Consider the following 57,671-nt stretch of genomic DNA (forward strand, 5'->3'; position numbering starts at 1 on the left):
TAGGATGACTTCGGTGAAGCGTCCTCTCGCCAATCAGTTGCGCGTGAAATGGTGCGCGTGAAACGGTGCGCGGACGACCAAGTGCTCGAAACATTCGTTGCCATTGGATCGCGTGTGACGGTCCGGCCTCGGCATTCGACTTCGACCACATCGTCGGCGGGGCAAAATCAGGAGCGAAGCCAGGGCTCGAATTGCAGTGCGGTCTGAACATCCGATACAATCCAATGGTCGCATCCCGGCGGTACGGTGCCGCCAAGGAAGACGACAGAACCATGCGTTGGACCGAAGCGACGCATCGGGCGGATGAACATGGAAACCACAATGGCGTCGCTCGGTCAACGCCGCCGTTCGCAGGCAGACACATGAAAGGAAACGATCCCGCATTCGTGGAAGCCGCTCGCCTCGTGAAGAAGTTCTTCCCCGAATCAACGTCATTCATATCTGAGGTCGGACTGGACTGGGATGCGTTCCTGGGTGCAATGATGACTGCCAACTATGAAGCCGACTACTCGTGCTGTCCATTCAGGAATCCAACCGACCCTGACCTTGGGCTCGCCCAGAAGGGCGGACTCGATGGGGAAGAAGACGAGGTTTACTCGCGATTGCTATCACACGCCGAATTTACTCCGTCGGGTCGGGCTGTCGTGATACTGGACGCGATAGGCAATGAAGGTTGGTCAACAGAGCAATGCCCACCATTCATATGCGCATCGCAAGCAGTTCCGCAACGGATCAGTGAGATTGCCTGTTTCGGTCAATCACGTGATACAATCTTCGTGTTCGAATCAGGTGAATCGCTACTTGTGGATCATGATGAGAGAGTTCATTGGGCTCGATCCAACGTCAATCAGCAATGGAAGAAAGCCTGCGAACCATCGCATGCACGGGAGCCGGCGGTCGGGCCGGTTTCAAGTGGAGAGTCATCACCGCCGGCCCCGTGATGCGTGCCGATCAGCGCGGCTAGTGATCGAGTGCAGGGTGGAGGCAGAGACGGAGCGGAGATCTCGATTGACCCACGATCGAGTTGACCGCGTACAATAGCAGCGAGCGACGCTGGTTCCGGCCGTCGCTCCTTGTACCGCGATGATCCATGTCGATGCACCCAAGCCGCGGGTGTCGTCGTTACATACCACAAGAGAACACCGCCGCGGCTGGGTGATCTCTGCGATCAGCGCGGCTAGCGATCGAGTGCAGTGTGGAGGCAGAGACGGAGCGGAGTTCTCGATGAACCCACGGTCGAGTTGACCGGGTACAATGGCATTGAGCGACGCTGGTTCCGGCCGTCGCTCCTTGTACCGCGATGATCAATGTCGATGCACCCAAGCCGCGGGTGTTGTCGTTACGTACCACAAGAGACCACCGCCGCGGCTGGGTGATCTCTGCGTTACCCGACTGAATGCTGATGGACGACTTTGTCCCAATCGATCAGAAGGACTCCGATGCGGAGTATCGTGCGTTGGTTCGTGATGGCATCGCGAAGTCGCTTGGCGTCACTCTGAACGATTTGTCCGATCCCGATATTCTCGTTGGTGAATGGGAGCACACGATACCGCAGATGCCCGAACGCAAGCCCACTACGATAACGTTTCGTCCTGATGGAACGTTCAAAACCCCGGCTTCGCGAGATGACATTCCGGTACCGAAATGGGAGGTCACTACTCAGACATACGTCCAGACAACGTGGTGTCCGCCGATGCCTGAATACGACATCGAGGAAGGGTTCTGGACGCAGGATGCGTTTCTTTGCGCTATGATTGATCGTGATCGCGTTGTAGTATGGAACGGCGATGGTAGCGTTGTCTGGTTGTTCACACGAAAAAGCGGGTAACCATCGGATGCAACGGAGGACCGGTGGACAGCTTTCACGAATGGATACACAACTCCCGGTCCCCGCTGATCCGGGTCGTTCGCTAGTGTTCGCCGGCCACAGCAGATTAGCGGTCGACAGATGCCTTTCACTCTTCTCAGCAAGAGTTAGCGCTTCCATTCGAACGCGATGTTAGTCGACTGAAAGAAGTCCCGGGATCTGCTAGCATTGAATCCAGTAGCAATACCAATGCACTCATTGTGAGCAGTTTTGCCCACCCAAAAAATAAATTAGCAAATGCCCATTCATAGTTCGAATCCTCTGGGAAGCGATGACGCGTCATTCGAATATGGCGTGTGTCTTTGCGTGCTCCGGAAACGCGTTCGCTACTGGGCTAGCTTGCTTCCAGAACTCAATCGTGAAGAATGTAGTTTCCTTGGTGCTTTAGTGGCGTTGAGGACAATGTGTGATCATGCTCCGCTGGTCGTTCGAGGGCATATCTTCGATAGTGAGATCGATGAATGGCAAGAGAACTTCGAAACTTGGGCAGACCGCTGCAAGAAGAAGATTGAGAAACGAAATGTTTTAGTCGATGACTTGAAGTCCAAAGCTGCGGAAGAATTTGAGAGGTTAAAAGCAGTTAGTGAAGATAGGCCGAAAGCAATGTGGCTTGCTGATGTTAAAGCCGATTTGGCTTCAATCGAAAACCGCCCGCTTTAAGCTATGAAAGGTAGAATGGTACCGGAAGATTGGCGGATCCCAGGCGATGATACACGCTCGGAAGCGCGAATAAAACATCTCCACGGCGGCTCCGTTGGTGACTTTAGTGATATGGAATGTTGCGTACTCCATACCAGCGTTCGGCACTTGAATCGGCGAACCAGCGGATGCACGTGAGTCGCCGAGTTGAGTTTATTGAAGTGGTCAGTCGTTCGCGGCGACCACGTGATCCGAATCGTTCCTCCCGGCAACAAATCGCAGCGCGTCGCGCTTCGAACTCAGTTGGCATTGGCACGCGGGCAAAGAGATTGCTTGCGCGTCCACTCCTTCGATGATTCCCGGAGCGACCAAACAGTCGATGCTGTTCCTCAAATATGCTCAGCTTTGGAACGACCAACGGGAAACTGCTTGCGAGTCCACCCCTTCGGCGTCCAGGCTGACGAAAAGTCGTTGTCCGCAACCACTCCGATTTGCTACACTAACACTCTGGGATCGACCACCACAGCCGTGAGGAACCAAACGATCCACGCGAGCCGCCGAGCCGAGTCGTTCGAAGTGGTGGATCGCTCGCGGCGACCACGTGATCGTCAACGTTCGGCACAAAAGTCCATGTCGGAATTCGAATCCACGATTATCGAGACCTATCCCCAAATCCCACGCTCGGACGTCAAGTTACTCTGGCACTGTGATTTCTGGGACGGCCCAATTTCCGGGATGTTGCTCTACCGCACTGATATGTGTTGGTATGCGATGATCGTCGAAAACGAGAATGACAACGGATCGTGGTACCGTCGTTTCGCTGTCATTCGCCTGACGGCAGAACAACTGGCTGACGAGCAATATTGGCATGATCTATTTCGCCAATACGTAGGGACCCACACTGATTATGGAGACGACGAACGACGGACTCTGGGTGCTGTGTTACCGAAAACGGGTTGGTATCATTTTTACGACAAATACAACGAGAGGCCAAAACGAGACTACTCGACTGCGCCAATCCTCGGCTGGTTCGAGACGTAACGAAGTGCCGAACCAAGCCGTGAACCGGAGCGGCGAAGTCGGGCGGTTTTGAAATGGACAATCTTTCGTCGCCGCCCGGTTACGGCAGGCGATCAACGCGGCTAGCGATCGAGTGCAGCGTGGACGCAGGAACTGATCAGAGTGATCGAATTGCCCCACGGCCGAGTTCAACCGGTATAATGGCAACGGGCGGCGATGCTTCCCAACCGTCGCTCCTTGTACCGCGATGATCAATGTCGATGCACCCAAGCCGCGGGTGTTGTCGTTACGTACCACAAGAGACCACCGCCGCGGCTGGGTGATCTCTGCGTTCTGTCGTTACGGTGCTCGATCGTAGCGTGTCGATGTAGTGATCGACCAGTCGAATGAGTTGGCAGATATTGGGGCCGACAGCATGTTGTTGGCTTCGGTAATGCGTCCTCTCGCCGAACTGTTGCGCGCGAAATGGAGTGCGGTCGACCGGATGCTCGAGTCATCTGTTGCCATTGGAACACGTGTGACGGTCCGGCCTCGGCATTCGACTTCGGCCACATCGTCGGCGGGGCAAAATCAGGAACGAAACCAGGGCTCGAATTGCAGAGCGGTCGAAAAAGGCTGTACAATCCAATGGTCGCATCCCGGCGGTACAGTGCCGCCTGGGAAGACGACAGAACCATGCGTTGGACCGAAGCGACGCATCGGCCGGATGAACATGGAAACCACAATGGCGTCGCTCGGTCAACGCCGCCGTTCTGTCGTTACAGTGCTCGATCGTCGCGTCTCGATGTAGTGATCGACCAGTCGAATGAGTTGGCAGATCTTGGGGCCGACAGCATGTTGTTGGCTTCGGCAATGCGTCCTCTCGCCGAACTGTTGCGCGCGAAATGGAGTGCGGTCGACCGGATGCTCGAGTCATCTGTTGCCATTGGATCGCGTGTGACGGTCCGGCCTCGGCATTCGACTTCGGCCACATCGTCGGCGGGACATATTCAGAAACGAAACCAGGACTCAAATTGCAGTGCGGTCCGAGCATGCGATACAATCCAATGGTTGCATTCCGGCGGTACGGTGCCGCCTCGGAAGACGACAGAACCATGCGTTGGACCGAAGCGACGCATCGGACGGATGAACATGGAAACCACAATGGCGTCGCTCGGTCAACGCCGCCGTTCTGTCGTTACAGTGTTCGATCGTCGCGTGTCGATGTAGTGATCGACCAATCGAATGAGTTGGCAGATCTTGGGGCCGACAGCAGCACGTCGGCTTCGGCCGCGCGTTCTCTCGCTGAACCGTTGCGCGTGAGATGGAGCGCGGACGCCACAGTGCTCGTATCACTTGTTGCCAGTGGAGCACGTGTGACGGTCCGGCCTCGGCATTCGACTTCGGCCACATCGTCGGCGGGACATATTCAGGAGCGAAGCCAGGGCTCGAATTGCAGTGCGGTCCGAGCATGCGATACAATCCAATGGTCGCATCCGAGCGGTACAGTGCCGCCACGGAAGACGACAGAACCATGCGTTGGACCGAAGCGACGCATCGGGCGGATGAAAATGGAAACCACAATGGCGTCGCTCGGTCAACGCCGCCGTTATTTGGCAACGTGCTCGATCGGACGACAAATGAACCGCCCTTGGTCGATTTGGATTCTCGTTGCGGCACCAATCGCTGCCGTTGTGCTTGCCGCGAGCATCTGGCACCGATCGCGTGAACCAGCCAGTCTCCAACCCACCGCCGAATTGGCTCGTACTGCCAAGCAACGCCCGTCGTCGCTACTGTCCCGCGAGACCAGCCTCCGTACAGTTCGTGACCTGGCACTGGTTGATATGGACTCGTCCGGTCGCCTTTTTGGCGTGTCGTTCTACGATCCGGTTGGGCTGTCTGACAGGGGATTTGCGCCACGCAAACTCATAGACTCCGACCTCCGATTGCTGGAACCTTTTCCCGAACTCGAGCGGTTGGACATTGCTGGAACAGCAATTACCGATGCAGGGCTAAAGCATCTCAAAGGCCTTAACGAGATAGAACGACTGAACATCAGTTCGACCGCGATCACGGGCCATGGATTGCGCAGCCTCGCGGACATGAGTCAGCTACGCATGCTCGACCTCGTGGATATCGCTATTGACGATAGTGATCTGGAGTTTCTGTCCGTTTTTGCCCAGTTGCAGAGGCTTTCAATTTCGAGCCCCCTCGTTTCAGATTCCGGACTCGCACACCTTCACAAGCTTGGTAAGCTCGAAGGTCTTTATCTCGGGCGACTTCAGGTGACGGATCAAGGGATTCGACATCTGGCAAAGCTTCCTTCACTGACACACGTCACGCTCGATGGCACTCCTATCAGTGATGGTGCCGTACCGCATTTTGCAAAATTGACGCAATTGCGTTATCTTCACCTTAAAAGAACGACAATCACCTCAAAGGGCGCTGCCGATATTCAGTCAGCACTGCCAAGTTGCACAGTTAATCGCGACATCGCATATCCCTGAGGCACGCGAAGTCCTATGACTATTGAGCGGCGCAACACCATCGCCGTCACCCTCAGCACAGCCAAATAACAAAGCCGTGAACCGGAGCACTCATTCACGCGGCAACTGAAATCAAAGCCTTCCGTTCGTGCCCGGTTACGGCAGTCGTTCAGCGCGGCTAGCGTTCGAGTACAGCGTGGAGGCAGAGACGGAGCGGAGTTCTCAATTGCCCCACGGTCGAGTTGAACGAGTACAATGGCATGGAGCGACGCTGGTTCCAACCGTCGCTCCTTGTACCGCGATGATCAATGTCGATGCACCCAAGCCGCGGGTGTTGTCGTTACGTACCACAAGAGACCACCGCCGCGGCTGGGTGATCTCTGCGTTCCCCCCGCTAAACCCACAACTGGAGATGCTACAACAAATGGCTGGCTACTTCATCTACACACTCGATGGGAATGCATTCTCGCAACTCACAACCAGTCCGACCGACGACCAAGCGATGGTCATCGCCAAGTATCTGCAAGAATCGGTTGGAGATTCCAAGCTCTTTCCGAGCAATCTCTCGAAACTTGCGGGTGCCATCAAAACTAGGCTATCGTCGCCCGATTGGTACGGCGATCTCAACGAAGAAGATGCGGAGATTTGGGATCACTTCGTTTTTTCACTACGCGATGACGTCGGTAAGGCGGTTGGTATCAGTTTCGCATGCACGGACTATGAAAGCGTCTACTGGGACTGTGCTGAAGAATGTGTTGCCCAAGGCGCAGGCATGTTCAAAGAGCCCGAGTTTGGCTCTAGTGGATATCGTTTCCATGGCGAACTTGCTCACGATTACGGTTATCACCGCATCTACAGCATTTTCGATCCCGAGACTGTCAAACGCCTCGCAGAGCAACTCTCTATGGTCGAAGCACACTTTGCGAACCTACCCGATGATGGTGACGGTTGCGTGCGAGAGCAGTTCTTCGAGGGTTTACTAAAGCCCATAGGCGATGCGGCTGCTCGCGGGCGTTACATCTTCATCCAAACCGATACCTGATCGATGAACACGGCGGGGAACCATCGCATGCACCGGAGTCGCGGGTCGGCCGTTTTTTCAATGGAGCACACTAGCCGCGACCGCGGTGATGCGTAGCGATCAACGCGGCTAGTGATCGAGTGCAGAGTGGAGGCAGGCACTGATCAGAGTGATCGATTTGCCCACGGTCGAGTTCAACCGGTACAATGGCAACGGGCGGCGATGCTTCCCAGCCGTCGCTCCTTGTACCGCGATGATCAATGTCGATGCACCCAAGCCGCGGGTGTCGTCGTTACGTACCACAAGAGACCACCGCCGCGGCTGGGTGATCTCTGCGTTCTCCCGCTCAGGTCTTCATTTCCGCAGATTCGTTTCACGGGTACCGCTTCGTTTATCCTTACTCGCATTTCCACTTCGATAGCAAAGGCTGAACACCAAGTCGACTAATGGGACGATCACACAAACGCAAGCGACTTTCCAAAGACGAAGCAACTCAGATTGCGGTCGAGCGAATGGAGTGTTACACGCTTGGACGCAATCGCGGAAACTACAATCCAGTGCCCGCATCAATAGTCAAGAATCGAATCGGATGGACGGTTTCATTTCGCCCAAACGAAGTCGAGGATGACAATGGTAATCCGATGTGCCTGCTTCAATGGGTGGTGGCGGATCGTGATGGCGATTGTATGGCTATCGGCTCACTCGGACTCGAACGCACACTTAGTGAACTTGAAGGGAACGGCCTTCGATGATATTTTCTCGTGAACGCTAAGACGGCGGAGAACCATGACATGCACGGAAGGACGGCTTGCGTGGTTTTTGAAGTGGAGGATCCATCGTCCGTCCTCCGTGATGTCTAACGTTCTGTGACGAATCAAAAATGCTATCAAACGACAACAAGAACTACTTGCTCGCTTTCATCGCGACTTTGGTAGCTCTCCTGCTTTTCGGGTTTTACTGTTTGGCGAATCCGCCGGATGAGACCAGCGCACGATGGTATGCATTCTGCTTCGATTGCATACCGGACGCATTCATTGCGACCGTGGCAATTCCAATTGTGTACTGGCTATTCGTCCGCCGTGGGATTACTGGGCTGAGCGTGGATGAATCACCTACACGATTGGGTGTAGATCCTGGGGCTCGTCTTGCCGATCGACAAATGATGCAGAACATTCCAAGCGAAGTCGCAAAGGCAAGTATTCCCGAGACGGTCGGCGTTGACGCGTCGAGAGTACTGGTTGTCGTCGATGTGCAAAATGACTTCATCAGTGGCTCGCTCAAGGCGCACAAGCCGAACAAAGTTCTTCAGCCCGTAAATGACGCAATCAAACTCGCCCAGTCAAACGGTTTACTCGTGATCTTTACACGAGATTGGCATCCAGAAGACCACTGGTCATTCCAGCGGCACGCACGCCATTGCGTGATGAACACTCCTGGGGCCGAGATCTCCGACAAAATTGACGTCCCGCCAGACAGCCTTGTCGTCAATTTCGGCGTGAATCAAGGGGATGTGGCGTACTCTGCGCTTGAGAATCCATCATTAACGATGTTGCTCGACAACCCGAAAATTGAATCCGTCTACGTCATCGGAATCGCGCTCAACTATTGTGTGAAGTGCACATGCCTCAGTATTACAGAGCTTGGGAAAACTACTTTCACAATTGATGAGGCGATCGCTTCGGCTGACGGTGATCCCGATGCGAACGAAAAGGACTGGAAAGAACTTCAGGATCACGGCGTTAGGCGCCTGCCCAGCATCGACTCGTTTGCAAAGCACCTGTCACAGAACAATCGCGTGAACCGGAGCGGCGAATCCGGCGGAATCTGAAATCAAAGCGTAACGTCGCCGCCCGGTTACGCTAGGCGTTCTGCCTGACAGGGAAGTTATGCAAATCCGATTCAACGTGCTTCCAACTCTGATTGTTGTTGCTGCCTCACTTGGATGCACAACCTCCGTCAAACAGTACGGTATTGGATTCAGTGATCCCAATGATCCGGACATCATCTACTTTGATTCAATTCGCAATGCCCAAGATCGGCTCTCATTGCTCTCGACATTGGACCGTGCCGTACCAAACGGTACGCCAATCTCAAGAGCGGAAAAGCTAATGGCCGATGCTGGATTTCAGTGCAAGCATTACTCATCTGCTTCCTTCAATGAAACCGCAGACAGTTCAGGCATTGACGGTCGATATAGATTTGTCGATCACGCAGATTATCTTCTTTGCTCACTTCCAACAGAGAGCTCGGCATCTCAGGAACACTCCTGGACCATCGCACTCTTGTATGATGGTAGACGGCGCGTCTGCGATATTCTGGTCAGAAGCGATGGTCACCAATATCTATCGAAGCAGGCAGAACCAAGCGATGCACCTCAGCCGCGAAATGAGGCGTTTTGAAATGGAAGATCTCTCGTCGCGGCGAGGTGATCGCCACCGTTCTGTCGTTACGGTGCTCGATCGTCGCGTGTCGATGTAGTGATCTACCAGTCGAATGAGTTGGCAGATATTGGGGCCGACAGCATGTTGTTGGCTTCGGCAATGCGTCCTCTCGCCGAACTGTTGCGAGTGAAATGGAGTGTGGTCGACCGGATGCTCGAACCACTTGTTGCCATTGGAACACGTGTGACGGTCCGGCCTCAGCATTCGACTTCGGCGAAATCGTCCGCGGGACAAAACCAGAAGCGAAATCCAGGACTCGATTTGCAGTGTCGTCCGAGCATGCGATACAATCCAATGGTCGCATCCGAGCGGTACAGTGCCGCCACGGAAGACGACAGAACCATGCGTTGGACCGAAGCGACGCATCGGGCGGTTGAACATGGAAACCACAATGGCGTCGCTCGGTCAACGCCGCCGTTCTGTCGTTACAGTGCTCCATTGTGGCGTGTCGATGTAGTGATCGACCAGTTGAATGAGTTGGCGGATCTTGGGGCCGACAGCATGTTGTTGGCTTCGGCAATGCGTCCTCTCGCCGAACTGTTGCGCGCGAAATGGAGTGCGGTCGACCGGATGCTTGAGTCATCTGTTGCCATTGGAACACGTGTGACGGTCCGGTTTCGGCATTCGACTTCGGCCACATCGTCGGCGGGTCGAAAGCAGGAACGAATCCAGAGCTCGAATTGCAGAGCGGTCGAAAAAGGCGGTACAATCCAATGGTCGCATCCCGGCGGTACGGTTCCGCCTCGGAAGACGACAGAACCATGCGTTGGACCGAAGCGACGCATCGGGCGGATGAACATGGAAACCACAATGGCGTCGCTCGGTCAACGCCGCCGTTATTTGGCAACGTGCTCGATCGGACGACAAATGAACCGCCCTTGGTCGATTTGGATTCTCGTTGCGGCACCAATCGCTGCCGTTGTGCTTGCCGCGAGCATCTGGCACCGATCGCGTGAACCAGCCAGTCTCCAACCCACCGCCGAATTGGCTCGTACTGCCAAGCAACGCCCGTCGTCGCTACTGTCCCGCGAGACCAGCCTCCGTACAGTTCGTGACCTGGCACTGGTTGATATGGACTCGTCCGGTCGCCTTTTTGGCGTGTCGTTCTACGATCCGGTTGGGCTGTCTGACAGGGGATTTGCGCCACGCAAACTCATAGACTCCGACCTCCGATTGCTGGAACCTTTTCCCGAACTCGAGCGGTTGGACATTGCTGGAACAGCAATTACCGATGCAGGGCTAAAGCATCTCAAAGGCCTTAACGAGATAGAACGACTGAACATCAGTTCGACCGCGATCACGGGCCATGGATTGCGCAGCCTCGCGGACATGAGTCAGCTACGCATGCTCGACCTCGTGGATATCGCTATTGACGATAGTGATCTGGAGTTTCTGTCCGTTTTTGCCCAGTTGCAGAGGCTTTCAATTTCGAGCCCCCTCGTTTCAGATTCCGGACTCGCACACCTTCACAAGCTTGGTAAGCTCGAAGGTCTTTATCTCGGGCGACTTCAGGTGACGGATCAAGGGATTCGACATCTGGCAAAGCTTCCTTCACTGACACACGTCACGCTCGATGGCACTCCTATCAGTGATGGTGCCGTACCGCATTTTGCAAAATTGACGCAATTGCGTTATCTTCACCTTAAAAGAACGACAATCACCTCAAAGGGCGCTGCCGATATTCAGTCAGCACTGCCAAGTTGCACAGTTAATCGCGACATCGCATATCCCTGAGGCACGCGAAGTCCTATGACTATTGAGCGGCGCAACACCATCGCCGTCACCCTCAGCACAGCCAAATAACAAAGCCGTGAACCGGAGCACTCATTCACGCGGCAACTGAAATCAAAGCCTTCCGTTCGTGCCCGGTTACGGCAGTCGTTGAACTTAATCGGGTCTCTGTTGGTTGAGTTTGTGAAGAATCTGGCAGTGGATTGCTGATCGTTCTTTGGGGCAAGTCAGGAGTACGCATCCTTGCGGGGAAGGAGGCGTTGGCATCCTTGCCAACCAACTTCAAGCGTTGATTGTGCTTCTTCTTGCATTCGCACACCGCACCTTCTTTCGCCCGCCGCTTGGGCTGGGCTGACCCCAGTGCACACGCATGCTGACGTGTCTTTCAAAGGTCTTTGATTCGCTTCGCGACAGTCTTTCTTTCATTCTTTTTTTCTTCGCATGCGACCCGTAAATCGCCGGGTTAATCGTTGAACGTTTTGATTCTTTTTGACTTTATTTCCAGTTTTTACTTGCGCTTTTGCTAACTGTAAGCAGCCTCGGAAACACCAATCTCATTCGTAGGTTGGACAACCTTTTTTTGTTTCCCTTTCCACTCAGGATTCACAACATGACTCCCTATCAAAAACGCTCTTGCGAACTCACCAAACGTCTCGCGGAAGACTTGAAGATTCGCAATTACGCTCAGGCCACCATCGACGCGTACACCTACCACACCAAGCGGTTCGCCGACTTCATCAAAAAACCGCTAGACCGCGTAACCCCGGAAGACGTTCGATTGTTCCAGCTTTATCTGATTGAAGAGGTAAAGGGTTCCTACAGCAGCTTCAACCAGGCAGTCTGTGCCTTACGGTTCCTCTACAAACATTCCATCCCCGTTTCCTGGCCAGTCACCATGCTGCCCTTCGGCAGACGTGAAAAGAAACTGCCCACCGTGCTGAGCCGGAACGAAGTCGACAGGCTGCTCCAGTGCACTCCCAATCTGAAACATCGAACCTTTCTGATGACACTCTACGCTTGCGGGATGAGGTACTCCGAAGCCGCCAACTTGACCATCGCGGACATCGACTCGGACCGCATGATGGTCAAGATCGCCTGCGGCAAAGGACGCAAGGAGAGAAGCGTTCCGCTTTCACCGAGGCTCTTGAAAGAGCTCAGGATCTACTGGCTGAAGTATCGTCCGGAGGGCTTACTGTTCCCGGGCAACTCGGCCAACAAGACCTACGCCGACACGACAATCCGCAAGGCGATGAAGGAAGCAGGCAAGCGGGCGGGGATCAAAAAGAGGATCTTTCCGCACGCTCTGCGTCACAGCTACGCGACCGGACTTCTGGAAGCCGGAGTGGACATTCTGACCATCAGTCGGCTGCTGGGTCACGCGAGTTTCCTGACGACGATGATTTATCTGCACTGTCGTCGCGAGCACCTCAGCAGCGCACCGAGCCCGCTGGACTGGCTGCCAGTGAAACAACTGCCGACGTACGTGATACCCGAAGAAGGGCCGCCGGAGGAAAACGGGAAACCAAAGAACGACGACGATTCGCAGCCGAGCAAGAAAAGCTAACCGTCGCGGAGATTTTGCGGGTCGGTGCGGCGTCGATGGTCGACGCATCGACTTGCGGCCAAGTCCAGAGCGTGCTGGCGAAGCTGTCGCTTTGCCGCACGCATGTGCTTGGCGGTCGTGAGTATCTGTGCAACGACTGCGGTAAGAGCAGTTCACGGTACAACTCGTGCGGCGACCGCCACTGTCCCCAATGCAGTGGCAGCAAGCGAGTGGACTTCAATGACAAGGCGTCCAAGCTGATCCTATCCGGCGTGGCGTACTATCAAGTCGTCTTCACCCTGCCGAGCGATCTCTCCGAGTTGGCACTGGCCAACCGAAACGAGCTGGCGGACTTGTTGGTCAGTACGGCTTGGAAGAGTCTTTCGAAAAACATCAAGTCCGAGCAAGACTACGACCCGGCAGCGATCAGCGTATTGCACACCTGGAACCAAAAGCTGGAGGCACACTGGCATGTTCACATGCTGGTGCCCGGTGCCGGGCCGAGCTTGAGTGGCGATGACTGGAAAGAAGCCAAGACGCCGCCGGGGGTTCGCAATTCGGATGGTTACTATCTGGTCGACTCCGAGAAGTTGAAGGAAGACTTCCGTAAGCGGGCGATCGCGAAACTTCGTCGCTTGCGACGCGACGGCAAACTGAAGCTGGGCGGGAAGTTCGAGTACCTGCAAAGCGATGAGAACTGGGAGGTGTTCGTCAAGAACCTGGAGTCGACCCAATGGGTTGCCTACATCCAACCGCCGCCCAGAGAGACCAGTGGTGGCGGCGAAGTGGTCAACTACCTGACGCGTTACTTGACCGGCGGTCCGATCAGCAACCACCGCATCACCGCTGCGGACAGCGACGAGGTGGTCTTCATGGCCCGTGAAGGAAAACGTGTGGGCGGTGAGCGGGAACAAGTCCCGATCAAGCTATCAGTGCCCGAGTTCACCCGCCGCTGGTGTCTGCACATCCAACCGGACCAGTTGACCAAGTCTCGGTACTTTGGCGGTTGGAGCAACAACCGACTGGCAGGCTACATGGCTCGTTGTCAGGAGTTGCTGGGGACAGAGCCGGATGTCTCGGAAACGCCGACCGAAGCGGTCGATTCGATGGACTCGCAGTGGGAGCCTCCATCGTTGCCCGAGTGTGCGCACTGCGGGAGCATCGAGCTAAGTTTGGTGTGTGAAACGCCCAAGCCGACGTGGAAGGAGTTGTTCTGGCGAGAGAGTGAGACGTGTCCGGAGTGGTACGCGGAGCGCCAGCGGGAGTCACACCGAGAGTTCTGGACGGCCCACTACGGTTCGGATTATTACGACTGGTACCTGGAAACGCAGGTAGAAGTCGCAAAGGAAACGGGACCGGAACCGGCAAAAGCGATCCAGATGTACCTGCCTGGTTTGACACCGGGAGTGTCGTTCGAGATAGAATCTTTTTGAGGGTGGATTGGACGCTCCGATCCAAGTCCTACGGGACGTCAACCTCCGACAAAGCTCAACGCCCGATCTATGCATGCACGTCCTGTGCCTGCATAGATCGCAATTCGTTCAATTCGTTTATCCGACAAGAATCCATGACGACAATCCTCAAAATCGACGCTAGCGCCCGTGGTGAGCGTTCACTTACGCGGCGACTCTCTTCGCATTTCGTGCGAAACTGGTTGAAGCACTGTCCGGAAGATGTGGTCGTCGAACGCGACGTTGGCAGAGACGCGCCTCCTCCCGTGACCGAAGAATGGATTGCTTGCGCTTTCACGCCTCCTTCCGACCGATCAGAAGAGCAGGCTAAAATGCTTACGCTTTCGGATATCCTTATTGCAGAGCTTGCGACTGCTGACATCATTTTGCTTGGTACGCCGATGTATAATTATGGTATGCCTTCATCGCTGAAAGCGTGGTTCGACCAAGTCATTCGCATCAACAAGACCTTCTCTTTCGATCTTGGTCGCGGAGACTTTCCGCTCGAGCCGATTCTATCCGACAAGACGCTCGTCATCCTTACTTCATCGGGTGAATTCGGATTCGACACTGGAGGAGTACGGGAACACATGAATCACTTGGTGCCTCACATAAAGACTTGTTCTTTCTATCTTGGCGTGAATGGGGACGAATACATTCACCACATCGGGATTGAATATCAAGAGTTTGGCGATGACCGCCATCGTAGATCCATTGACGAAGCGCAAAATGGCGTCGCTACACTCGTCGAAAAGCTGGTCACAGCCATGTAGCGGTTCGGTACTCCAAAAGCTCGGATAACCATGATCGAGATAGGGGCCCGGTTGCCCGGGACCCCTCTCACACCACCGTACATGCGGGTCCGCATACGGCGGTTCATTTCTTGGAAGCAAACTTGCTCCAAATCGCCTCAAGGCTCGCTAGTCCGTTCTTATTGAGATAGTCGATCGAGATCGCGACATGCATCGCAGCACTCGATGACATCACCCAAGGTCCGCGGCCACTGCTACCATGGGAAATGGCTTCGTCACGACGGACGCCGAGCTTCAGCAACATCCGAATTCGGGTGCGGACTCGGTACCACTGTTTCCAGTAGCAGGCGCGGATGCGCCGTCGGGTCCACTTGTCCAAACTCTGCACTTGCTTCTTACCCAGTCCGTAGTGAAAGTAACCTACCCAGCCTTGGAAGTAGCGTCGAAGCTCCAGGAAACGCGATTGAATCGATCGACCACCGTTACGACGGGTGATTTCTCGCACTCGCGCCTTGAACTTCTTCAGATTCTTCGGGCTGACACCCAGCCGTCCACCGAAGCCGCGGAAGGTGTAGCCGAGAAAATCGACCACCTCCGTCGGACAGATACGGCTCTTGTCGTGGTTGACCACGAGTTTTAGCTTGGATGTCAGGTAGCGTTCTACCGATCGAAAGACACGTGTGGCTGACTGCTCAGTCTTGGAGAACACCAAGAAGTCATCCGCGTAGCGAACGAAGCGGTGACCGCGTTTCTCCATTTCTTTGTCGAAATCATCCAGCAGGATGTTCGCAAGCAACGGTGAAAGTGGCCCGCCTTGCATCGTTCCTTCGGTCGAAGGTTGCCAATCGGTATCGACCATCACACCCGCTCGTAAATAGTTCCCGATCAGACGCAGCAGTCGCTTGTCGCGGACCTTGCGAGACACACGGTGCATCAATACATCGTGCTGCACGCGGTCGAAAAATTTCGACAGGTCCATGTCGACGCACCAGCGGTAGCCGGCTTGAATGTGCGTTTGAACGAGATGGATCGCTTCGTGAGCGGAGCGGTGAGGCCGAAATCCGAAACTTGATTCGGAGAAGTCCGGATCAAAGATCGGGGTTAGGACTAACAGGAGGGCTTGTTGAACGAGGCGATCCACTACGTTTGGGATTCCGAGGTGTCGCTCGCCGCCGTCCGGTTTGGGAATCGACTTACGCCGGACGGGGCCGGGCTTGTAAGTTCCTTCCAACAGTTGTTGTCGAAGCACCGGCCAGAGTTCCGGAAAGTGGTTTGGGAATTCGTCGATCGTGATGCCATCGGGGCCAGGGGCTCCGCGGTTGGATCGGACTCGTGCCCAGGCACATTCGAGGTTGTCGGTGTCGACAATTTGTTCCATGAGGTTCTGTGGAACAGCGTTCAAGGCTGGCTTCTCGATGGACGCCGAGCCCGAGTGACCGGTAAGGGACTCCCAAGAGCACGGGCCTTTCATGTCTTCCGCTCCTTGCTGGTTGCCGGAATGAGGTTTTGTGTGTTTGGGTCGGTTCGAATTCATCGATGGTTCTTCCTTGTCAAGAAACGTTCGGTCCTTTCCGTTGCCGCTGGATTGCGGCAGATCGGTACAATGACCTCTGCTGACTTCTCAGAGCACGAGTCAGGTCACCCTGGTCGTCCCGCCTTTCGGGCAAGCCCTACTCGCGGGTACGCGTCTGAGATCTCCCCGAATAAGGGACGTGAACTTTCGCTGCGCGAGTACGCGATCTACTCAGGAGGTTGTCGGAAACGGGTTTTGCAGTCCTCGGGCCGCTCACCCCAATGACTCCCAGAGCCTCTATCGCGTTTCTATTCGTTACCCCGCAGTTTTGGCGGAATGCTGCCGGTTGCTACGCCGATCGAGCATCGCAGGCTTCCTCCCCACGGTTTGTCGCCTTGTGCGCAGTTGCCGGGCATCTTGGAGACAGGGCCTAGTACTTCATCTTGAAAGATTACATTTGGTATACTGTCCTTCGTTTCAAGTTCCGAGTTCGTACAGGGGACTGGCTTCCCGAAGGAAGCGGCACCCCACAAGTTCACGCCCATGTCGGGCGTACCGGTGCACCGAAGCCGCCGGTGACGCGTTTTTTGAAACCAAAGTTTATTGGCGGCGGCTCGGTTACCGCCGTCGTTCCCCGATCGAAGATTGGAGTCGCCTGACTTTGTGAACGCACAACGACAACGTCAACCGTTTTACGTTCGGCTGGCGATTGTTTCGGCTGCAACGGGAATCGTCGGCTGGCTTACATGGAGTTTCGGTTCGTCATTCGTCGACCCAGGTACACATGCGAGGCTACACGATCTGCTGCCGGCGATTGGCTCGTCAATCATGTCCGTGTGTTCGTTGATGTTCATGCTGGTCGCAGTCGTCACGGTCAATGATTGCGTTCGCAATGGGACATTCAATCGGAAGCATGCAATCGTCCTTGTTGTAGCGGCTTGCATTACGCTGGCGGCGGGCGTCGATGGTGCATACCCACGCTGAACTGGATTCTGATATCATGAGCAACGGCCCGGCTGACCCAAAGACGGGGAACCATCGCGTGCACCCGAGTACGCGAGCCGGGCGGTTTCGAAGTTGACAATCTTTCGCGCGTACCGGGTGACGCGTGCCGTTCACCGAGTGACATACCGAGGATCATTAAACAAACGTGATTCCTGATTTCAGAGACGATGGGTACTTGCCCGAGGGTTTGTACGTTGCTTCCGAAGCTGATGCTACGTTTCGTTTCGGCACTGCGACGCGGCCGCGTCAGAGACTTGCGCTGCGGCTCCGGCGATGGCTCGAACTTGCACGTGTCATCGACGCGAAACGATTTTTCGTTGATGGCAGTTTCGTTACATCAAAACCGGACCCCGATGACGTTGATGCGGTTGTGTGGCTGCCCGATGATTTTGCTGAACGCTTGGAACGCGGAGATTTGGAAGCCGTGGAACTCGATTCCATGCTTGTAACTCGGCGTCCTGAAGAGCTGTTCGCTGCCGAAGATAGACGTGACTGGGAAGATTGGTTAGAATTCTTTAGTAGGACCCGTGAGGCAGACAATCGACGCAAGGGTGTAGTCGAGATACAACTATGATCCATAACGCTATCGAATACGAAAAAGCTCAAACCGAACTGCGCGATTTGCAATCGCGTCTGGAGGCGCTACAGGCAGACCATCCGATCGGCGAGAAAGGCTTCACCAAGGCTGGTATTCGCAAACTGATTGCGCGACTAAACGAAGAGCTCGCTGTGTTTGAGGGCAGCTCAGAAGCGAGATCGCCCACCACAGGTTAGTCTGAATTGCGCGGGGAACCAAGCGATGCAACGGAGCCGAGCTTGCATGGTTTTACGAATGGAAAGTCAACTCTCCCGGCCCGCTGATCGCCACCGTTCTGTGCAACAGTGAATCCGTACTCACCACCCGCTGACACCACGGCCAATCATGACACTCTTTCAGGTTGTGCCGTTCCTGGCAAGCCACCAATCGTGATAGATGCCGAATTCGCGAAACTGGGATTCGCTAACATTCGAAAGCAACACGTTCGGGAACACGTTCGGGAACACGTTCGGGAACACGTTCGGGAACACGTTGCACAACGTGTCTACTCGCTTCGCTGGCGCTGGGCATTCATCCCATTGGAACATTACTTCTATCTCTATTGCCTACCCGATTACCTTACGCCGACGTTTGAGCTTCTGCATTCAATCCATCGGGATACCCTTGACCATCACGACAGTCAGTATAGATTCCCACCATGGGCGGGACTGCCAGTCAGATTTGTCGGCTCATTGATCTTTCACGTGAATGCCGTACCTCTCGAAGATGAAAGGAGAATCACCTCTGGCCGATTACCCAATCAAACCGGGCGTCCTCACGGGATATTCTCCTTCAACACTCACACAGAAGCTTCAGTTTTCACGCCCAACATCGGCTACTCAATTCCAAACCGTCGTGCGAACGAGTTTTTCACCTCAATCGTTGACAGCGTGAACTGCACAGAACCATGGGTATCGGGATAGGGGCCCGGTTGCCCGGGCCCCCTCCCACAACACCTAGCATGCGGGTCCGCACTAGATCGATGAATACAGTGCGTTTCGCCGCAAGGATGCAAGCGATAGCCAGCACTCGTCAAGAATAAACAAGCCCTCGGCGGCCAGGTACTCGTTGGATAAAGCTCACTGGACACCTGACGTCGTGGAAAGACGCTCTGCCTGCCAACCAACACGGGCCCTTGCCGCTCATCGCAAAGCCACGAGCGACACGATAGGACACGCCCAACGACATCAGATTCTTCAGACGGGTCTTCGATTTCCGCCACTGTTTCCAGTAACAGGCGCGTACCCGACGGCCTGCGTTGATCAGTTTTGGGGCATTTGTCTAAGTTGGTGAACGTTGTCTTTACTTGATCCAACGCGAAGTACCCTAACCAACCCCGTGCGTAGGATGCGAAAGCCTTGTAACGCGATTCCATCGAGACGCCTCGGTTTCTACGAAAGATCTCCGAGGCACGCTCTTTGAATGCCTTCAGCTTCTTACCACTGACCCGTATTTGGCCGCCGTAGCCACGAAACTTATAGCCCACGTACTCAAGCCCATCCGTTTTGCGGATGTTGCTCTTGTCGTGGTTGACGGTCAACTTCAATCGGTCGGTCAAGAAGCGTTCGGTGCTCGCGTACACACGCTGCGCCGCCGCTTCGGTCTTTGTGAAAATCACAAAGTCGTCTGCATAGCTGTTACCATTCGTTCGATTTGACCAGACTCCAACCGGCCTCGTGCCGGTGGTGAATCCGACTGACTGGCTACGACACCGCAGGCCCAAAGCAACCCATCTCCCCACTGGCCACGTGCCGGTGGCAAAGGGACCAACGCGACTTGAGATGGCCAGTGATCGTCCTTGCTTCCACCGGCACGAGGCCGGAGGGGAGCCAAGCAAATCGGCCGCTTCTTTGTAACTCATCAGTCTTGCTTCCACCGGGTCAAGCCCGGATGGAGAGCGAGGAAGCATCAGAGTTCATCGGTGGTTCGTTCCTTGTCTTGTGACGTTCACGCCTTTGTGTCGCCGTTGGACTCGGCGGGTCACTCCTATGCCTTCTGCTGCCGACTTCGATCGTGGGTTCGTGTTACCACGGCCCACCCCGCGTTGGAGCAAGCTCTACTAGCGGGCACAGGATGAAGTCCTCCCCAAATAAGGGACGTTTCAAGACGCGACGGTCTTGAAACACGTGATCTATCCCCACCCAAGCTCCTCATCTACCTCCACCAACTTTTCCGGTTCGGTTTCGCTGTCAGCAGCCAGCGGATTTTTTGGAATCGCACAGCGATGGGCCTGCAGTGTCGGCCTCTATAGGGTTTCTGTTCCGTGCTACTGCAAGCTCCGCGCGGACCCGATGGGTCTTGGCGTGAATGCGTCTGGAAACGAATTGCGTTGAACCATGCCCGAATCGGCGGGACTGACCCTATGACCCGGACGGTTCTCGGCGGCTATCCAGCTTGACGCTCACATTCGCAAGCTTCCTCCCCACGGTTTGCCACCTTGTGCGCAGTTGCCTGGCATCTTCGAGACAGGGCCTCGTACTTACATCGTTGGGATCTACATTGGGTATACTGTCTCCTACTGGAAGTAACCGGAACTAAGTACAGGGGACTTTCACCCCACAAGATCAAGCCCATGTTGGGCGTACTGCACGTGAAGCCGGACTGGCGAGTGTTTTTGAAATGGAGAGTCGCTCGTTCCGGCTCGGCTACCCCTGACGTTACGGCATCATGAATCGAATATTTTGGATTCGTCGCATTCGCCGGTGCATTGCAGCTATTGCAATTGTGTTCGCGTCTCTCGTGGCGTTCGCTGCATTCGAGATTATTCGAAACAGTGGAGATCTTCAGAATGTTCCGGGCCATCGGATGCGAGTGCGACTTGGCCAATTCTGGCCGGACGGTCTTCAGGAGCGATTCGTCACACGTGGCTACGTTTCTTCGGATTGGTCGATTGACAGTAGTTCGACGTTTATCCGTTTCGACGCCGACCTGCCAGCCGTCGCTCAGTGGCGAGCGTTTTTACGCACCGACAACTACGCGTCTGCTGTTTCCCTCGATAATAAGGATGACCGGTGGTGCGAAGTACGTGAACAGCGGTGTGCGTCAATTCCGCTTAGCAGCCTTACGGGAGAGGTGCCCGCCTGGTGGAATCCGACGGGAGATATCTGCGACACGTTCGAAACCATGGTGTGGTACGATCAAATCGATTCGGGTGTTGGCCGCGGGAACTATCTGCAATATGATCCAAACACCAGTACCGCTTGGGTTTACAGTTATTCATGTCAGCACGATCTGCTATGGGATCGAGGAGATGGCGCACCGGTCGCTATCGCGGACACACCGAAGCCGTCACAATGACATGCACGGGAGGACGGCTTGCGGAGTTTGCTGAAGTGGATAGCTCACTCTCCGTCCCCCGTGATGCCAGCCGTTACCCAAATGAATCGAATGCGACCCGAATCAATCATCGCAATTCTTCCGATGAATGAACCGGTCTTTCCGAGTGCGGGGGAGATCGCGGATGCTTTACGCGATCGGTACAAAGGCTCGCTGAACCCTACCGTGCTGGTCGACTCTGAAAACGGAATCGGACACTCATTTGGTAACACGATGGGCGTCGTCCAGTTTCTCGATTTCCCAATCCCGGCTTGGGATCTCGCTCCACGCTGTGAGACGGCGTACTGGTGGCCAGAAGCTGCCGCTGCGCTTTCGGATCACACCTGCCACCTGATCGTCCAATTGATCCAAGATTTAGACGATCGGATACCGAAGGTGTTACTGCTAACCCGCTATTTGGCAGAGATCGTGAAACGCACGACGTCTGTTGGCGTTTATTGGGGTGAAGGACTTTTGCGATCGGCTGAGTCGTTCCTGGATCTTGAATCGACGGTCGCGCCGACAACGCTAGCACCCGAACTTTGGGTGGATTTTCAGATCCACCCAAATGATGCGGGCGTCGAACAGTTCTACACGTACGGGATGAACATTCTCGGTAGACTTGAAATCGAGGTTGATCGATTCTCATTACCGCGTGAAGCGATGCTGACATACGCGCGTGGACTCGCGAAGAAGGTCCTTGAACAAGACCTGGTACTTGCTTATGATTCATGGATTGATGGTCCCGACGGCAAACCCATTCGAGTCACGCACGGCGATACGTTTCTCCCGTGTGACGGGCGTGTATGCAAGCTCCAAATGGAATAATCGGGTAACAATGACATGCACCGACGGACGCGAGTCGGGCGGGTTGGCAATGGTGAGTCTTTCGCGCGTCCTCGGTGATGTCCGCCGTTCCCCGCCAGAAGTGGCGATGACGACGATAGTCGGCGAATCAACCAATGCGACGCGTGATGGGTACGATCGTCGATTTGCGGTATTCCTTCGTAACTCAAACCCTGACTCGCTTTCGCAATGAATTGTGTGATCGAGTAGGAAGCGGAGCTAATGTCTAACGACACAAAACAACCTTCGGTATTTGACGTTGAGTCCCCAACGGAAGCCACACCGAATCCTGGTCTTTCCTATTGGAATTTCGTGTTGGGGCTACTCGCGGTCACTTTGCTGCTGTGTTTCATTGTTGGCCTGTTTATGACCGGGTACCTTGCTGCTTTTGCGACCGGTGCTGTGATCGTGATTGGGCTCTTGGGTTTTGCAGATCCGAGAGATTAGAACTTCCTTCCCTGACTCTGCGCACTTTGTTTGCTCCTGTCTTGTTCGTTCTGGCTTGTACTCCGCTGCAAGGCGGCGAACCATGAATTGCACCGGAGGACGGGAGTCATGTCAAATGGTCTGCATGCGTGTCTTTTGCCGGTCCCCCGTGAATTCTGGACGTTCTGCGATGGGAGTATTTGTGTCTACGCGTTGTCACCTTCTGCTGTGTGCGCTGTTGTCCGTGTCCGTCGGTACGGGATGCCAAAACCGCACGTCAAACCCACCGCCACGACCCGATAGAGACCTGACCTACGACTCCGATTGGTCTGAGCGTAACGCAGACATTTATCGCTTTCTGATCAGCAAGTTGGATGAACCGACTCCGGATCGTATCTACTTCATCACCACGACACCTATGTCCGAGTGGGGCGACGACGGTGACTGGGCTACGATTCCCGAAGTTGAACTATCGGCAAATCCCAAGGCTTCCCAGTACCGGCCCGCAAACGAAGCGCATCTTGCAGATGGTCACGTATTGGAAAACGGAACGGATGCGAAGGCGTGGATGATGTGGTTCTCGGTAAAACGCTGGATTTCCGAAACTGAGGTGGAAGTAGAAGATGGCGTTTGGTGTTGCCCACTCGGCGGAGGAGCGTCAACTATCACCTACGAGAAGATTGACGGGAAATGGAAGGTAAAGGACTACGGAGAATCTTGGGTCTCTTAGAATAGACGCAGAACCAAGCGTTGGACGGGTAGCCGCGGATCGGGCGGCTTTGCAATGAAAACTTCGCTCCCGCGGCCCGGTCAACGCGGTCGATAGCCGACGGAGATTGATCCACTAGTCACATGAACGAGACGACGCAGGCCGAACCACTCTTGGAGACCATCCCTGACGATCTATTCGCATTGTGGAAACAAGGTCCGCTCATACTGGCGACACGAGCTGAGCTTCCAATTGTCGAACTCCGCGATCGCATATTGACACTTCAGTGGTGTCACGATGTGATTTCTGCGGATGTTTCAGAATGTCATTTCCGCGTCGGTAGGCCGTGGAGAATGAAACACAATTCAAGATCTGCGCGTCCACTGCTTCCTTTCGGCAACCATGATCTGATCCTGATCGATTTTCCGCCGCTCTCTCGCGGGTTCTTCACGGGCAGAACGCATTCCTACAACACGGCACCGGTCGGCTATACTGAAGCTTCACTTCAAACTTGGAAACGTGCTTTGGCTCCATTGCTCGGCGAACCAAGCGGTGAACCGAAGTCGCCGATGACGCGTTTCTTGGAATCCTAGTCTTTTCGCCGCGACACCGGTCACCGCCGCCGTTCTGTCGTCGTAGTGCTCGATGTTTGCGTTGCCCTGTTGTGCTCGATGCAGCGCATGCGTTGGATGGTTTTGAGTCCGACAGCTGGATGCTGATGAAGACAACCCGATCTGTTGCTGATCGGATGCGAATGAAATGGTGCGCTGTCGAACCAGTGCTCGAATCATTCGCTGTCATTGGAACGCGTGTGACGGTCCGGCATCGGCATTCGACTTCGGCCACATCGTCGGCGGGACGGAATCAGGACTCGATTTGCTGAGCGGTCCGAGCATGCGATACAATCCATCGGTCGCATTCTGGTGGTAACATTGTCTCGAGCCGCCGACGAGGACGATGGACGAAAACGGGAAGTGCGCTGTCGGTGCGCTGTCGCGACCGACGGCTACCTTCTGTGACGTGGTAGCCGGTCAGTCGATCCACCACCGGCACAAGGCCAGAAGGGGTCCGACCAGAAGACGAAACTCGACCTCGTTCAAGCTCGATGCGAACTTATGAAGCGTGCGGCTCATCGGAGAGCAAGCGCAGGGAAGGGTCGCTGTCGTAGGTGACGTCGTCGTCAACAAACGATTCTTCCTCGGCGGTCTCGATGATCGCTGCATCCCAACTCGCTGTATCCCCGCTTGCAGTGTCCCCGCTTGCAGTGTCCTGACCATAGGAAATCTCGTCGTACGAATCCGAGTCAACCGACATCGAAGCGTCGGAATCCAGATTGTCGAGATCGTTTCGCGGTCCAACCGGGAGCGACATGGACTCATCGGACACTGGAACTAGGTCATTTCCGTTCACCGGATCGCCGACAGGATCGTCAGCAGACTCGGCTTCTGTCGATTCGGCTTCATTCGATTCGCCTTCGGGTTGCTCACCGCCGACGGTTCCTGAGCCACCGTTGTGCAAGTGATTCAGTTCGTTGATGACCAGCAGTGCATCCAACGCGGTCACCATTCCGTCGCCGTTGACGTCGTAGCCGATGCCAGGGTTACCGTTGCCGATGGGTCCGGGACCGTAGTCGTTGAGGTGGTTGATGATGACCAATGCGTCGAGAGCGGAAACGAATCCACCGGTGTCGACATCGTAGGGATTATCGTCGTTGTGGAATGGTGACGGATTTTCAATGACTCGGATGACGAAGGTTTCGGAGGCGGAGTCCAACTGTTCGGCGGTGTCTTGCGCCGCAATTGTCAATTCGATTTCATCGACATCGGCACGACGCACCCAAGTTCCGTCGCGGAGCTTGAGCGTCGAGTCGACGATTTCAAAACGATCGTCATCCACACTGACACGATAGTCATCTGTGATCGGGTTGCCGCTAATGGTGACCAGGCCGACTGCCGCACCGGCAGCAAACTCGATCACGGAATCACCGTCCAAAGCGATCGCTCCGATCGGTTCCGAAACATCGGCGACGTTGATCTGCAACGTCTCTGTCAGCGTATTGGGTCCATCGACTTCCATCGCTGTGATATTGACGGTGACAACCGGAGTTTCCTCGTAGTTCAAGCTTTCCCCGGGCTTGAGCCACAGATCGTGGCCTTTGAAATGAAACCGATCATCGTCGACGACGAAGGTGTGTTCTTGGTGCCCGCTGTCTTGATCAACGGCCCAAACGGTGGTGATCATGGACTCTGGATTATTTTCATAGACCCAGATATCGTCGGGATAGATTGCGGTGATCGGCTCGTTTTCGTTGAGCAAGAAAATCTCAACGGTTTCGACCAGCCAGAACTGGCTCTCGGTGTCCTCGGCATAGACAGTCAAGGCGATGGAGCCTTGGGTCTCGAAATCCAGGTCGCCGCCCACGAAAATCAAGTTGCCACCTTGGATCTCGAATCGCGGATCATAAACCGAGATATTGAAATTGTCGTTGATGTCGGGGTCAACGATGGTGATCGGACCAAGGTTCTGATGGATGAGCGTGTTTTCAGGGATAGGCACCAAATCCGCAATGATGCCAGTGGGAGCATCTGGGACCGGTGCGATCGCAATGTTCACAGCGACCGGGCCTGTGACATCGCGACCATCATGGATCATGACGGAAAAGGAGTCGCTGCCAAAGTAATCGCGGAACGGCTGGTAGCGAAACGCACCTTGTGGATCGATGGAAGTCGTCCCATGTGATGCCGCGATCAGCGGTAACACCACCAGTTGATCGCCTTCGATGTCGTCAAGACCATCCAACAACCCCGGTGCGGATTGAAAGATCGTTTGATCTTCTAGGGTTTCATAGCCCAGAATGTTGGGCATCGGTGCGGACGTGTTGTCGCCGGAGAGTCGAACGGCAAAGTGAACGGGTTGAGGGTCGGAGTCGCCACTCACGGTGATTTGGTGAGCCGCGGGTTGAGTCAATGCGATCTCAGCGACGCCCTTTGTGCCCAGCACTGTCAAGAGAGCCGGACCGGACGATGCGGGCGACAGCGTCATCGCGTTCACATTGCCGATTTCGGTCAAGTCCACCGGTACTTCTGTCACCCGCGAGCCGTCGCGCAAGTCGTACAGCTGGAGTAACGCTTCGTCCTGGGGAACCGTCATCAACAATTCACGAGCACCATCGATCGCGACGGGACCGCTCAAACCATCCAGGGTCAACAAAGTTGCAAACCGTGAATCGACGTCTTGAACATTCACGCCACCCTCGGCCGTTCGCAGTGCAAGCAAGCCCGAGGCGTCATCAAAGGCGAGTAGTTGGGTCGTCCCGGAGATTTCAATTGGGCTCTCCGATATCCATGTTGCTGTCGAGTTGCTCCACAGCGATAGTTCCAACCCAGTGTCGCCTGCCCAGGCAAACACAGTTCGGTTGCCCGAATCTGACGCGATGACTTGAGCGTCCGACGGGACCTCCACGCCGGTCGATGAGAACAGGACGTCCGTTGTCGGCGAAGTCGCATCGACCGCCATCAGGACAACGCTGGGATCAGACGATGCGGGCACAGCGATTCCGGTGCCGTCACCGCCGATGGCGATGTCGGACCACTTGGTCGCCGTAGAGACGCTTAGCATTTCTGCCGCTGGGCTGACGACGAAAGCGGAACCTGCGGCGTTTTGCGACCGCGTCACCAGCACGCTGCCGTCGGGTAAGAGCTGCATCGCATCGAGAGGTTCACCGACCGAGACTGCACTGGCCGTGCCACTTTCCATATCCCCGACCAGCACAAAGTCGTCCGCTAGAACAAATGCGTTGCCACCAGAGCGTACCAATTGCTGGCCGCCTTCGACCGCCAAAGGGGTTGTCGCAAGAGTGGCGTCCAGCGGAAAGACTTGCTGCTGAGTCGTCGAACCGTCGAACAGTCGAACGCTGTACTGGCCTTCTGGAATGTTGTCGAATTGAAAACCGCCGTTGTCATCCGAGATCGCGAACGTATCCCCACTGTCGAACGAACCGCTCTGGTTGTGGTCCAGATAAACAAGTCGACTTGCCAAATCCGGCTCCGAGGACTCCTGTCGCAGGGAATAGTCGACATCCTCAAAAATCGTTCCCGTGATCACGGCCAGCACGCGACGATTGCTCAATCGTTCAATCAATAAACGCCGACGTGTTGACCCCCGCCGGCTGGAGCTGGCCCCGGATTTTCGAGAATCATCGTGTTCAGTTTTCTTGCCGGAACGCATCAGTCTCGTGGTTACTCTGGATGGGAAGTGTGGTCCACGTCATTGTCATTGAACAAAGTGCCTGACGCACCTGGTTCGTACTCGAAATTCCAGTCAGTCCTGAAAAAAAGGGTTCTGGTCACCTTCGTCGCAATTATCCGGGTTTGGACGAGGAGAGAACAGGAAAGTTCCCTGGAGAGGGGGTTTTCCTGAGCATTTTGTCCCGACGACCGCACCACCCGACAGAGCCACACCCTCACGTTACCGGTCGATAGGTTGCTCGATGGGAACGGGCTACACCACCGTTGAGGACAGTTTCCGCGAGTTTTGCTTGGCAAGTTCGGTGATTTCTGTCACCATGATAACGCGAAAAGTAAGGCAATTCGCCGCACTCATTCCGTTCATCTGGCCTGCCCCATCATTCCAACGGATCTGAACTCATGATATTCCACAACCATCGCGTGGGCATTTCTGTTGGTCAAGCGTCCCCTTTTCGATTTGGATTCCTTGCCGCTGTTGGGCTTTTCTTTCTAACCGCCTGTATTGCTCGCCAACCCGTTCTTGCTCAATCGGAGCCGGGGATGGATGAATCGGCCTATGAGGCCGAGATGAGAAGCGACGGGACCTCGGATTACTCCGAGCCCGGGATGGGCGGTGACTCAGGGTATGAGGAAGGTTACGGTTCTGGATACGGGAGTAGCGGCTACGGTGGACCATCATCGCGACAGAATGCGCAACGCGGCGCCACGACGCAACAACAGTTTACTGCGACGTTGTCATCGCTGCTCAAACAAGTGGACTTGAAGCCGCTGGTGAATCCGCCGAGTGACCTGCCACCGACCCAAGCAGGTCCGGTGCTGCAGGGAGAAGCGGAAACGGCGTACAAGAACGGAAACTATCCGTTGGCTTTGCAGCTGTTCTATGGACACATGGCCACGGAGTACGACGATGCTCGCGTGAATCTGCAAACGGTCAAGTACAGCCCGTTGTTGAGACGCCCTGTTTGGACGATTCGCTGGGGTGTTTCTTTTGCCGTGCGTGGCGAAGGCGAGACGCCCAATCCGATCACGGATTCCGGCCCGGTACGAATGGCATCGAGCGGTGGTCGTGGATTTGCTGGCGGGGGAAATCCGAGTGAGGACGGTAGCTTTGGTCCAGACTCGAGCTATGCCGAACAGATGGGCACGAGTGAATCCGAAATGGAACAACGCATGGGCTCGGGGATGGAGGACCCATCAATGATGGGAATGAACGAAGACCTTTACGGCAGTTCGGGAGCAGGACGTCCTCAGATAAAAAAAGCCCCCACCTTTCAAAAACCAATGTTGAGTCCTGAAACGGATGAGCAACTACAAAAGTATCTCGGTTTGGTCGCGACCGCCGTCGCGGAAGAATTCGAGAAACGGTACATGGCCGGTGATTACGGCTCGGCATTGACCAGCGTTTCCGCACCAGCGGATCCCGACGCCCCGCCGTTGGATGTCGCCATGACGCCCGAGCTGGTAGAGCTGTTGACGATGGGCGATAGCTCCATGTTGATGTGGAAACCCGGTTTGATGTTTGTCGGCGAAGGAGAGTCGACTGATATGGCGAAGGCCGCCGCAACTGCCCAAATTGACCTCCTGCTGCACTTTGACATTCTGCTGAAGCAACCTCGGGGCGGTGAGACGCAAAACATTTCACGCGTTCGCTTGATCCATGCCTCGTCGGGCAAAACCATGGGTACTTCGAAGGCATTTGACAGTACCGAAGCCGCCCAGTTGGTCCGCGTCGGTCGCAGCAGCAGTCGTGATTACATCGACGAGCGTTTGGAACCGTTTTTTGGAATCATCGACCGTCAAGTCAAGACAGCAGCCCTGCCAGGACTTTCGCCGGAGGTCGCGAAACGTCGTGTCGGTACGCTCTTGGCCAGCGGTGATCGCAACCTCAGCACGCTCGCCGAAGTACGCTTGTACCAGTTCCAGGAACTGCTGACACCAGAGGAAGTCGAGGTCGCGTTCCACATCGTCGGCGGCGAAGAAGGCTTGCGTTTGCTGCACGGCTCTCGCGAAGAAAAGTTAGCGACCGCCCGCGAATGGGCACTCGATGCCGTGGGCGGAGACGAAGATCGCTAGGTCGCAAGCGGGCCGTTGATTGATTTTCGACTTGGAAAGTCGAACGATAATCGTCGCTCGACTTTCCAAGTCGATAGCGTGCCCTGTCGAGCGTTTTTCCATTCTGAAAGGCTATCTTGCGCAAACAGGCCCCCTCCCTCACATTCGCCTGAACGGCTAAGCGCGACCTCCCCCAAGTTCCGAGACTGCTGATTTAGTCGTGTTGCGTTGTGTCTGTGAGCCGATGGCGATAGGCGCGGATTATTCATTAGCCGGCACGCGATAGCGTCCGGTTCCCGAGTATAGGCGTGAGAACCGGACGCTATCGCGTGGCGGCTGATGTGCGCAGACTGTTTTCGTGCCAATCCGCGCAAGCCGTTTTATGCAAACTTGTTGCGATGACCGTATTGAGTCGCGTGAATAATCCAGGCTAGCGCCTTGCGGTGGACTGCTCAAAGTATGGTGTTGACATTGTTTTTTCAGTCCATGTTTTCGTTCCAAGCATCGCAATCGAAGTGAGCCTCAGACGCTAGCGGGCTGTTGATTTAGTGAGCCGCGACGCGTAAGCGGCCGGGCCTACCGCATTGCCCGGTGCCTTACGGCCAATGCCACCTACTTTGTCGTCAATCGGGTGGTGATTCGGAGGCTTTGGATTTTATTTTTCTTTCCAAACGTTGGAACTTGGTGCTCTTTTGGCGGCGAGTATGCGCGACTCGAGGGTAGCTCCGCGGTGTCTTGCGATTGGGAAGCTTTCTCGTCGAGGCATCAATGAGCGTCTTCTGGTACGCAAGCGTCCATTGCTCCAGTGTCGTTAATTCCTTGCGAAGCAGGCCACTCTGAAAGTCCTGCCACACGCCACTGAAGCTCAGTCGTCGAGGCGAGATATTAATCAACTTGGCGGCCTGCTTGCGCAACTGGGACACCAGATTGTAGGCGATCACCGATCCCATCAGCTCCTTTTTCATCGTGTCCACGCTCTTGGCACGGATATTCTCGGTGTCCATCGTGACTTTCAGGTCCCGGATGTCGAATTCCACATCGTAGCGGCGACGGTAAAGCTCGCCCACGGACAAGGCGTCCGCTTCGATGTTGGTGACCAACTCCAGCGTTTGACCGTTGTCCAATTCGACTTGGTGAATAAAGACTTCACAAGCTGCATCCTCAGGAAGATTCTGGTGGTTCCTGCGTTCTTTGCTCGATGGCTTCCAGATCAAATGGTGCGTTACGTAGCCAGGCCCTTCCTCTACCAGCGTGGCGTTCTTGAGGTATGCCTTGTATCGCTGTTTGGTCAGACGCAGTAAGAACTCTTGCCCACGCGTTTGGCAATGAAAAGCCACTGAGAACACGCCGAAACCGCTATCGGCCATGACAATCGAATTCTCTGGAAGTCGGTCGATGACTTTCTCGGCTTGTCTGGTTTCGCTGGAATTGTTGGGGCCGTACATCGGATCGATCTGTGGCATTAACGCGCAACCGGTCTGCATTTCATTGGCGACCATGAGCATCGCAACGGGCCAAACGGATTCACCGTGCTGGTTGGATGCTGGTGGAAATGCTTTCTTGAGCGCCGGTGTGGGTGGCAGTGTGATCGTCGTTCCGTCGAGGATGAACACACGCCGCTCAAGAAAAGCTGGCTGGGCCTTGCGTGCCAGGTGATCGCAAATGCGATTGGAAAAGTCTTGGACAACCTTAATCGGCAGTTTTTTTCTCGCTTGGTTGTAAGCGGAATTGTTTTTTGAAAGCGTCCCTTCAGTAACTCGCCGGTTAGGGGGCAGGAGGTCTTTGTGATTGTCGATCAGATCACTGACGGCTTGATCAAGAGTGAGGCCTCCCCCGAGACGTTGCAGCACCAGTAGCCAAAGTGTTGGTGCTTGTGTGTAAATTTTTGCAGCGGAACTGGCGTCTTGTTGCTCAAGCTCTTTAACGATCGTAGGGAGCTGAAGCAAATCCGCGAGCAATGTTTTTGCGCGACAGAATTGCTGTTCGTTCTCAGTGGCGTGTGATTTGGGATCGAGCATTGAATTGGTGACAAATTGGCGGACAAATTGAAACCAATTCAGCAGCGCAAATTCCGTGCCAAAAACATAACGCGCCACCCGATAGAGTAGGGAATAGGTGGCATTGGCCTTACGGCACCGGGCGATGCGGTAGGCCCGGCCGCTTACGCGTCGCGGCTCACTAAATCAACAGCCCGCTAGCCCGGATGATTCATAACTCGACGCGTGAGCGAGGGATACTCGGTAAATCCCTCGCTTACGCGTCGGGTTATGAAAAACAATCTGCATTTCCCAACGATGTCACAACTCATTGTCAAGAATCTGTTTGCGCTAACATCAATCATCGGCATGAATAATCCGGACTAACAAACAGAGTCCGTTCTTCTCAGTTCTCGTCTTCGTTCAACCCGAGCTTGGCCAGCCAGCGACGCGACGGCGTCGTGTCCCCAGACTCGGCGCTCTCCAACCGGCGGTTGAGCTGAGCAAGCTGCTCCTGCAGCCGGCCGTGATCTTGTTCCAACTGCTGGCGTTCTCGCGAAAGCTTCGCTCGCTCCAATGACGTAGCGATTTCGGTTTCGCGGAATCGCTCTTCCCAGTCGGTTTGCAGCTTTCGCAGTTTTGCACGTTCCGCTTGGATGACTTCATCCGCATCGATGGCCGCAGCAAACGCCTCAGTGTTGACGGCTGTGGCGGTGGAACGCTGGCTCGCGTTGCCGGATGCCTTCGCAGCCTGCTTTTGTCGATTCAGTTGATCGCGCAAATCCTCGATTTCGCGTTGCAGCTCCATGACATAATCGACCGGGCTTTCCAAACGCCGGATCACATCGCCGGCTTCGCGATCCACCTTGCCCTGCAGTTCGTCCAAGAACGTCTCGGCGCAAAACGAGTCTTCCTCCATCTGCTCCAAAATCCGTGCCTTGCGTTGCTCCCAAGAAAGCGTCTCGACCGCACCACCGCTTTCCGAAACAGTACGTCGAACGTTTTCGCCCGCGACTTGGGATGCGAGGTCTCGATTCTGTTGCTCCATCAACGCCAGTTGCCCACGCATCTGAACGATGTCTTGATTGAGCTGCTCGTTGATGAGTTGCAATTCAGACAATCGAGTCTCTGTGGCGCTCTCGATGCGTTCTTCGTAGTAAGACTCCTCCTGAGGCTCTGACTGAACCGCTTGATAGGACGAAGCGATCTGCGCCATCGCGTTGGCGGGGATGGCGGTTGCCCGATCAATCGCTTGCGTGCTGGCGATGTAGTCCACGGTCTCGCGCAGCATCGCCAACTGGTCCATGACTTCGGCCAGCATGTGGGAGTTCGCGCGTACCAAAAAGTCTGCTTGTGAACCATCAGCCAGCGGTTTTCCAGCCAGCGGTTTTTCAGCCGATGGTGATTCAGCCAGCGGTATTTCTGACGTCAGCGTTTCGATCTGCCGGACGCATTGATCGAAAGTCTCGACGACGCTTGTTTCTTCTACTCGTGCCTCGCCCCAGCCGAGTTCCTGTTGGCAAACGAGCTGTTTACCATCGTCGCTCTCCTCGACGACGGGTTGATCCTGGGAATGATGAGGATGGATCACCGCTTCGATTTCCTCACGCGTCAAATCCTCTTCGCTGGACTCCGAATTGCCAGGAATGGGCATGTAGCGAGGGTCCAGTTGGTAATCCAGTCCCGGATCAAACGTATCGTGCATCGTGTTTACTTGAGTGAAATCTGGTGACTGGGTTGCCGATCGGGCATGAGCCCGAGGACTGCGATTGCGTTTCTGTGAAAGACGCGTCATGTTGAATTCGCCCGCCGTGAGGAGGTGTAGCGAGACGCTCAAGGAATTCGCATGATCGAGCACACTGCACACGGCGGCTCCAAATCGATACGATTAAACCGGCTTGGACGAAAAACGCCCCCCTGGCGGTGTCCGGTGAGAAGTCTCATTGAGTCTGTACGTTGCGAACAGCACAGAGTCAAAACAGACACGTTTCGACTGCGGGTAAAACGACAAGGTGACGCATTTCTTGTTGGCTCCTGGTGTCAATGTGATCCCAGTGCCGCTTGGCAATCCTCGTGTGTGGGAAGGATGAGAAAGAGAGTAATGGCGAAAAAGTCAGTAAGACCGGCAGCAGACAACGCAGGGGACTCCCCCAAAAAGGGTGGTGTTGATTTTGAGGAGGCGTTAGCGGAAGCCGAGGAGGTGGTCAAACAACTGGAAAGCGGTGAGCTGGGGCTGGCCGAGTCTTTGGATCAATACGAGCTGGGAATCAAACGTATCAAACAGTGCCACGAAAGCCTCAGAGAGGCACAGCGGCGGGTTTCGCTCCTTTCTGGCATTGATGAAGACGGGGAAGCAATCCTTGAACCTTTCGGCCCGGACTCGTCCAAGACCAAGCCGGCGATGGACGATTTGACATCTTGGGATGATGAGTCCGACGAGGACTGGGATGAAGACGACGATAGCGTGGACGAGAGTCCCGGCCTCTTCTAAACTGACGCGCGTCGAGCGATCCATCATTGACCGGCGTCCCTCTCCAAACCGCCCATTGCTTGTGACCCAGCGTCCCACCACCCAGCCGAAACAGGTGACGACCGACCGTTCAACAGCGGCACCGGCGTCTGGGCAGTCACAGGCCTCCGCTCAATTCGCGGATGCTGAAAACGATCACGCATCGTCGACGTCGGACGGCGGGGTCGGAGTTTTTCGTAGTGCGATCGAGCACGCCTTGGACGAAGCCTGCCGGTTCGAGACTGGCTGTCCGCAACGATTGGCCGACGCCATCCGATACGCTGTGCTCGCTCCGGGCAAACGGCTGCGTCCGGCGTTGGTGTTGATGGCCGCCGAAGCCTGTGGAGGCACGATCGAGCAAGCCATGCCGGGTGCTGTTGCGATCGAAATGATCCACGCTTATTCGTTGATCCACGACGACCTGCCCGCCATGGACGATGACGATCTACGTCGTGGACGGCCGACGGTCCACATCGCATTTGACGAGGCCACGGCGATTTTGGCCGGTGACGCACTGCAGCCTCTCGCCTTCGAACGCTTGTGTCAGGGAATCCCCAAATCGGCCGTGGCCGCCGAGGCGGTCGCCATTCTGGCTCGCGCGGCCGGACCGTCTTTTCTGGTGGGCGGCCAAGCAGACGATTTGAATGCGGAGCTGGAACGCGGCAAGACACTCGACCGCAGCGACGATTGCACGGACGATTCTTCTGACGATTCTTCGAACGATTCCGCGGAATCCCAGCCCTTGCGGACCGCGGAACACCTGGAATCCATCCATCGTAGAAAGACAGGCGCTCTGTTTTCAGCCTCGCTGGAGCTGGGCGCCGTGTTGAGCGAGGCGAATTCGCAGCAACGCGCTCGCTTGGCCGATTATGCTGCAGACCTGGGATTGGCGTTCCAAGTCGTCGATGACCTGCTGGATTTCACCGCCGATGCGGAAAGCCTCGGAAAACGGACGGGCAAAGATTCCGATCGCGGCAAGCTGACGTACCCGTCGCTGCTGGGGCTGGATGCGACACGTGAAAAGGCCCGCAGGCTGGTCGAATCGGCCCGCGGGCACCTGGACCTCCTTGGCGATTCGGCTTGGCGTTTGGACCAGCTCGCACGCTTTGTTTTGGAACGAACCCACTGACAACTGTTTTGCTCGTCGATTCCCCTGCGGTTCATTCAGCAGCTTTGACGATTGATTTGAGACTCACATCAGGACCCTTCATTGAACGAGCCTAAACATCCATTGTTGGCCAGTTTGCACGACGCTACTCCGCTGAAAGGCTTTTCTCGGGAGCAGTTGGAGGCCACCGCTACGGAAATCCGTGACGTGTTGTGCAATCTGCTGGCAACGCGAACGGCACACTTTGCCTCTAACTTAGGCGTGGTCGAGTTGTGCTTGGCCCTGCACTGCGAATTCGATTTTCGCACCGATCGACTGATCTGGGACACCGGCCACCAGATCTATCCGCACAAATTGGTGACAGGACGCTACGACCAGTTTCCGACGATTCGGACCAAAGGAGGATTGATGGGGTACCCCAATCCTCACGAAAGCGTTTACGACTTGTTCATGACCGGACACGCGGGATGCAGTGTCAGCACCGCCGTCGGTTTGCGAAGCGGTGATGTGGTTGGGGGACAGTCCGAACGTCGCACCGTCGCCGTGATCGGCGATGGTGCCTTTCCCAGCGGCATCGTTTTCGAAGCGATGAATAACGCGGGCGAGCTGCAAGACGACCTGACGATCGTGCTCAACGACAACAAAATGTCGATCTGCCCACGCGTCGGCTCCGTCGCCGGGTATCTGGATCGCCTGCGTAGCAATCCTTTTTACACCGGCCTGAAAAGCGAAGTGGTCAAGCTGCTCGAACGTGTTCCCATGTTCGGCGATCCCACCGAAAGATTCTTGGCGCAACTGAAGGAAGGCGTCAAAGCAGGGTTCCTCGGGGGCATGCTCTTTGAAGAGCTGAACATTCGCTACATCGGCCCGATCGATGGTCACGACATCGGACTGCTACGCAAGTATTTGGCGATGGTCCGTGAGATGAAGGGCCCCGTGCTGCTGCATGTGGTCACGGAAAAGGGACATGGATACAAACCGGCAGCCGCCGACCCGGTGTTCTTTCACACGCCGCCGGCTTTCGAAGATCGCAACGGGGAACCGGTCACGCGAAAGAGCGACGGTCTGCCCCCGTACACCAATCACGCACGTGATGCGATTCGCGATGCGATGGCGTCCGATCCCAAAGTCACCGTGATCACGGCGGCGATGTGCCAAGGCAATAAACTGGAGCCGGTACGAGAACAGTTTCCCGATCGGTTCTTTGACGTCGGAATCTGTGAGTCCCACGCGGTTGCCTTTGCCGCCGGTCAGTGCAAAACGGGCATTCGACCGATCGTTGACATCTACAGCACCTTCCTGCAACGCAGTTACGATCAAGTATTCCAGGAGGTCTCGCTGCAGGATTTGCCGGTGGTGTTCATGTTGGACCGCGCCGGTTTGACCGCACCCGATGGACCGACCCACCACGGTTTGTACGACATCGGATACATGCGAATGTTCCCCAACATGGTCGTGATGGCTCCCGGTTACGCCGAAGAAGTCGCGCCGATGTTGCAGGCCTCCTTGGCACACGACCATCCCTGCTCGATTCGTTACCCCAAAGCCAGCGCGATGCAGCGCGGCACCGCGGGCGAACCGATCGAGATCGGCAAGAGCGAAACTCTTCGCCAAGGAACCGATGGGACCATTGTCGCCTTTGGCGGAACCTTGGAGAGCGCACTGATGGCGGCCGAATCCTTGGAGGGAGAATTGAGTATTGGTGTCGTCAACGCGCGTTTCGCAAAACCATTGGACATTGAAATGGTTCGAGATGTCACCGAGGACGGACGCTTTGTGGTGACGCTGGAGGAAGGCTGCAAGATGGGCGGATTCGGCTCCGCATTCTTGGAGTGCGCGAATGAACAATGTTTGGACACCCGAGGCATCCGCTGTGTCGCTTTGCCAGACCACTACATCCAACACGGTGAACGCGGGCAACTGCTGGACGAAAACGGCTTGAGCGGATCGGCGATCGCAGAGACCTGCCGCGAAATGGCTTACCGTCAAGATGCCGGCGTGGGCGTGAAATGAAATCCGACGATGGTTCTTCGCTGAGTTTGGCCGATTGGTCGCACCGAGCGCGACCACGAATCGCCATCTTGGGCGCTCCCAATCGCGATCGCGTGCGAATGGAACTGGAGCGTTTGCGGCCAGTGATCGCAGCCCAGGCCGACATCGTCGCTGAAGACCTCGCGTTTGAACATGATTTCTCAACCACCGAGCAAGATCTGGTCATCGTGCTCGGTGGCGACGGTTCGATCCTGCAAGCCGCTCGACAGATGGGTGTGAATCAAACACCGGTCTTAGGAATCAATTGTGGACGCCTGGGATTCTTGGCGGCTCTGTCGCCAGATGATTTCCTCTCGATCTGGCCCGTGGTCTGCGACGGTGAGTTTCAAGTCGTTGATCATTTGATGTTGCGGATCGAATTGATTCGATTACATGATGGTGAGAAAACGATCAGCGAACAATTGGCACTCAACGAAGTTGCCGTGTTGGGCGGACCGCCCTACAGGATCTTGGACATTGATCTGTACGCCGATGGGTTCTTGGCGACTCGTTACCGGTGCGACGGTTTGATCATCGCAACACCGGTCGGTTCGACAGCGCACAATCTGTCCGCGGGTGGCCCGATCTTACGACGCAATTTGCAGGCCATGGTGATCTCGCCGATCAGTCCCCACACGCTGACCTATCGACCATTGGTGGATTCCGCCGACACGGTGTTTGAGCTGACCGTGATCGAGCCCAACGAATCGACCAGCGTGGTCGTGGACGGACGCATTCTGAGCCAGTTGCTGCCAGGCGATCGAATCCGAGTGGGACGCGCCGAACAATCGTTCCGAATGTTGAGCGTCCCCGGCCAAAACGATTTCCGCACCCTGCGAGACAAACTCGGCTGGGGCGGCTCGGTGTCATAAGGCGAGAGATAGAAGGAAACTGACCTGTAGTGGACGAGGTTTCGAGTCCTCGGCATGGTCATTCGCTCCAGGGACTCGTTCCCTCGTCCACGATGTGATCTACCGCTCGCCTAACGTTCACCCCGGCATCAATATCTCACCTTGTCCGCCCACGCAACGATCGCCACGGACTCGCGTGCAATCGACGACCAACTGGTCAATCAGCTTGTCCGATCGATGTGAAGCGGGAACGAAGGGACGCAATAGTTTCAAGAACGATGCGTTGAATCGTACGGGACGCGAGAACCGCGGTTGCGGCCAAGATCGCTCGTCAGGTTTTGCAACGATCAACGTCCCTCGTTGCATGGCCAGTCCCGACCCGGCTCCGAAGTCACCCGCCACAATGATCGTTCCCGCAATCATCGCTCCTCCCAAGTGATCGCCGACGTTGCCGTTGATCCAAACGGTGCCACGACGCATTCGATGTCCAGCGAAATGCCCGGCATCACCATCGACGACCAGTCGACCACCAGTCATTCCCAATCGATGCCCTCCAGCGGGCGCAGCAAGATGGTTGCCCACACTGCCAGCCACGTGAAGCGTTCCGCCTGACATCCGTGAACCCACGTGATCACCGGCATCACCATCGATGACGAATTCCCCGGAGTCATGTCCGGTTCCCAGTCCATGCACGCTGGTCAATTCGCCTGCGACCACGATCTGATCTACATGGGACGCTTGATGGGTCACTTGAAAAACATCTGCCAGCGCTAGCGTTCGCCCGTCGACCAAGATCGGAATCCGCTCCACGTCCTTGGGTGACATCGCCTGCAACTGTTGATGTTGAATCACGGATCCGTCGACGGGTTCTTCGCTGCGAGATCTCAGTTGAAATCGCCAAGTGCTCATTTCAAAATCTCCGCGAGCTTGAAATGATGCCGGCCAAGTTTCCCGCCATAGTTACCGGCCGTGACACGCAGCAATCCGTTTCCTCCACCGGCGTCGCAGGCCGCATGGATGCCAACCCGCATCGCATCGGCGATCAGATCGAACGACATCCCATCGATCACCACTTCCAGGACCGCACGAATGTCGTCTGACAACGCCGATTGGTCCGATGCCGAATCTCCAGTCGAGTTTGCCTTTGGCGGCCAGCCCAATAAAGCAGGGCTATACGCTTCGTTTGTCGATGCCATCAGTGTCTTGTATTTGGATCCGACCTTCGATCCGCTGCGGGTAGCTCCGCCGGGGAACGGAGTGATCACGCCGGGCAGGTCTTTGATCGCGGCGACGGCCGCGCGGCAGGCCGACGTGGCCGCTCGCATCGAGTCGGCCATCAGCAAAAAGTTTCCGCCGCCGATTCCATCGACTCGTCCCACGTCGTGGGCGCACAGGAATTCACCGTCCATCACGGGGACTCGCCAGAAACGTTGTCCGCCGATGATCTTGCTGATTTGATGCCCGTCACCGAAATACCGCAGTGTCTTTCCCAACGGAATGCGTTTCGGGAGCGTCGCGGCGTCGCCATCGATACCGGCAAACAGAGCGGTGGTCGGACAGGTCAGGACACACTGGCCGGCACGGACCGGGATCTGCTTTTCCAGTTCGCTTCCCGAGACAGCGAACGCGAGAATCGCGACACCCGGTCGACCGTCTGGGGTCTGGTTGGGTTGCAAACGGCGCTCGACATCGATTTCGATCTTGCAAGCGATCACGCTGGTGCCAAAACCCGTCATCGCCGCAGCGGCCTCGTCGGCCCACTGCTGATCGTCGGCGGTGATGATGATTCGGGTCGCCTTCATGTCAAAGGCTTCCGCAAACGTCGCTTCGATTTCGACACCATTGATTTGCAAGGACTCGCTCATCGCGATCGCTCCCTCAATTTCGTCGCGATGTCCTGGCACCTCAACGACTCGTTCCATTCGCAATCGGAGATCGCCAACCGATTCATTGCAAACGTGCCATTGTCGCGGTACATCCGTTGAAACTGTTTGACCGAATCGGCGTCATACCGCACGTCCGCGACCAGTGCAGGGTGCAATTCCGGTTTGCTGATCGGCGGATCGAGAGCCACACCGCCTGAACGCACCAAACGGCCACCGGAGATCACATGCAGTGGGCGAGAAAACATCGTTTCTAAATTCGAGTCGATTTGATAGACCGCGATGTCGGCAACCGCTCCAACTGCCAAATGACCTCGGTCGGACAAGCCCAGAATGCGTGCCGGCCCTTGACGCGTCATGATCGCGATGTCGTTCAAACTGTACTGGCGGTCGATGCCGCCGAGCTGACTGCTGGCCGCGGCGTCGACTTGAATCTCCGCCAAAGCCGTTTCTCGAAAACTGCGGTCGCCCAATAATCTCAACAGGTGCGGGTAGGTCGTGAAGGGTGCCCCGTTGGGATGATCGGTCGTCAAAAACACACGAGACGGATCGTCGATCATCAAAAACAGTTCCAATCCGATTGCCCACTGCAGCGAGTGGACAAATTGCTTGCGACGATACCGAAACGGGACCACCCCGCAACCGGCTTCGCATTCAATATCCACCAACGCCGTCTTGCGTGGCTTGGCGTGTCGCCGATTCTCGTATTGGTGCATCGAGTCGGCACTGATCGTGACTGTTTGACCAAACATGATTTGCCCGACGTCAATGGTGACGTTGGGATGCCGATTCATCGCATCGACCAATCGGGTCGCGGCGGACGACATGCCGTATGCACCGTCATCGCCATAGCAATGAAACTGAGCGTGCGTCAGATGGATCGGCAACCCGTCGGCCGCTGCGATTGTTGCCAAGGTCGAGCGAATGTTTCCCGGAACTCCTAAGTTGCTGCAATGAACATGCAGCGGATGAACGAGGCCGATTTCATGAACGGCACGGCACAGCGTCCGAATGATCTGACCGGGCGTGACTCCGTAATGGGGATGCGGAGTATCGACATCCATTTCCCGAACGCCAAATTTGAACGCGTTGATGCCACCCGGATTGACGACCTTGACCGCGATGCATCGAGTCGCGGCGACCATCCATGCCACATAGTCGTTGATCAGTGACTGCGGCGAGTCGGCTGCGATCAAACGCATCAGCACATCGTCGTTGCCGAGTAAGCAGTATCCGCCGGTGGTCAAACCATCCAGTTGAGACATTTCCGCATGCGAGGCGCGAGCATTGCAGGGGATCACCGCCGGTTCGAAACAGGTCGTGTACCCCATGTCCAGATACCGACCAGCGGTTTGCGTGACCGTCGGCAGAAACCGCTCCACCGGATTGTCAATAGCGGCCTCAACGGGTGGAACGACAATTGAGTCGTCGTCGTTGAGCAACATCCTGGCGAGACTCAGCTTGCCGCCGCCGATATGCGTATGAATGTCGATCCCACCAGCCATGACGACACAACCATCGGCATGCAGGATGCGATCCGCGGCGCCGGTGTCAACCAACGACCCGGAGTCGATGATCCGATTGTCTTTGATCCATAGATCGGCGATTCGATCGATACCGGTTGCCGGATCCAGAATTCGGCCGCCGGTGATTACCATCAACATTCACGCATCCTGCGTTCGTTCATTGATTCACACGTCAGAAAATCATGTTTCGTCGCGGCGACAAACCTCATCCGGCGACCGTTCATTCCGCTGCCTTTTCCGCCGGCTCCTCAGCAGGCGTATCGCCGGCCTTCTCATTTGTTTTCTCACTGGCCTCCGCGACTTCTTTCTTCTCGTCGGCTGCCGGTTCGCGTCGCGATTTTCTTCGGCTGACCGGCTTGGTGTCGCTGGGTTCGCCGTAGATTCGATCGGTCGTGATCGTCACTCGATCAGCTTTGACTTTCGTATCGTCCGGCGGCTGGTAAAAACCTGACACGGTGACTTTGTCGCCTTCTTGAGCGAGATTCAGATTGTTGAACTGAATCTGAAAGGCGACGTCCTGAGCCAGAGGGACTTGCAATGGAGTCTTTCCGGCCTGCACCATCATCACCCCGGCGTTGTTGATTCCCATCAAGTTGCCAACGATGTTGTACTTCGCCACCGCCACGGGTTTTTTCGGAGCATTTCGGTCCACGGGATGCACGCCCGGGGTGAAGAGATCTTTGGTGTGATGTGCCATTCCCGCGACCGGTACCGGCTGAAAGACCTGGACCTTGTCGATCGGTGTGATGGCGGCTCCTGTTGGTCCGAATGAACCACTGAAACGCACCATCATTCCTCGTTGCAGGAATGGCATCTTGGCATTGGCAATGAACTGAAAGGTGGAGATGTCGTCAGGCGGCATCACCATCACATCCACACCGTCTTCACGGGTCACCGTCAAGACGCCTCGCTGAAACCCTTTGAGCTTTGCATCAAAATTGATGATCGAGTCGCCCACCGCTTCGACTCCCGCGACGCCCTCCTGCGCCATCACGGGTTTAACACTCAGAGCGACGCACAGAGCGAACGCCAGGATAAATCCGACGGTCACGACTCCAGAGAGCGTCGTGGCGTGGTTTCGTCCAAAGCAACACGTTGCAAACGGATGTTCTGCAGAGTGATTCATAACGACGGGCTCGCGAAGGAAACCGATTGGCGGGAAGGGATTGGAGGCACTGACGGACGCCCGACAGTGGTCCACCTGGGCACGTTGGATGCTCGAATTCAAGCTCCGGCGGCGAGACGACTGGGCGATTCCCCGATTGTACTCGGCCTCACGCCGCCGTTCGAGTAGCGCGGAGCAGCGGGATTTGGCCACTGTTCGCGTCCGAAGCAAGCTTGCCATGGCAGCTCCGAGACGGTTTCAGCCAACCTCTTCGGGGAAAACCTTGTTTCGAGTACGCTAAATCACTGACCGACATTCGCACATTCGCTCCAAATCAGCCATGCCTGAGTCCCCTACGCCGTCCGATCCGAACTCCAAACCACCCGCCCCTGCTCCGTCAAGCGGCAAACGGGTCACCACGCGGACGCTGCAAAGACGTCGAGATCAGGGTCAGTCGATCTCCATGCTGACGGCCTACGATTTCCCCACCGCTCAGATCCTGGATCAAGCCGGGATTGATGTTCTGTTGGTAGGCGATTCCCTAGCCATGGTCGTCGCCGGTCATGAAACGACCCTGCCGGTGACGATGGACCAGATGATTTATCACGCGGAGATGGTGGGCCGTGCCGCCAAGCACGCCATGGTCGTGGTCGACTTGCCATTTCCCGAAGGCCAACTGGGAATCAATCGCAGCGTTCACAGCGGCGCCCGTGTCCTGAAAGAAACTCAATGCCATGCGGTCAAGCTCGAGGGCGGCGCGGAACAGTCGCGGCGGATCGAAGCGATGGTGACCGCAGGAATCCCTGTGATGGCCCACGTCGGTTTGCGTCCACAAAACGTGCTGGTTGATGGTGGCTACCGCGTGCAACGCGACACCGAAGCTTTGGTGGCCGACGCGGTCGCAGCCGAACAAGCGGGAGCCTTCTGTGTGTTGATCGAATGCGTGCCCAGTGACGTGGGGCGTGCGATCACACAAGCCGTCTCGGTTCCAACCATCGGCATCGGCGCTGGTCCTCATGTGACCGGCCAAGTCCTGGTGACGCCTGACTTGATCGGCATGACGACGGGCTACACCCCCAAATTCGTTCGCAAGATGGCCAGTGTGGCTGAGACGATCGCTAAAGTCGCCAGCGAATACAAGAACGCAGTCGCCGACGGCAGTTTCCCCGGCGACGACGAAACGTTTGCTTAGCCGGGATGATTCATCAGCCGCAGCGCGATAGAGAGCGTCCCGCTTAGAAAGTTGATCGCACCAGCCATTTTTCTCGTCTTTACTAGCACGACGCGCAAGCGAGTGAATCGTCTTCTTTACGAGCACGACGCGCAAGCGAGTGAATCTTCTTCTTGTGCTTCTATTCACTCGCTTGCGCGTCGTGCTGGTATTTTGCTTGAAATTCAACGTGAACGATGCGTTCTAAGCGGGACGCTCTCGATAGCGCAGGGTTCCCGCGTACAGGCGAAAGAACCGGACGCGATCGAGCGGCGGCTGATCTGCGCAGGCTGTTTTTCTACCAATCCGCGCAAGCCGTTTCACGCAAACTTGTTGCGATGGGCGCATAAAAAACGGGGCGTACTCCGATGGAGTCCGCCCCTAGCGGGTGCGATGAGCGCTTCACCGCACCCAGCGTTTGATGGAGCACGGTGAGGCAGCAATCTCTTTGAACTTACTCGGCTGCGGGTCGGTCGCCGCCACCACGTTGACCGCGGTCGCCACCACGCTGGCCGCGTTGACCTCCTGGTCCGCCCGGTCCGCCGCCTGGTCCGCCACGTCCGAATCCGCCGAAGCCTTGTCCTTCGGGCATCTCAAACTTCTCGCCCTTCATTTTTTCGAACTTTGCTTTCTGGTCGCTGGTCAGGACACCGAGCAATTCCGTTTCGGAATCCTTTTGAGCTTTGGTCATCATCTCGCGGATCTTGTCGCGGTCACCTGATTGGAAAGCTTCTTGCATCATGCCACGCATTTTCTCACGCATGCCGTCACGCTTTTCGGTCATCTCTTTTTGTTGCGCTTCGGTGATTTCCAACTCCTTTTGGACCTTGGGGTTCGACAGGGCCATGATGCCTTGCAGTTGCAACGCGATCTCATCAAGTCGATCGATTTGCTCGGGGAAGAGAACCTCCTCCAGCTTTTCACGCATCTTTGCAGTTTGCTCTTCTTGCTCCTTCATGCGTTTGTCAAAGAACGCTTGGCGTTCTTCGTCGGTCGCGTTCTGGAAATCAAAATTGGGGCGTTCGCCACGCTCGGGGCGCTCGGCTTCCAACTTCTTCAGGGCTTCCTCCTGATCTGGCATCAGCTCCAATTCTTTCTTCACGGCATCGATGCGCAGCAGGCCCATCGACATGTCGCCGCCGCCGCGTCCGAATCCTCCTGGAGGGCCACCGCCGAATCCACCACGCCCACCGGGACCTCCTGGACCACGACCACCACCCTGCGCCATGACGTCGGTGGCCAAGAATGCGAACAGACCAAGGGCCGCCAGCCCAGTCATCCAACGAATCGATCTCATTTGTTTTTTCCAGAAAGTGGGTGCGAAAAGGACACCGAAGAGCGATTGTCACCGTGCGAATCGCGAATTGGAGTGCTTCAGTCGCCTCCATCGGTAGGGATTCAACCACGCGCAGGGCGGCGGGTTTCAGGAAAAGACGAGATATTTCAAGAATTTTTTGCAGTGGCCCGGATGGCCCTCACCGGCCACCGCTCGCCACCGAGCGACAAATCGGCCCGTCCATGTGCTTCGCCACCTGTTTCAGTTGGGCCACCGCATCGGCCATCGCCCGATGATCGATCTCGTGGACGTGGATGGGGCGTCCGATTTGCTGCAACATGGTGATGGTCAGCCGTCCACCCAAATGCTGGCGGAACTCCTCCAGACCGGTCATCAGTACTTTGTAATCGTCCAAGGCAGGGTGCCACAGCGGCAGACCCAATCCGGCGAGGCATTCACAAACTCGCATCGAATCGGACTCGGGAAAGCCGTACCGCAGTGTTGAGTAGAGGCAATCGATCGCAACGCCCATCCCGACCGCTTCGCCGTGTCGGATTTGGTAGTCCGTCAACGGTTCCAGGCGGTGCGCCGACCAATGCCCAAAGTCCAGCGGCCTGGCTTCCAGCATCTCAAACGGATCGCCGCCCTCGGTGATGTGTCTCAAGTGCAACATGCACGACTGATGAATCGCATGGGCGGCCGGCCCCATCTGACGCTGACAGATTTCACCGGCGTGCTGACAAAGCCAATCAAATTGCTCACGATCCTTGAGCAACATCACCTTCACCGCTTCACTGAACCCGCTACGAAAATCACGATCGCTGACGGTTTGCAAAAGTTCCGTATCGTTGATCACCGCCCACGGCACGGCGAAGGTTCCCACCCAATTCTTCTTGCCGAAATAGTTGATCGCGTTTTTGACGCCCACCCCCGAGTCGGCTTGGGCAAGCGTGGTCGTGGGCAAGCGAATCAAACGGATGCCTCGGTGAGCCGTTGCCGCAGCGTAGCCCACCGCGTCGAGCATCGCCCCGCCGCCGATCGCGATGATGTAGCTGCGTCGATCCAGATCGTGTTGATTGATCGCAGCGAGCACCTGTTGGACACCGACCGTGTCATTCTTGATGGCTTCTCCGCCGTCCACCAACATCAACTCGCCGACCCGTCGAACCTTGTCAGCGTCGGAGAGTTTGCGATCCAGCTCAGAGACTCGATCGCTCGCCTCATGCACAGCGGCTTCAGCGATCACCAGGACTTTGGCGGGGCCAGCATCACCGCAGTGGATGACACCGAGCAACTGCGAGAAATCATCACCGGCAACATTTTCAGTCACCCGCAATCGATGCACAAAGGGCACTGAAAAGGAGATGTCGATTGAGTTTTGCTTATCCACGGGCATCCGTGTCAATTCCAGTCAGGGAGTTTCGTCTTGCCATCCACGCCACAACCACCGCAACGAATCGGGAAAGATCGCACCGCCGTGGTTGCCGTTGTGCGCGCCCGTTCCCATCACGAAGCGATAGTCGTAGTCTTTGAAGGCCAATGCCTTGGCCATCTGTTGATTCGCCAGCGGCCAGTTGCCGAATGGGTTGTCCAAATCATTTTCGCCGTCTTGCAGGAACACTCGAATCGGTTTCTTTTTCGATTTGCGAATCATCGGCGGGTACGCATGCCCGCCGCGTAGATCGACAAAGCTGCCGATGTGACTGAGCACCTTACGAAACTGATCAGGTCGGAACCATGCAACGCTCATCGCGCAGATGCCGCCCGAGCTGTTTCCGCAAACGGCTCGCAATTCGGGATTCTTGGTGATCGAGTATTCCTTTTCTACCTCCGGCAATATTTCTGTCAGCAGAAACTCAGCATAGTCTCCGGTAACGCTGTCGTATTCGACACTTCGGTTCGCCGGCTGAGGACGCCAGCCTCGGGTTTCAGGAAGTTCACCTTTGTGGCCTGGATCGATCATGACGGCGATGGTGACTGGCATGTCGCCCTTGGCAATCAGATTGTCAAACACGACGGGCAGGCGAAAATCACCGTCCACTCCCTCGAACGCGTGACCGTCTTGAAAAACCATCAACGCCGCGGGCGTCTTGCCGTCGTACTGTGCGGGAACATAAACGCTGTAACGCCGCTTAGTCCCGGGGTAGACGTTGCTCTCCAGCCAAGTGTGCTGTGTCACCTTGCCCTTGGGAACCGAGTCATCGACTTGCGAATCCGGCCCATGCTCGTACGGGGCTGGTTCTTGTGCGTTACCCAACGGAGCGAGGCAAAGCGACAAGAAAAAGACGCTGAGCAGAACGGACCTGCCGAAAACATGTCGGCCCATGGGAAGCAAATTCAATTGCCGCATCATCGCTTCTTTCATCCAGATGGAGGGGGTGGGTGATTTGTGGGTGGGAACTTGTATCATACCATCGATGGCTGAACCGTACCGGCCTTGGAAGGGTCACGTAACTCCATCGCGAGCAGATTTCAAGCCCGGATTATTCACGCGACTCGCTACAAACTTCGCAACACGTTTGCACGAAACGGCTTGCGAGGGTTGGTACGACAATAGTCCGCGCATATCAGCCGCCACGCGATAGCGTCCGGTTCTCACGCCTATAATTGGGAACCGGACGCTATCGCGCTGCGGCTGATGAATAATCGGGGCTAGCACCTTACCCACCACCTAGACGATTTGATGCAGCAACGAAGACTTGGCAAGAGCGGCATTTCAGTCAGTGACATTTGCATGGGCACCATGACGTTCGGCGGCCAATGCAACGAACGACTCAGCCATCAGATCTGTGATGCCGCCTGGGATCACGGGATCGATTTCTTTGATGCCGCGGAACTCTACCCCGTGCCGCCCTCGGCGGAACTGTTTGGTGTGACCGAGCAAATTTTCGGACGTTGGTTGAAAGACAAGCCCCGGGACGCGGTGATCGTGGCATCGAAAGTCACCGGTCCGGGACATGGTTGGTTCAAACCGCCGGTGCGGCATGGCAAAACGTCTCTGGATCGCCAACAGATCGTCGCGGCTTGCGAAGACTCCCTGCGTCGACTCGATACCGACTACATCGATCTGTATCAAACACATTGGCCCGATCATGGCATGCCGTATGAAGAAGTCCTCGGGGTGCTGACGGAACTACGGGACGAGGGCAAGGTTCGTGCGATCGGTGCCAGTAACGAGACCTGCTGGGGGATGATGAAAGCCTGTTGGGCGGCCGACGTTTACGATGTCGATCGTTACGAAACGGTGCAAAACAATTTCAGCTTGATCAACCGTCGTTGCGAAAGCGAGCTGGCGCAAGTCTGCCGTCGTGAGTCGATCAGCTTGCTGCCCTACTCGCCTCTTGGCGGTGGCGTGCTGACGGGAAAGTACCAAGACGTCCCGCCGCCGGGTGCTCGATTCACGCATTATTTGACCGAAGGCGAAGAACGCCAGAAACGCATGGCACGGCGTTTCGTCAACCCTCGCACGCGGGAAACCGTCGCTCGTCTGACGGAAATTGCCCAAAGCATCGGTACGTCCGTGACCGCACTCGCGGTGGCCTGGAGCCGTCAACACGATTTCGTCGCATCGACCATCATCGGGGCAACCAGCTTGGAACAACTGGAGCAATCCATGGCGGCCAAGGACTTGATCCTGGACGAGCAAACCATGCAACGGATCGACGAAGTGGATTTTGACATTCCGACACCGATGACCGAAGACGGATTGCGGCGATTGTAGCGATGAAGACAGACGTTTGACAGCAGCAATGTTCGTTTGCACCAAACGGATTGCGAAGACTTCCACCACAACCGTCTGCGCATATCAGCCGCCACGCGATAGCGTCTGGTTCTTGCACCCATGTTTGGGAATCGGCGCTACCTCGCTGTGGCAGACGAATAATCCGGACTAGTGCATCGTCCAGTCTTGGAACGTGGGTTTGATAAATGAGCCGTTTTGGCGTTAGCCACGGTTTTCGCGACTCAACCGTGGCTAACGCCAAAACGGCTAACCCCAAGATCAAGACTGGACGATGCTCTAGTGGTCTGGGACAACTTATTTTTAGGGTAGTGGATCTTGTTAAAGATCCTGTAGCGGTGGGATCTTTGGCAAGATCCACTACGTTAAACCCTAACTTCTAGCTGTCCCAAACCACCAGCGTACCTCGCCTCTCACGAAATCGACGAGCTGCTGGCTTTGATGTGGCAAAACTCGGATTAGATTGGTGGGTGAAACACCGCCCGGTGGAATGAACCGGTGGAATGAACCGGTGAGACTACCCGGCGAAGAACCACGCATCCGTTTTCCAGGTCGGGATCTCTGCAACCCACAAGCCATGCATCTCTCAGTGATTTTCCAACGCCTCTTCTCCCGGTTGCTTGCCACTGCCTGCCTTTGCAGCGTTCTCTCGTCGGCTTGGGCTCAGTCCCAACGCACAACCGTCAGCACGAGCACTTCGTCGGAATCGACGCAACTGACTCCCATTCGGCTGCCCGGCGAGTTCGAGCCGCAACGGGCTGTCCTATTGAGCATCAGTGATTGGCAGCCCCATCATTTCCCGGTTCTGACACAGATTGCTGAGAAGACGGCCGGCCAAGTCAACTTGTTGATTCTGTACAACGATTTGAAACAGCTCAGCCCTGCGATCGTCGCGTTGGCGCGAACCGGACTGCCTTTGTCGCACGTCTACTTTTCGCCCATGGAATTGGACACGATTTGGATGCGGGACTACGGCCCACGATTGGCCGCGACCGATGACGGCTGTCTCTCGATCGATTTCTTCTACGAAGGCAGTCGGCCGCGTGATGACAAGATGCCGGTCACTTGGGCGAGCGCGACCAGCGTCCCGATGCGAACGGTTCGCTGGACCGTGCAAGGCGGCAATTTGATTTTCAACGGCCAAGGTCTCGGGGTCACCAGCACGCGGATCTTTGAAGACAACTACATTCGTTTTCCTCATCAGTCTCGTCCCTTCGATCCCGAACTTGAGCGGCGCAATATGGTGACCAGCGAGTTCAAACGGGCGTGCAATTTGAGCGAGTTGGTGGTCTTGGAGCCACTGCAAAACGAGATCACCAAACACGTGGACATGTTCCTGACGTTTCTCGACAAGGATCATGTGTTGGTCGGAGAACTGGATCGATTCCGTGATCCCATCAACGCCGCCATTCTGGATCGTAACGCACAACGACTCGGCCAAGTCACTGTGGAGGGGAAACCGCTACGGGTCTCGCGGATTCCGATGCCGACTCGTGATGGAACGCAGTGGAGTTCGTACACAAACATCATCATGGCTGGAAATCTGATCCTGATGTCCACGTTCGACTCCGATCCACCCGATGTCCTGGCGGCGGCGAAGGCGACCTATGAAAGACTGGCGCCTGGCAAAGTCGTCGAAACGGTCGACTTGACCAGCATGAAGGCCTTGCAAGGATCACTGCACTGCCTGTCGATGAACATGCCCGAATTCGCCCCCTGGCCCAAGCTGGTGTATTCCTACGAATCGTTCCGAACGCAAGTCCCGCAGGAAATCATCGACGCAAAATAGCCGCGCCGAGCCCAGGGTAAGCAATTCGTTGTGTCGGATGGTCGTCGAACAATCGTCGATCTTCGCTTTGCACGTTAACATGCAGCGTCATTGAGTCATTCCCTCTCCAGACGTTCGCATGCGCACACCCGATCAGCAATCCGATCATTATGCTTTTCTCATCGAAGCCGCGATCATGCTGCATCGATACGGCACGCCTTCCCATCGACTCGAACGCGTGATGGGCAAGGTCGCCCAGTCGATCGGCGTCTGTGGCGAGTTTCTGTACACGCCGACGGCGCTCGTGATTTCACTGCAGCCGGCCGTTGGGAAACCATTGCCAACGAATGACCAACTGGATGAAGAAGTCACGGTGATTCGACGCGTCCATTCCGGCCCCATCGACGTTGACAAACTGATTCGCTTTGACCAACTGCTTGGGAAAGTCGAATCTGGCGATGCGACGATCGAATTTGCCCGAACGGAACTGGTTCGCATCGACGAGTCCCGCAGCTTGTACGGCAAACCGGTTTATGCGGCGGCCTGTTCGGTTGCGTGCGCGACGGTCGCAGTGTTCTTTGGCGGCTCTGGTTGGGAAGTGTTCGTGGCCGGCATGGTGGGTTTGCTCGTGACGCTCATCGAGTTTTTGCACCAGCGTTGGAAGCTCGAGGTCGGATTGCTGGAACCCCTGGCGGGTGTCGTCGCTGCTCTGACGTCTTTACTGATTTCTCGGTATTGGTTTCCGATCGATGACCGATTGGTGACCTTGGCTGGACTGATCGTGTTGATTCCAGGCTTGCGACTGACCGTCGCTCTGACCGAGTTGGCGGTGGGGCATCTTTCCGCAGGCGTCGCCAGACTCGCTGGTGCGATGGTTTCCCTGGCAACCTTGTTCGTCGGTGTGGCCTTGGTTTGGCGTGTGGCTGATTCCATGCGTCCGGCGATCGCCCACGCCGAGCCACTGGACACGATTTGGCGATGGGGCGCCTTGGCCATCGCGCCGATCGCCTTCTCCATTGTCTTCCGAGCCGGCATCAAACAATGGCCGATCATCGCTTCGGTTTCCATTCTGGGCGTCATCACCAGTTGGTCAATGGAGCCGCGATTCGGTATCGAAGTCGCAGCGTTCAGCGGGGCGCTGGTGGTCGGATGCGGCAGCAACTTGTATGCGAGATTGCTGGATCTGCCAGCTCTGGTTCCATCGACGCCGGGAATGTTGATCTTGGTTCCCGGCTCGCTCGGCTACCGTTCGCTTTCGGCGCTGCTGGAGCAGCAGGTGGTCGAAGGCGTACAGTACGGATTTGCCATGATCCTGATCGCGATCAGTTTGGTGGGCGGTCTGCTCGTGTCCAACACGATCATTCCGCCCAAGCGAATCCTCTAGTGCTGCGGGAATGAACTGCGACAGCCTACTCGGTGCCACTGACCGCAAGATTAAAGTTGCGAATCGTCGGCGGCTTTTGGGTCGTCGGATGTTGTTGGCCATCGGTCAACTCGCGAACGCGTTCGGCGATGCTCAGTTCCAGTTCGGTGATCGAGATGTATCCATCACCGGTCTGGTCGGTCTCTTTCTTTCGCATCGCCTCCAAGAACGCGTACGTGAAAGCGCCGTGCCCCCACTCGTCACGCTCCAAGCTTTCTTCCTGGACGGTGCTGCTGGCAAACATGATCGCGCCCACTTCGCTGGACACCAGGTCGGCCCAAGGGTCACGAAGCGATTTTGCGCCGCGAGTCGAGCCGCTGTGGCAGGTGTCGGCAAACAACAGGATCTTGCACGGCATTTCTTGAACCATGCGTTCGATTTCGGTGTAAGACAGCGCCGTGGCCCTCAGGCGTTCGGCATCGGTCTCGTGGTTGCAGAAGTAAAAGTTCTTACGCGAGTCGACTTCGCCATGTCCACTGATGAACACGACCGCAATGTCGTTTTGCGTGACGCTCCGATAGAGCCAGTCCATGCCGTCCTGAATCGCCGAACGCGTGGCACCTGCATCCGTCAGAATCTTGGTTTCGACTTCACGATAGAATTTCCCCTCCTGCGATTTGAACGCGGCGGCAAACGCAGTTGCATCCTTGGCGGCAAACTGCAGGTCGTAGTCATCGATCAAGTAGTCAGCAACGCCGATTGCCAGTACGAACATCTTGGGTTTGATGACGTCTGATGTGTCCCCGCCTTGTCGGGTCAAACTGACAACGCTGGGAGAGCTGCTGGCGGCCGAGTTGGTGGCAATCGCTGTGATATCCGTGCGTCCTTCTGGCAACGCGATGGTGTGAACGAGGGTCATGCTGCCGTCGTCGTTTTGCTGGGGCTTGGGCAAAACGCCGGTCGGTGGCCGCCCGTTGACCAACAGCACCACGGATTTGACCGGCAAGTTGTTTTGCGGCGTCGCGACGATCGTCAGTTTGATCTTATCGCCAGCAACTTGACCGTCCTCGGGTGCTCCCTGGATGGCGACGGTCGGTGGCAAAATGCTCTGAAAGCTTTCTTGATTTCGCAAGTCGAGAGTCGGCGATGCGATCGCATTGGGGAGCCGAGGCTCATCACTAACAACTTTGTTCAAATCAGGGCGTGCGCCATCGGGATCTCCGTTCAAGATCGCCTCGATGACTTGGTCGATCACATCGGGGCGATAGAGCGTCTGACGAAGTTGTCGAGCGCTGAAAAAGTTGGCGGTCTCATCCGGTCCTCGATTGACCTTCCAGCCGATCAAGTCGTGCCCACCCAATGAAGCGTCGTAGTAGCCTTCTGGGGTGAAGAGAATCCAGTCACCACGTTTGGTGGTAAAGAACGTCAACACGGGTTGTACATAAGACCCCGATGGGACACCGTTGCCGAGCAATGTCACGGGGATCACCACTTCCTGGTCTCCACGAAGAATCGTCAAATCCAGGACGTCACCAGGCTCATTGCCGTCTTGCATGTTCATGAACTGACCGGCAAAGGCAAAGGGCATGGAGCCGTTGATGCCACTGATGATGTCGCCGACACGCAGATCGCCGACCGCGTTTTGGTCGTAGATTTCTGACACGCGCCAATTGGCATAGTGGCTGAACTCCGTTCCCGAACCGGTGGGCACCGCAGCGTAGGGTGTTCTGCCCAGCGTTCGCGTTTCAAAGTCGCTCTTGCGATAGATGCAAACCGATCCGTCGGTCCATGCCGCGGTCACGAATCGATCGTCTTTCGTCAGGTTGACGTCGGAGGCGACCGACGATTTTTCGATGCTACCCGCCGCAACCGAATTTCCGCGGCCGGGAACACCTGGTCGGGGATTGATGGCACCGATCTTGATCGCGTCGGCCACCAGCGACACCGAACCGCCACGAAACATCATGACTTCATTGTCGTGATTGCCTTTCGCCAGGGTGTATGTAAAGAATGGTTTGACGAATGGGGTCGTCGCAAAGTCTTCTTGGCCTGCCGCAACGACGTTGACAAACTGCCCCTTGTCGTTCCGCATTCGCGTGGTCGTCACGCCGTACAAAGTCGTCTTTGCACGAGGGAAATCGCCCTCGGGTGATTCGATCAAGCGTCGGTTGCGGAGATCAAATCCATCCTTGAGTTTCGCGTAGTCATTGAATTTCCAGTCCGCGCCCGAATTGGGACGATTTCCAAACGCCAGAATACCTTTGCTTTGATCCAGAGAGGCGGCGTACATGGAATCGGCAATGGATTTGGATCGAAAGATCGGTTTCCCGGTCGCAGAATCCAACACGTACACGTTCCCCAACGCGTCACCCACCGCGACTCGCTGGCCGTCATACGAAACCTTGACGTCCGACGGTGCCCACAAGAGACCTTTGTAGCTGGCGGTCGGAGATGCGTTCTCGCCGCTGAAGATGTCGCACTGGTAGTAGTCACGGCCATTCTTTTTCGCCGAGTATGCGACCGCGAACTTGCGTTTCTGCACATCGCCATGTCCATGCCCTACGAATCCATCCACATTTTGGTAATACTGTTCTACGCGATCCTCCAGGCGACCGTACCATTGCAATTCAGGACTCGCATCGTAGGAAACCGATTCGTCGGCAACAGCGTCGTAGGCTTCTCCAAAGAAAGGCTGGATGTAGTAGCGATTGCTGCCGAAAAAGAATCCGGCTTGCGGCAAAGTGGACGTTCCGAACAGTTCGTCGTAACCCTCCCCTTCCTCCAACTCTGTCACGGGTTCTGACAGCAGCATCTCATCTTTTTCCCAATCAAACAACATGTAAGAGCTGCCAAGCCCGAACCCGTTCTCTCCGGGAGTAAGGTAGGTCGAAACAAACGCCAAGTACTTGCCGTCGCCGCTGAAGGTCAAGTGTCGCGCGGAGCGTTTTCCGACCGTCACGCCGTTGCCGAGTTGACCGGGCACCTCGGGATTGCCCCAATATCCGGCCGTGACATCCAGATTGTCCAAAGCACAGGTTCTGACGTACGATCCATGTTCGGTCAAAACCGCGACCGCAAGGTAGTTGTTTTGCGGATCGACCGCGAGCGACGTGATGATCCCCGAGTCTTCCTTTGAAAAACCGCGAATCGTGTGATACAACTCGCCCGTTTCGACTTCCCAAATTCGGATATCAGAATCGGTGCTCGCACCGACGTATTGACCGTCGCCGCTGAACGCGATCGCCCGAATCTGACTGTTGAACGCTCCCGTCTCGATCAGCAATCGAGGCTTGGAATTCAAGTCCGCAGGCGCCGCCGACTCCTCGACTTCGTTTCCACTGGAATCCCCCCCTGCGATCGCAATCTGCGCCCGAGCGGTCGAAACACCAATGACGGTCACCGAAAACAAAGCGGCAAAGGTCCAGATCAAACGCATATGATTATTCCTCATTTTGATGTCTCTCTATCGCGATCGGTTCAGCATTCTATTGGCTAAAACGAATGATCCGACATGCCCTTCCCAGATTTCAGTTGCAAGAACGATCTTTTTTCCATGACCCTGGTCCATTGAATCCCAAGCCAGGCAATTCCAATCGCTACAAGGCTACTCGCTTTTCCAGCTTATCAACTTCGCCGTCCACCATGGATCTTTAGGTTTGCTGATCGATTTGCTGCCAAGCGTTTTTGTTCCGCTCGCCCGCTGGGTCACCCGAAACAATTGCGAAAGGTTAGGCGGTTGGTCGGAAACGATTATCAGTGCGCGGTGGACGCCGTCTTGCGGTGCCTTGAAATCTGGGTGATTCCGGGGCAACAGACTGTCTCCATTGCAAACAAATGATCGCGTCAGCAACCCGTCTGGCATCGAGATCCGCTGCTGATCCGGATCCGTCGCCGTGAATTCCGTCGGACACATCACGGCCATTTCGAACGCAGGATCGATGTGGATCACGCTGGCGTAGAGCAAGCGTGATCGCGCGCGGGGATCGCTGATCTGCAACGCGTAGACGTCTCCTGTTTTCAGAGTAGGCAACCCGTCGGCCGCTGGTGTAACAGGCGAGAACTTGTATTGTCCGTCCACGATCCCCCCAACGACCAACTCGACCTGCAATGGTTCGCTTTCTTGACTCGTTCGATTTTCGCTGAGAAGCATCGAGGCAAACTGCTCGGTCGCCACCAGTCTCTGGACCAGCTCCTGTGCCTTGCTCGCAAACGTCCCGTCTCTCGCGATCACATGACTTGTGGACGAACCATCCTCCGCACTCGCATGACTGATCACCCGACTGATCACCATTTGCCGGTCATCAAGATGGATTGAATGCTGCGTTTGCGAAGACTGACCGACGTAGTTGATCTGAGAATGACGAAGCTCGGGGAGCTGACGCAAGATCTCATCGGGCGACTCGCCCTGGGAGTTAGTCAAAGCAATGGAAAGCGAATCGCTGGATGCACTGGCCGGTCTGATCTCACACCAAAAACCGTTCTTTGTCGGCGGCTGTTGATTGCCTGACCATGTGATCAATCCGCGAGACTGCGACACGCCGACACGAGTGAACTCGATTTCACCAACCGCTGCACCGCTGGTCGTTTCCAAAGAATCCAATACAGGAAATCGGTCCCCGACGCGGACCGAGTCCAGAATGCCCGCGTTGACGGTGACGTCGCCGCTGGAGCCGATCACGATCGGGGCGAATCGTCGTTCGGAAGCAGGACGCACGAACAAAACATTGGACGTCGCTATCGCTCCCGACATCTCCAATTGCGGCTCAGGGCTGGTCTGCAGCTTTGCCAGTTCTTTGTATTGTCGTTTCAATTCATCGGAGAGTTTGTCGAGCTGCACGGTTGTTGCCGTTGCATTTTGCGTGGCGATTCGGCACACCCAGTAAGTCAACAGTCCGTACGGTTCACCATCAGCGTCGTACTCGGGCTCCAACTGATCCGAACGACATGCCGAAATCACCGCCGCGCCGACTGGCAACGCAGCGGGGCGGGCGATCGGAGCGAACCGATCCTGCTGGGGTGACGGCAGCGTTCGATCCAGTCGGCGATATCGTTTCAGGCCCCGCAAGCCGGTGCCGCTGTGGCAGCAATCCAGCACCACGAACAAACGATTTCTTGGATTCGCAGCGATGTCACACGCCCATTGATGCAACTGATCGTCACGAATGTCCTTCTCACCGCCGACCTTTTCGGCATCGTACGGCACGAGGGTTTGGTCGTAGAAATTCGGCTCGTCACGCAGCGGCCCCGACATTTGGTCGAGAACTTGTGAGCCGTGTCCACTGTAATGCAGCACCACCTGGGCGGCTTTGCCCGAGCGATTGCATTGCAGCACCCGCTGCTGCAACAAGTCAAGCTCCCGCGTGATGCCCTCACGCGTCGCCTGTGCGTCGGTCAGCGTGACAATGGATTCGTCCTCAAACCCCGAGTGCACCGTCAGCAGTTGACGCATCAGCTCCACGTCGTTGAGACATCCACGTAGCTGCTCGGATGCCTTGAGCTTGGGGTACTGATTGATTCCGATCAGCAAAGCAAAGCGGCATCGATCATCAGCGACGGAGACGCGGTCAGTTGCTCGTGGGGCGGTTTGTGGGAGCTGGGCAGACGCCTTCGGAGAATATCCGCCCACCGCCGCGAAGATCATCACCAAGCACGTGAGCACTCTTTCATGCAGCGATCGCCCTCTCTGCCCGGCCCAGCGAGGTGCGC

At 56.0% G+C, this 57,671-nt stretch carries 48 protein-coding genes; 32 read left to right on the plus strand and 16 right to left on the minus strand.

The window, feature by feature from the left end; translation table 11 throughout:
* Positions 1 to 224 precede the first annotated feature (224 nt).
* The 3 genes from Pla52nx_RS23440 (at position 225) to Pla52nx_RS23450 (ending at position 2,527) form a co-directional block, all read left to right on the plus strand.
* Positions 225 to 941 (plus strand): hypothetical protein, encoded by a 717-nt coding sequence (locus Pla52nx_RS23440; RefSeq protein ID WP_342190232.1) that lies wholly within the window; start codon positions 225 to 227, stop codon positions 939 to 941.
* 461 nt (positions 942 to 1,402) lie between these two features.
* Positions 1,403 to 1,828: a hypothetical protein gene (locus Pla52nx_RS23445; RefSeq protein WP_146523630.1), complete on the plus strand. Its 426-nt coding sequence runs from the start codon at positions 1,403 to 1,405 to the stop codon at positions 1,826 to 1,828.
* 378 nt (positions 1,829 to 2,206) lie between these two features.
* Complete coding sequence (locus tag Pla52nx_RS23450) at positions 2,207 to 2,527, plus strand: hypothetical protein (RefSeq protein WP_342190233.1); 321 nt, start codon at positions 2,207 to 2,209, stop codon at positions 2,525 to 2,527.
* 1,338 nt (positions 2,528 to 3,865) lie between these two features.
* Here the strand turns inward: Pla52nx_RS23450 and Pla52nx_RS23455 are convergent.
* A complete protein-coding gene (locus Pla52nx_RS23455; protein WP_342190234.1) occupies positions 3,866 to 4,033 on the minus strand; it encodes a hypothetical protein in 168 nt (55 codons plus the stop codon).
* 168 nt (positions 4,034 to 4,201) lie between these two features.
* On the opposite strand from Pla52nx_RS23455, the gene Pla52nx_RS23460 reads away from it, so the two are divergent.
* The 7 genes from Pla52nx_RS23460 (at position 4,202) to Pla52nx_RS23490 (ending at position 9,411) form a co-directional block, all read left to right on the plus strand.
* Positions 4,202 to 4,735, plus strand: a complete 534-nt coding sequence (locus Pla52nx_RS23460) for a hypothetical protein (protein WP_342190235.1) — start codon at positions 4,202 to 4,204, stop codon at positions 4,733 to 4,735.
* A 241-nt stretch (positions 4,736 to 4,976) separates the two neighbouring features.
* Positions 4,977 to 5,234: a hypothetical protein gene (locus tag Pla52nx_RS23465; RefSeq protein WP_342190236.1), complete on the plus strand. Its 258-nt coding sequence runs from the start codon at positions 4,977 to 4,979 to the stop codon at positions 5,232 to 5,234.
* A gap of 28 nt (positions 5,235 to 5,262) precedes the next feature.
* Positions 5,263 to 6,012, plus strand: a complete 750-nt coding sequence (locus tag Pla52nx_RS23470) for a hypothetical protein (protein WP_342190221.1) — start codon at positions 5,263 to 5,265, stop codon at positions 6,010 to 6,012.
* Between the two features lie 280 nt (positions 6,013 to 6,292).
* The gene (locus Pla52nx_RS23475) at positions 6,293 to 7,033 is read left to right on the plus strand and encodes a hypothetical protein (protein WP_146523875.1); all 741 of its coding nucleotides are present in this window, start codon (positions 6,293 to 6,295) and stop codon (positions 7,031 to 7,033) included.
* Between the two features lie 425 nt (positions 7,034 to 7,458).
* Positions 7,459 to 7,764, plus strand: coding sequence for a hypothetical protein (locus tag Pla52nx_RS23480; RefSeq protein ID WP_146523865.1), 306 nt, complete (start codon positions 7,459 to 7,461; stop codon positions 7,762 to 7,764).
* Between the two features lie 410 nt (positions 7,765 to 8,174).
* The gene (locus Pla52nx_RS23485) at positions 8,175 to 8,840 is read left to right on the plus strand and encodes an isochorismatase family protein (protein ID WP_261344289.1); all 666 of its coding nucleotides are present in this window, start codon (positions 8,175 to 8,177) and stop codon (positions 8,838 to 8,840) included.
* 58 nt (positions 8,841 to 8,898) lie between these two features.
* Entirely contained in the window at positions 8,899 to 9,411 is a 513-nt protein-coding gene (locus tag Pla52nx_RS23490; RefSeq protein WP_146523877.1) for a hypothetical protein, read from the plus strand.
* Between the two features lie 467 nt (positions 9,412 to 9,878).
* Here Pla52nx_RS23490 and Pla52nx_RS23495 read toward each other — a convergent pair whose 3' ends face one another.
* Positions 9,879 to 10,046 carry a hypothetical protein gene (locus Pla52nx_RS23495; protein ID WP_342190237.1) on the minus strand — a complete coding sequence of 56 codons (168 nt, stop codon included), beginning with the start codon at positions 10,044 to 10,046 and terminating at the stop codon, positions 9,879 to 9,881.
* Between the two features lie 199 nt (positions 10,047 to 10,245).
* Here Pla52nx_RS23495 and Pla52nx_RS23500 point away from each other — a divergent pair, with 199 nt between their 5' ends.
* From Pla52nx_RS23500 to Pla52nx_RS23515, 4 genes are all read left to right on the plus strand, one after another.
* Positions 10,246 to 11,187 carry a leucine-rich repeat domain-containing protein gene (locus tag Pla52nx_RS23500; RefSeq protein WP_146522266.1) on the plus strand — a complete coding sequence of 314 codons (942 nt, stop codon included), beginning with the start codon at positions 10,246 to 10,248 and terminating at the stop codon, positions 11,185 to 11,187.
* Between the two features lie 607 nt (positions 11,188 to 11,794).
* Positions 11,795 to 12,748, plus strand: coding sequence for a site-specific integrase (locus Pla52nx_RS23505; RefSeq protein WP_342190238.1), 954 nt, complete (start codon positions 11,795 to 11,797; stop codon positions 12,746 to 12,748).
* 14 nt (positions 12,749 to 12,762) lie between these two features.
* The gene (locus Pla52nx_RS23510; protein WP_425289835.1) at positions 12,763 to 14,160 is read left to right on the plus strand and encodes an IS91 family transposase; all 1,398 of its coding nucleotides are present in this window, start codon (positions 12,763 to 12,765) and stop codon (positions 14,158 to 14,160) included.
* 134 nt (positions 14,161 to 14,294) lie between these two features.
* Complete coding sequence (locus Pla52nx_RS23515) at positions 14,295 to 14,951, plus strand: FMN-dependent NADH-azoreductase (RefSeq protein WP_342190240.1); 657 nt, start codon at positions 14,295 to 14,297, stop codon at positions 14,949 to 14,951.
* A gap of 103 nt (positions 14,952 to 15,054) precedes the next feature.
* Here Pla52nx_RS23515 and ltrA read toward each other — a convergent pair whose 3' ends face one another.
* The gene (gene ltrA / locus Pla52nx_RS23520) at positions 15,055 to 16,464 is read right to left on the minus strand and encodes a group II intron reverse transcriptase/maturase (protein ID WP_342190241.1); all 1,410 of its coding nucleotides are present in this window, start codon (positions 16,462 to 16,464) and stop codon (positions 15,055 to 15,057) included.
* A gap of 642 nt (positions 16,465 to 17,106) precedes the next feature.
* Here ltrA and Pla52nx_RS23525 point away from each other — a divergent pair.
* The 3 genes from Pla52nx_RS23525 to Pla52nx_RS23535 all read left to right on the plus strand — a co-directional run bounded on the left by Pla52nx_RS23525 (position 17,107) and on the right by Pla52nx_RS23535 (position 18,222).
* Entirely contained in the window at positions 17,107 to 17,427 is a 321-nt protein-coding gene (locus Pla52nx_RS23525) for a hypothetical protein (RefSeq protein WP_146523600.1), read from the plus strand.
* Between the two features lie 166 nt (positions 17,428 to 17,593).
* Positions 17,594 to 18,022, plus strand: coding sequence for a DUF6932 family protein (locus Pla52nx_RS23530; protein ID WP_390620423.1), 429 nt, complete (start codon positions 17,594 to 17,596; stop codon positions 18,020 to 18,022).
* Positions 18,019 to 18,222, plus strand: coding sequence for a hypothetical protein (locus tag Pla52nx_RS23535; RefSeq protein WP_146523602.1), 204 nt, complete (start codon positions 18,019 to 18,021; stop codon positions 18,220 to 18,222). The genes Pla52nx_RS23530 and Pla52nx_RS23535 overlap by 4 nt, the downstream gene beginning before the upstream one ends.
* 638 nt (positions 18,223 to 18,860) lie before the next feature.
* Here the strand turns inward: Pla52nx_RS23535 and Pla52nx_RS23540 are convergent.
* Positions 18,861 to 19,934 (minus strand): group II intron maturase-specific domain-containing protein, encoded by a 1,074-nt coding sequence (locus Pla52nx_RS23540; RefSeq protein WP_342190242.1) that lies wholly within the window; start codon positions 19,932 to 19,934, stop codon positions 18,861 to 18,863.
* A gap of 896 nt (positions 19,935 to 20,830) precedes the next feature.
* Here Pla52nx_RS23540 and Pla52nx_RS23545 point away from each other — a divergent pair.
* From Pla52nx_RS23545 to Pla52nx_RS23570, 6 genes are all read left to right on the plus strand, one after another.
* On the plus strand, positions 20,831 to 21,322 hold the full coding sequence (locus Pla52nx_RS23545) for a hypothetical protein (RefSeq protein ID WP_146523603.1): 492 nt from the start codon (positions 20,831 to 20,833) through the stop codon (positions 21,320 to 21,322).
* 123 nt (positions 21,323 to 21,445) lie between these two features.
* Positions 21,446 to 22,168 (plus strand): hypothetical protein, encoded by a 723-nt coding sequence (locus Pla52nx_RS23550; RefSeq protein WP_146523604.1) that lies wholly within the window; start codon positions 21,446 to 21,448, stop codon positions 22,166 to 22,168.
* 240 nt (positions 22,169 to 22,408) lie between these two features.
* Positions 22,409 to 22,633, plus strand: coding sequence for a hypothetical protein (locus tag Pla52nx_RS23555; protein ID WP_146523605.1), 225 nt, complete (start codon positions 22,409 to 22,411; stop codon positions 22,631 to 22,633).
* 169 nt (positions 22,634 to 22,802) lie between these two features.
* Complete coding sequence (locus Pla52nx_RS23560) at positions 22,803 to 23,342, plus strand: hypothetical protein (protein ID WP_146523606.1); 540 nt, start codon at positions 22,803 to 22,805, stop codon at positions 23,340 to 23,342.
* A 122-nt stretch (positions 23,343 to 23,464) separates the two neighbouring features.
* On the plus strand, positions 23,465 to 23,914 hold the full coding sequence (locus Pla52nx_RS23565) for a hypothetical protein (protein WP_146523607.1): 450 nt from the start codon (positions 23,465 to 23,467) through the stop codon (positions 23,912 to 23,914).
* 166 nt (positions 23,915 to 24,080) lie between these two features.
* Positions 24,081 to 24,251: a hypothetical protein gene (locus Pla52nx_RS23570; RefSeq protein WP_197455136.1), complete on the plus strand. Its 171-nt coding sequence runs from the start codon at positions 24,081 to 24,083 to the stop codon at positions 24,249 to 24,251.
* A gap of 183 nt (positions 24,252 to 24,434) precedes the next feature.
* Here Pla52nx_RS23570 and Pla52nx_RS23575 read toward each other — a convergent pair whose 3' ends face one another.
* Entirely contained in the window at positions 24,435 to 27,449 is a 3,015-nt protein-coding gene (locus Pla52nx_RS23575) for a dockerin type I domain-containing protein (RefSeq protein WP_197455137.1), read from the minus strand.
* 518 nt (positions 27,450 to 27,967) lie between these two features.
* Here Pla52nx_RS23575 and Pla52nx_RS23580 point away from each other — a divergent pair.
* The gene (locus Pla52nx_RS23580) at positions 27,968 to 29,641 is read left to right on the plus strand and encodes a hypothetical protein (protein WP_146523609.1); all 1,674 of its coding nucleotides are present in this window, start codon (positions 27,968 to 27,970) and stop codon (positions 29,639 to 29,641) included.
* Between the two features lie 602 nt (positions 29,642 to 30,243).
* On the opposite strand, the gene Pla52nx_RS23585 is transcribed toward Pla52nx_RS23580, so the two are convergent.
* Both Pla52nx_RS23585 and Pla52nx_RS23590 read right to left on the minus strand, forming a co-directional pair.
* Positions 30,244 to 31,638, minus strand: coding sequence for an IS4 family transposase (locus Pla52nx_RS23585; protein WP_342190243.1), 1,395 nt, complete (start codon positions 31,636 to 31,638; stop codon positions 30,244 to 30,246).
* 364 nt (positions 31,639 to 32,002) lie between these two features.
* On the minus strand, positions 32,003 to 33,301 hold the full coding sequence (locus tag Pla52nx_RS23590; protein WP_146518551.1) for a hypothetical protein: 1,299 nt from the start codon (positions 33,299 to 33,301) through the stop codon (positions 32,003 to 32,005).
* 396 nt (positions 33,302 to 33,697) lie between these two features.
* Here Pla52nx_RS23590 and xseB point away from each other — a divergent pair, with 396 nt between their 5' ends.
* From xseB to Pla52nx_RS23610, 4 genes are all read left to right on the plus strand, one after another.
* A complete protein-coding gene (gene xseB / locus Pla52nx_RS23595; RefSeq protein ID WP_197454301.1) occupies positions 33,698 to 34,087 on the plus strand; it encodes an exodeoxyribonuclease VII small subunit in 390 nt (129 codons plus the stop codon).
* Positions 34,088 to 34,181: 94 nt separating this feature from the next.
* Positions 34,182 to 35,234, plus strand: coding sequence for a polyprenyl synthetase family protein (locus Pla52nx_RS23600; protein ID WP_231741729.1), 1,053 nt, complete (start codon positions 34,182 to 34,184; stop codon positions 35,232 to 35,234).
* Positions 35,235 to 35,315: 81 nt separating this feature from the next.
* Positions 35,316 to 37,226: a 1-deoxy-D-xylulose-5-phosphate synthase gene (gene dxs / locus Pla52nx_RS23605; RefSeq protein WP_146518554.1), complete on the plus strand. Its 1,911-nt coding sequence runs from the start codon at positions 35,316 to 35,318 to the stop codon at positions 37,224 to 37,226.
* Positions 37,223 to 38,116 carry an NAD(+)/NADH kinase gene (locus tag Pla52nx_RS23610; protein ID WP_146518555.1) on the plus strand — a complete coding sequence of 298 codons (894 nt, stop codon included), beginning with the start codon at positions 37,223 to 37,225 and terminating at the stop codon, positions 38,114 to 38,116. The genes dxs and Pla52nx_RS23610 overlap by 4 nt, the downstream gene beginning before the upstream one ends.
* A 117-nt stretch (positions 38,117 to 38,233) precedes the next feature.
* Here Pla52nx_RS23610 and Pla52nx_RS23615 read toward each other — a convergent pair whose 3' ends face one another.
* The 4 genes from Pla52nx_RS23615 to Pla52nx_RS23630 all read right to left on the minus strand — a co-directional run bounded on the left by Pla52nx_RS23615 (position 38,234) and on the right by Pla52nx_RS23630 (position 42,630).
* Complete coding sequence (locus Pla52nx_RS23615) at positions 38,234 to 39,004, minus strand: formylmethanofuran dehydrogenase subunit C (protein WP_146518556.1); 771 nt, start codon at positions 39,002 to 39,004, stop codon at positions 38,234 to 38,236.
* On the minus strand, positions 39,001 to 39,978 hold the full coding sequence (fhcD, locus tag Pla52nx_RS23620) for a formylmethanofuran--tetrahydromethanopterin N-formyltransferase (protein ID WP_390620371.1): 978 nt from the start codon (positions 39,976 to 39,978) through the stop codon (positions 39,001 to 39,003). The genes Pla52nx_RS23615 and fhcD overlap by 4 nt, the downstream gene beginning before the upstream one ends.
* The gene (locus tag Pla52nx_RS23625) at positions 39,957 to 41,642 is read right to left on the minus strand and encodes a formylmethanofuran dehydrogenase subunit A (RefSeq protein WP_146518557.1); all 1,686 of its coding nucleotides are present in this window, start codon (positions 41,640 to 41,642) and stop codon (positions 39,957 to 39,959) included. Before Pla52nx_RS23625 ends, fhcD begins: the two co-directional genes overlap by 22 nt.
* Positions 41,643 to 41,724: 82 nt before the next feature.
* On the minus strand, positions 41,725 to 42,630 hold the full coding sequence (locus Pla52nx_RS23630) for a hypothetical protein (protein WP_146518558.1): 906 nt from the start codon (positions 42,628 to 42,630) through the stop codon (positions 41,725 to 41,727).
* A gap of 319 nt (positions 42,631 to 42,949) precedes the next feature.
* Between Pla52nx_RS23630 and panB the strand changes: the two genes are divergently transcribed.
* Positions 42,950 to 43,801 carry a 3-methyl-2-oxobutanoate hydroxymethyltransferase gene (gene panB, locus Pla52nx_RS23635; RefSeq protein ID WP_146518559.1) on the plus strand — a complete coding sequence of 284 codons (852 nt, stop codon included), beginning with the start codon at positions 42,950 to 42,952 and terminating at the stop codon, positions 43,799 to 43,801.
* A 472-nt stretch (positions 43,802 to 44,273) separates the two neighbouring features.
* On the opposite strand, the gene Pla52nx_RS23640 is transcribed toward panB, so the two are convergent.
* The 3 genes from Pla52nx_RS23640 to Pla52nx_RS23650 all read right to left on the minus strand — a co-directional run bounded on the left by Pla52nx_RS23640 (position 44,274) and on the right by Pla52nx_RS23650 (position 47,448).
* Positions 44,274 to 45,116, minus strand: coding sequence for a hypothetical protein (locus Pla52nx_RS23640; RefSeq protein ID WP_197454303.1), 843 nt, complete (start codon positions 45,114 to 45,116; stop codon positions 44,274 to 44,276).
* A gap of 178 nt (positions 45,117 to 45,294) precedes the next feature.
* Positions 45,295 to 46,491, minus strand: a complete 1,197-nt coding sequence (locus Pla52nx_RS23645) for a 3-dehydroquinate synthase (RefSeq protein ID WP_146518561.1) — start codon at positions 46,489 to 46,491, stop codon at positions 45,295 to 45,297.
* 15 nt (positions 46,492 to 46,506) lie between these two features.
* Positions 46,507 to 47,448 (minus strand): alpha/beta hydrolase, encoded by a 942-nt coding sequence (locus Pla52nx_RS23650; RefSeq protein ID WP_342190244.1) that lies wholly within the window; start codon positions 47,446 to 47,448, stop codon positions 46,507 to 46,509.
* A 330-nt stretch (positions 47,449 to 47,778) separates the two neighbouring features.
* On the opposite strand from Pla52nx_RS23650, the gene Pla52nx_RS23655 reads away from it, so the two are divergent.
* The 3 genes from Pla52nx_RS23655 (at position 47,779) to Pla52nx_RS23665 (ending at position 51,986) form a co-directional block, all read left to right on the plus strand.
* Positions 47,779 to 48,816 carry an aldo/keto reductase gene (locus Pla52nx_RS23655; RefSeq protein WP_146518562.1) on the plus strand — a complete coding sequence of 346 codons (1,038 nt, stop codon included), beginning with the start codon at positions 47,779 to 47,781 and terminating at the stop codon, positions 48,814 to 48,816.
* Between the two features lie 529 nt (positions 48,817 to 49,345).
* Positions 49,346 to 50,623: an agmatine deiminase family protein gene (locus tag Pla52nx_RS23660; protein WP_342190245.1), complete on the plus strand. Its 1,278-nt coding sequence runs from the start codon at positions 49,346 to 49,348 to the stop codon at positions 50,621 to 50,623.
* A 118-nt stretch (positions 50,624 to 50,741) separates the two neighbouring features.
* Positions 50,742 to 51,986, plus strand: a complete 1,245-nt coding sequence (locus tag Pla52nx_RS23665; protein WP_146518563.1) for a threonine/serine ThrE exporter family protein — start codon at positions 50,742 to 50,744, stop codon at positions 51,984 to 51,986.
* Positions 51,987 to 52,011: 25 nt separating this feature from the next.
* Here Pla52nx_RS23665 and Pla52nx_RS23670 read toward each other — a convergent pair whose 3' ends face one another.
* Both Pla52nx_RS23670 and Pla52nx_RS23675 read right to left on the minus strand, forming a co-directional pair.
* The gene (locus Pla52nx_RS23670; protein ID WP_146518564.1) at positions 52,012 to 55,416 is read right to left on the minus strand and encodes a caspase family protein; all 3,405 of its coding nucleotides are present in this window, start codon (positions 55,414 to 55,416) and stop codon (positions 52,012 to 52,014) included.
* A 153-nt stretch (positions 55,417 to 55,569) separates the two neighbouring features.
* Positions 55,570 to 57,606, minus strand: a complete 2,037-nt coding sequence (locus Pla52nx_RS23675) for a caspase family protein (protein ID WP_231741749.1) — start codon at positions 57,604 to 57,606, stop codon at positions 55,570 to 55,572.
* Positions 57,607 to 57,671 lie beyond the last annotated feature (65 nt).

Source organism: Stieleria varia (assembly GCF_038443385.1).
In the GTDB taxonomy this organism is placed as follows: domain Bacteria; phylum Planctomycetota; class Planctomycetia; order Pirellulales; family Pirellulaceae; genus Stieleria; species Stieleria varia.

Excerpts from the sequence above, each read along its gene's own strand:
- Pla52nx_RS23670 (WP_146518564.1), bottom strand. The coding sequence starts at position 55,416 with ATGAGGAATAATCATATGCGTTTGATCTGGACCTTTGCCGCTTTGTTT.
- Pla52nx_RS23565 (WP_146523607.1), top strand. The coding sequence starts at position 23,465 with ATGAACGAGACGACGCAGGCCGAACCACTCTTGGAGACCATCCCTGAC.
- Pla52nx_RS23480 (WP_146523865.1), top strand. The coding sequence starts at position 7,459 with ATGGGACGATCACACAAACGCAAGCGACTTTCCAAAGACGAAGCAACT.
- Pla52nx_RS23650 (WP_342190244.1), bottom strand. The coding sequence starts at position 47,448 with ATGATGCGGCAATTGAATTTGCTTCCCATGGGCCGACATGTTTTCGGC.
- Pla52nx_RS23545 (WP_146523603.1), top strand. The coding sequence starts at position 20,831 with ATGCGAGTGCGACTTGGCCAATTCTGGCCGGACGGTCTTCAGGAGCGA.
- Pla52nx_RS23625 (WP_146518557.1), bottom strand. The coding sequence starts at position 41,642 with ATGTTGATGGTAATCACCGGCGGCCGAATTCTGGATCCGGCAACCGGT.
- Pla52nx_RS23455 (WP_342190234.1), bottom strand. The coding sequence starts at position 4,033 with ATGGCAACAGATGACTCGAGCATCCGGTCGACCGCACTCCATTTCGCG.
- Pla52nx_RS23465 (WP_342190236.1), top strand. The coding sequence starts at position 4,977 with ATGCGATACAATCCAATGGTCGCATCCGAGCGGTACAGTGCCGCCACG.
- Pla52nx_RS23590 (WP_146518551.1), bottom strand. The coding sequence starts at position 33,301 with ATGCACGATACGTTTGATCCGGGACTGGATTACCAACTGGACCCTCGC.
- panB (WP_146518559.1), top strand. The coding sequence starts at position 42,950 with ATGCCTGAGTCCCCTACGCCGTCCGATCCGAACTCCAAACCACCCGCC.
- Pla52nx_RS23610 (WP_146518555.1), top strand. The coding sequence starts at position 37,223 with ATGAAATCCGACGATGGTTCTTCGCTGAGTTTGGCCGATTGGTCGCAC.
- Pla52nx_RS23445 (WP_146523630.1), top strand. The coding sequence starts at position 1,403 with ATGGACGACTTTGTCCCAATCGATCAGAAGGACTCCGATGCGGAGTAT.
- Pla52nx_RS23540 (WP_342190242.1), bottom strand. The coding sequence starts at position 19,934 with ATGCTTCCTCGCTCTCCATCCGGGCTTGACCCGGTGGAAGCAAGACTG.
- ltrA (WP_342190241.1), bottom strand. The coding sequence starts at position 16,464 with ATGAATTCGAACCGACCCAAACACACAAAACCTCATTCCGGCAACCAG.
- Pla52nx_RS23500 (WP_146522266.1), top strand. The coding sequence starts at position 10,246 with ATGAACATGGAAACCACAATGGCGTCGCTCGGTCAACGCCGCCGTTAT.
- Pla52nx_RS23550 (WP_146523604.1), top strand. The coding sequence starts at position 21,446 with ATGAATGAACCGGTCTTTCCGAGTGCGGGGGAGATCGCGGATGCTTTA.
- Pla52nx_RS23485 (WP_261344289.1), top strand. The coding sequence starts at position 8,175 with ATGCAGAACATTCCAAGCGAAGTCGCAAAGGCAAGTATTCCCGAGACG.
- Pla52nx_RS23640 (WP_197454303.1), bottom strand. The coding sequence starts at position 45,116 with ATGAGATCGATTCGTTGGATGACTGGGCTGGCGGCCCTTGGTCTGTTC.
- Pla52nx_RS23560 (WP_146523606.1), top strand. The coding sequence starts at position 22,803 with ATGGGAGTATTTGTGTCTACGCGTTGTCACCTTCTGCTGTGTGCGCTG.
- Pla52nx_RS23460 (WP_342190235.1), top strand. The coding sequence starts at position 4,202 with ATGCGTTGGACCGAAGCGACGCATCGGCCGGATGAACATGGAAACCAC.
- xseB (WP_197454301.1), top strand. The coding sequence starts at position 33,698 with ATGGCGAAAAAGTCAGTAAGACCGGCAGCAGACAACGCAGGGGACTCC.
- Pla52nx_RS23580 (WP_146523609.1), top strand. The coding sequence starts at position 27,968 with ATGATATTCCACAACCATCGCGTGGGCATTTCTGTTGGTCAAGCGTCC.
- Pla52nx_RS23555 (WP_146523605.1), top strand. The coding sequence starts at position 22,409 with ATGTCTAACGACACAAAACAACCTTCGGTATTTGACGTTGAGTCCCCA.
- Pla52nx_RS23630 (WP_146518558.1), bottom strand. The coding sequence starts at position 42,630 with ATGAATCACTCTGCAGAACATCCGTTTGCAACGTGTTGCTTTGGACGA.
- Pla52nx_RS23515 (WP_342190240.1), top strand. The coding sequence starts at position 14,295 with ATGACGACAATCCTCAAAATCGACGCTAGCGCCCGTGGTGAGCGTTCA.
- Pla52nx_RS23585 (WP_342190243.1), bottom strand. The coding sequence starts at position 31,638 with ATGCTCGATCCCAAATCACACGCCACTGAGAACGAACAGCAATTCTGT.
- Pla52nx_RS23490 (WP_146523877.1), top strand. The coding sequence starts at position 8,899 with ATGCAAATCCGATTCAACGTGCTTCCAACTCTGATTGTTGTTGCTGCC.
- Pla52nx_RS23495 (WP_342190237.1), bottom strand. The coding sequence starts at position 10,046 with ATGGCAACAGATGACTCAAGCATCCGGTCGACCGCACTCCATTTCGCG.
- Pla52nx_RS23570 (WP_197455136.1), top strand. The coding sequence starts at position 24,081 with ATGGTGCGCTGTCGAACCAGTGCTCGAATCATTCGCTGTCATTGGAAC.
- Pla52nx_RS23675 (WP_231741749.1), bottom strand. The coding sequence starts at position 57,606 with ATGATCTTCGCGGCGGTGGGCGGATATTCTCCGAAGGCGTCTGCCCAG.
- Pla52nx_RS23505 (WP_342190238.1), top strand. The coding sequence starts at position 11,795 with ATGACTCCCTATCAAAAACGCTCTTGCGAACTCACCAAACGTCTCGCG.
- Pla52nx_RS23665 (WP_146518563.1), top strand. The coding sequence starts at position 50,742 with ATGCGCACACCCGATCAGCAATCCGATCATTATGCTTTTCTCATCGAA.
- Pla52nx_RS23475 (WP_146523875.1), top strand. The coding sequence starts at position 6,293 with ATGATCAATGTCGATGCACCCAAGCCGCGGGTGTTGTCGTTACGTACC.
- Pla52nx_RS23645 (WP_146518561.1), bottom strand. The coding sequence starts at position 46,491 with ATGCCCGTGGATAAGCAAAACTCAATCGACATCTCCTTTTCAGTGCCC.
- Pla52nx_RS23655 (WP_146518562.1), top strand. The coding sequence starts at position 47,779 with ATGCAGCAACGAAGACTTGGCAAGAGCGGCATTTCAGTCAGTGACATT.
- Pla52nx_RS23535 (WP_146523602.1), top strand. The coding sequence starts at position 18,019 with ATGATCCATAACGCTATCGAATACGAAAAAGCTCAAACCGAACTGCGC.
- Pla52nx_RS23615 (WP_146518556.1), bottom strand. The coding sequence starts at position 39,004 with ATGAGCACTTGGCGATTTCAACTGAGATCTCGCAGCGAAGAACCCGTC.
- Pla52nx_RS23440 (WP_342190232.1), top strand. The coding sequence starts at position 225 with ATGGTCGCATCCCGGCGGTACGGTGCCGCCAAGGAAGACGACAGAACC.